General features: G+C 61.5%; 49 protein-coding genes, 1 tRNA gene and 1 pseudogene (1 of these 51 running past the window's edge). 27 read left to right on the top strand and 24 right to left on the bottom strand.

What is annotated here, in order from left to right; all coding sequences use genetic code 11:
* Positions 1-734 precede the first annotated feature (734 nt).
* Positions 735-1394, top strand: a complete 660-nt coding sequence (locus LG047_RS05315) for a MotA/TolQ/ExbB proton channel family protein (protein WP_227965824.1) — start codon at positions 735-737, stop codon at positions 1392-1394.
* Between the two features lie 216 nt (positions 1395-1610).
* Here the strand turns inward: LG047_RS05315 and LG047_RS19535 are convergent, their stop codons facing one another.
* Positions 1611-1736 (bottom strand): hypothetical protein, encoded by a 126-nt coding sequence (locus tag LG047_RS19535; RefSeq protein ID WP_255679538.1) that lies wholly within the window; start codon positions 1734-1736, stop codon positions 1611-1613.
* Between the two features lie 501 nt (positions 1737-2237).
* Between LG047_RS19535 and LG047_RS05310 the strand changes: the two genes are divergently transcribed.
* Complete coding sequence (locus LG047_RS05310; protein ID WP_227965823.1) at positions 2238-2474, top strand: hypothetical protein; 237 nt, start codon at positions 2238-2240, stop codon at positions 2472-2474.
* A gap of 182 nt (positions 2475-2656) precedes the next feature.
* On the opposite strand, the gene LG047_RS05305 is transcribed toward LG047_RS05310, so the two are convergent.
* On the bottom strand, positions 2657-3814 hold the full coding sequence (locus LG047_RS05305) for a hypothetical protein (RefSeq protein WP_227965822.1): 1158 nt from the start codon (positions 3812-3814) through the stop codon (positions 2657-2659).
* A 662-nt stretch (positions 3815-4476) separates the two neighbouring features.
* On the opposite strand from LG047_RS05305, the gene LG047_RS05300 reads away from it, so the two are divergent.
* The 3 genes from LG047_RS05300 (at position 4477) to LG047_RS05290 (ending at position 6892) form a co-directional block, all read left to right on the top strand.
* Positions 4477-4614, top strand: coding sequence for a hypothetical protein (locus tag LG047_RS05300; RefSeq protein ID WP_227965821.1), 138 nt, complete (start codon positions 4477-4479; stop codon positions 4612-4614).
* A 175-nt stretch (positions 4615-4789) separates the two neighbouring features.
* On the top strand, positions 4790-5878 hold the full coding sequence (locus LG047_RS05295) for a sulfotransferase family protein (protein ID WP_227965820.1): 1089 nt from the start codon (positions 4790-4792) through the stop codon (positions 5876-5878).
* Complete coding sequence (locus LG047_RS05290) at positions 5879-6892, top strand: methyltransferase domain-containing protein (protein WP_227965819.1); 1014 nt, start codon at positions 5879-5881, stop codon at positions 6890-6892. It begins immediately after the preceding gene.
* 108 nt (positions 6893-7000) lie between these two features.
* On the opposite strand, the gene yidD is transcribed toward LG047_RS05290, so the two are convergent.
* On the bottom strand, positions 7001-7285 hold the full coding sequence (gene yidD / locus LG047_RS05285) for a membrane protein insertion efficiency factor YidD (protein ID WP_227968435.1): 285 nt from the start codon (positions 7283-7285) through the stop codon (positions 7001-7003).
* A pseudogene (locus LG047_RS05280) lies at positions 7200-8597 on the bottom strand (DNA-directed RNA polymerase subunit beta'); the annotation flags it as partial. The pseudogene LG047_RS05280 and the gene yidD, both read right to left, overlap by 86 nt.
* Between LG047_RS05280 and LG047_RS05275 the strand changes: the two are divergent.
* The gene (locus LG047_RS05275) at positions 8485-10821 is read left to right on the top strand and encodes an HAD-IC family P-type ATPase (RefSeq protein ID WP_370635066.1); all 2337 of its coding nucleotides are present in this window, start codon (positions 8485-8487) and stop codon (positions 10819-10821) included. The pseudogene LG047_RS05280 and the gene LG047_RS05275 overlap by 113 nt on opposite strands.
* Before the next feature lie 128 nt (positions 10822-10949).
* Here the strand turns inward: LG047_RS05275 and LG047_RS05270 are convergent, their stop codons facing one another.
* The 4 genes from LG047_RS05270 to LG047_RS05255 form a co-directional block, all read right to left on the bottom strand.
* On the bottom strand, positions 10950-11387 hold the full coding sequence (locus tag LG047_RS05270) for a hypothetical protein (protein WP_227965818.1): 438 nt from the start codon (positions 11385-11387) through the stop codon (positions 10950-10952).
* A 96-nt stretch (positions 11388-11483) separates the two neighbouring features.
* Positions 11484-13772, bottom strand: a complete 2289-nt coding sequence (locus LG047_RS05265) for a trehalose-6-phosphate synthase (RefSeq protein WP_227965817.1) — start codon at positions 13770-13772, stop codon at positions 11484-11486.
* Between the two features lie 186 nt (positions 13773-13958).
* Positions 13959-14756, bottom strand: coding sequence for a trehalose-phosphatase (otsB, locus tag LG047_RS05260; RefSeq protein WP_227965816.1), 798 nt, complete (start codon positions 14754-14756; stop codon positions 13959-13961).
* A 76-nt stretch (positions 14757-14832) separates the two neighbouring features.
* The gene (locus tag LG047_RS05255) at positions 14833-15459 is read right to left on the bottom strand and encodes a copper chaperone PCu(A)C (protein WP_227965815.1); all 627 of its coding nucleotides are present in this window, start codon (positions 15457-15459) and stop codon (positions 14833-14835) included.
* 461 nt (positions 15460-15920) lie between these two features.
* Between LG047_RS05255 and LG047_RS05250 the strand changes: the two genes are divergently transcribed.
* The 7 genes from LG047_RS05250 to LG047_RS05220 all read left to right on the top strand — a co-directional run bounded on the left by LG047_RS05250 (position 15921) and on the right by LG047_RS05220 (position 22772).
* Positions 15921-16367, top strand: coding sequence for a helix-turn-helix domain-containing protein (locus LG047_RS05250; protein ID WP_227965814.1), 447 nt, complete (start codon positions 15921-15923; stop codon positions 16365-16367).
* A gap of 637 nt (positions 16368-17004) precedes the next feature.
* A complete protein-coding gene (acsA, locus tag LG047_RS05245) occupies positions 17005-18783 on the top strand; it encodes an acetate--CoA ligase (protein ID WP_227965813.1) in 1779 nt (592 codons plus the stop codon).
* A complete protein-coding gene (gene pdhA, locus LG047_RS05240) occupies positions 18780-19766 on the top strand; it encodes a pyruvate dehydrogenase (acetyl-transferring) E1 component subunit alpha (protein ID WP_227965812.1) in 987 nt (328 codons plus the stop codon). The genes acsA and pdhA overlap by 4 nt, the downstream gene beginning before the upstream one ends.
* Positions 19763-20758, top strand: a complete 996-nt coding sequence (locus LG047_RS05235; RefSeq protein WP_227965811.1) for an alpha-ketoacid dehydrogenase subunit beta — start codon at positions 19763-19765, stop codon at positions 20756-20758. The genes pdhA and LG047_RS05235 overlap by 4 nt, the downstream gene beginning before the upstream one ends.
* Entirely contained in the window at positions 20755-21921 is a 1167-nt protein-coding gene (locus LG047_RS05230; protein WP_227965810.1) for a dihydrolipoamide acetyltransferase family protein, read from the top strand. The genes LG047_RS05235 and LG047_RS05230 overlap by 4 nt, the downstream gene beginning before the upstream one ends.
* Positions 21918-22184 (top strand): phosphopantetheine-binding protein, encoded by a 267-nt coding sequence (locus LG047_RS05225; RefSeq protein ID WP_227965809.1) that lies wholly within the window; start codon positions 21918-21920, stop codon positions 22182-22184. Before LG047_RS05230 ends, LG047_RS05225 begins: the two co-directional genes overlap by 4 nt.
* Before the next feature lie 150 nt (positions 22185-22334).
* On the top strand, positions 22335-22772 hold the full coding sequence (locus LG047_RS05220; protein ID WP_227968433.1) for an RCC1 domain-containing protein: 438 nt from the start codon (positions 22335-22337) through the stop codon (positions 22770-22772).
* On the opposite strand, the gene LG047_RS05215 is transcribed toward LG047_RS05220, so the two are convergent.
* From LG047_RS05215 to LG047_RS05205, 3 genes are read right to left on the bottom strand one after another with little or no spacing between them, the layout of a single operon-like run.
* Positions 22711-23595 carry a transglutaminase family protein gene (locus tag LG047_RS05215; protein WP_227965808.1) on the bottom strand — a complete coding sequence of 295 codons (885 nt, stop codon included), beginning with the start codon at positions 23593-23595 and terminating at the stop codon, positions 22711-22713. The two genes, LG047_RS05220 and LG047_RS05215, sit on opposite strands and share 62 nt — an antisense overlap.
* The gene (locus LG047_RS05210) at positions 23592-26090 is read right to left on the bottom strand and encodes a circularly permuted type 2 ATP-grasp protein (RefSeq protein WP_227965807.1); all 2499 of its coding nucleotides are present in this window, start codon (positions 26088-26090) and stop codon (positions 23592-23594) included. Before LG047_RS05210 ends, LG047_RS05215 begins: the two co-directional genes overlap by 4 nt.
* A gap of 10 nt (positions 26091-26100) precedes the next feature.
* Complete coding sequence (locus LG047_RS05205) at positions 26101-29397, bottom strand: transglutaminase family protein (RefSeq protein WP_227965806.1); 3297 nt, start codon at positions 29395-29397, stop codon at positions 26101-26103.
* 241 nt (positions 29398-29638) lie between these two features.
* Here LG047_RS05205 and LG047_RS05200 point away from each other — a divergent pair, with 241 nt between their 5' ends.
* The 12 genes from LG047_RS05200 to LG047_RS05145 all read left to right on the top strand — a co-directional run bounded on the left by LG047_RS05200 (position 29639) and on the right by LG047_RS05145 (position 46259).
* Complete coding sequence (locus tag LG047_RS05200) at positions 29639-29803, top strand: hypothetical protein (protein ID WP_227965805.1); 165 nt, start codon at positions 29639-29641, stop codon at positions 29801-29803.
* A gap of 894 nt (positions 29804-30697) precedes the next feature.
* Entirely contained in the window at positions 30698-31174 is a 477-nt protein-coding gene (locus tag LG047_RS05195; RefSeq protein WP_227965804.1) for a hypothetical protein, read from the top strand.
* 143 nt (positions 31175-31317) lie between these two features.
* Complete coding sequence (locus tag LG047_RS05190) at positions 31318-34272, top strand: glycoside hydrolase family 99-like domain-containing protein (protein ID WP_227965803.1); 2955 nt, start codon at positions 31318-31320, stop codon at positions 34270-34272.
* Between the two features lie 94 nt (positions 34273-34366).
* On the top strand, positions 34367-35494 hold the full coding sequence (locus tag LG047_RS05185; RefSeq protein ID WP_227965802.1) for a glycosyltransferase family 4 protein: 1128 nt from the start codon (positions 34367-34369) through the stop codon (positions 35492-35494).
* Between the two features lie 1788 nt (positions 35495-37282).
* Positions 37283-38191, top strand: coding sequence for a nuclear transport factor 2 family protein (locus LG047_RS05180; protein ID WP_370635000.1), 909 nt, complete (start codon positions 37283-37285; stop codon positions 38189-38191).
* 423 nt (positions 38192-38614) lie between these two features.
* On the top strand, positions 38615-38890 hold the full coding sequence (locus LG047_RS05175) for a hypothetical protein (RefSeq protein ID WP_227965800.1): 276 nt from the start codon (positions 38615-38617) through the stop codon (positions 38888-38890).
* Between the two features lie 88 nt (positions 38891-38978).
* Positions 38979-40811: a cytochrome c gene (locus tag LG047_RS05170; protein ID WP_227965799.1), complete on the top strand. Its 1833-nt coding sequence runs from the start codon at positions 38979-38981 to the stop codon at positions 40809-40811.
* Between the two features lie 189 nt (positions 40812-41000).
* Positions 41001-42638 carry an alpha-keto acid decarboxylase family protein gene (locus tag LG047_RS05165; protein WP_227965798.1) on the top strand — a complete coding sequence of 546 codons (1638 nt, stop codon included), beginning with the start codon at positions 41001-41003 and terminating at the stop codon, positions 42636-42638.
* Positions 42639-42948: 310 nt separating this feature from the next.
* A complete protein-coding gene (locus LG047_RS05160; protein ID WP_227965797.1) occupies positions 42949-43974 on the top strand; it encodes an HAD family phosphatase in 1026 nt (341 codons plus the stop codon).
* 27 nt (positions 43975-44001) lie between these two features.
* Positions 44002-44697 carry a class I SAM-dependent methyltransferase gene (locus LG047_RS05155; RefSeq protein WP_227965796.1) on the top strand — a complete coding sequence of 232 codons (696 nt, stop codon included), beginning with the start codon at positions 44002-44004 and terminating at the stop codon, positions 44695-44697.
* 47 nt (positions 44698-44744) lie between these two features.
* Complete coding sequence (locus LG047_RS05150) at positions 44745-45998, top strand: MFS transporter (RefSeq protein ID WP_227965795.1); 1254 nt, start codon at positions 44745-44747, stop codon at positions 45996-45998.
* Between the two features lie 176 nt (positions 45999-46174).
* A tRNA-Tyr gene (locus LG047_RS05145) sits at positions 46175-46259 on the top strand.
* A 301-nt stretch (positions 46260-46560) separates the two neighbouring features.
* Here LG047_RS05145 and LG047_RS05140 read toward each other — a convergent pair.
* The 6 genes from LG047_RS05140 to LG047_RS05115 all read right to left on the bottom strand — a co-directional run bounded on the left by LG047_RS05140 (position 46561) and on the right by LG047_RS05115 (position 52372).
* A complete protein-coding gene (locus LG047_RS05140; RefSeq protein WP_227965794.1) occupies positions 46561-48327 on the bottom strand; it encodes a DUF882 domain-containing protein in 1767 nt (588 codons plus the stop codon).
* Between the two features lie 318 nt (positions 48328-48645).
* Positions 48646-49449: a hypothetical protein gene (locus LG047_RS05135; RefSeq protein WP_227965793.1), complete on the bottom strand. Its 804-nt coding sequence runs from the start codon at positions 49447-49449 to the stop codon at positions 48646-48648.
* A 79-nt stretch (positions 49450-49528) separates the two neighbouring features.
* Entirely contained in the window at positions 49529-50515 is a 987-nt protein-coding gene (locus LG047_RS05130; protein ID WP_227965792.1) for an NAD regulator, read from the bottom strand.
* An 11-nt stretch (positions 50516-50526) separates the two neighbouring features.
* Positions 50527-51045, bottom strand: a complete 519-nt coding sequence (locus LG047_RS05125) for a tyrosine phosphatase family protein (RefSeq protein ID WP_036282789.1) — start codon at positions 51043-51045, stop codon at positions 50527-50529.
* A 22-nt stretch (positions 51046-51067) separates the two neighbouring features.
* On the bottom strand, positions 51068-51697 hold the full coding sequence (locus tag LG047_RS05120; RefSeq protein WP_227965791.1) for an HD family hydrolase: 630 nt from the start codon (positions 51695-51697) through the stop codon (positions 51068-51070).
* Between the two features lie 3 nt (positions 51698-51700).
* Positions 51701-52372 carry a DNA-3-methyladenine glycosylase I gene (locus LG047_RS05115; protein ID WP_370634999.1) on the bottom strand — a complete coding sequence of 224 codons (672 nt, stop codon included), beginning with the start codon at positions 52370-52372 and terminating at the stop codon, positions 51701-51703.
* 175 nt (positions 52373-52547) lie between these two features.
* Here LG047_RS05115 and LG047_RS05110 point away from each other — a divergent pair, with 175 nt between their 5' ends.
* Both LG047_RS05110 and LG047_RS05105 read left to right on the top strand, forming a co-directional pair.
* Complete coding sequence (locus LG047_RS05110; RefSeq protein ID WP_227965789.1) at positions 52548-53093, top strand: hypothetical protein; 546 nt, start codon at positions 52548-52550, stop codon at positions 53091-53093.
* A 146-nt stretch (positions 53094-53239) separates the two neighbouring features.
* Positions 53240-53635, top strand: a complete 396-nt coding sequence (locus tag LG047_RS05105) for a DUF3126 family protein (protein ID WP_036287652.1) — start codon at positions 53240-53242, stop codon at positions 53633-53635.
* A gap of 7 nt (positions 53636-53642) precedes the next feature.
* Here LG047_RS05105 and LG047_RS05100 read toward each other — a convergent pair whose 3' ends face one another.
* The 7 genes from LG047_RS05100 to LG047_RS05070 form a co-directional block, all read right to left on the bottom strand.
* Positions 53643-54275 carry a hypothetical protein gene (locus LG047_RS05100; protein WP_227965788.1) on the bottom strand — a complete coding sequence of 211 codons (633 nt, stop codon included), beginning with the start codon at positions 54273-54275 and terminating at the stop codon, positions 53643-53645.
* A 31-nt stretch (positions 54276-54306) separates the two neighbouring features.
* A complete protein-coding gene (locus LG047_RS05095) occupies positions 54307-54696 on the bottom strand; it encodes a hypothetical protein (RefSeq protein WP_227965787.1) in 390 nt (129 codons plus the stop codon).
* Positions 54697-54762: 66 nt separating this feature from the next.
* A complete protein-coding gene (locus tag LG047_RS05090; protein ID WP_227965786.1) occupies positions 54763-56145 on the bottom strand; it encodes a sensor histidine kinase in 1383 nt (460 codons plus the stop codon).
* 6 nt (positions 56146-56151) lie between these two features.
* A complete protein-coding gene (locus LG047_RS05085) occupies positions 56152-56835 on the bottom strand; it encodes a response regulator transcription factor (protein WP_227965785.1) in 684 nt (227 codons plus the stop codon).
* Positions 56836-56868: 33 nt separating this feature from the next.
* Entirely contained in the window at positions 56869-57231 is a 363-nt protein-coding gene (locus tag LG047_RS05080; RefSeq protein ID WP_227965784.1) for a PepSY domain-containing protein, read from the bottom strand.
* A gap of 171 nt (positions 57232-57402) precedes the next feature.
* Complete coding sequence (locus LG047_RS05075) at positions 57403-57582, bottom strand: hypothetical protein (protein WP_036282781.1); 180 nt, start codon at positions 57580-57582, stop codon at positions 57403-57405.
* Between the two features lie 31 nt (positions 57583-57613).
* Positions 57614-57671: the final stretch of a hypothetical protein gene (locus LG047_RS05070; RefSeq protein WP_227965783.1), read on the bottom strand. Its footprint extends 164 nt past the window's final position; only the last 58 of its 222 coding nucleotides appear in the window; its start codon lies beyond the right edge, outside the window; the stop codon is at positions 57614-57616.

Genomic DNA, 57671 nt, shown 5'->3' with positions numbered 1-57671 from the left:
GGGAAATCCAGTTCTCAGACCGAACTGGCTTCACCCGCTCTCCGCGACTGCGGTCATCGCAGCACATATCGCCTTCTTTGTTTCATTCATGTTTTGGGCGAGGCCGCAGGTCGCAGCGATTGGCCCGATCGACGCGCAGCTTGTGCGCGAAGGCGATTTCTTCGACGCGGAGGCGGTATCGGAAGCCGACGTCCATGCCGATGATCCGTCATTATCGGAAATTGTAGAGGAACCGGAACTTGCCTTGCCGCCGCCTTTGATCATGACGCCGGAAGCGGAGCCGTTGCCCGCCAGGACAGAGTCATCCGAGCAAGCCAAGAAAAATGAAAAGGATGAAAAGAAGCGCGCAGAGCGGCGTGACGTCGAGTCCGCCAACGAACGTCGGGAGGCTCAGGCTCGGCGACGCGCGGGGGCGCCTGGAGGACGCGGGCAGGGTTCCGGGGGGTCAGCTGCGACATGCCTTGCCCATGTCGCCGCCTCGCTTCGTCGAAATATGCCCGCTTCGACGAGCCTGGGTCCGGGAACCGCCTATGTGACATTTCACGTCAATGCTGGAGGCGGCATATCCGGCGTTTCAGTTTCGGCGTCGACGTCTGCTCACGCAGCTCTCGCGCGCCGCATTGTGGCCGCCTCGCGCGGGCCGGCCAGTTGCGGCGCCACCTTTGTGAGTCAGCATATTACATTCCAGTAATCCCGATTTCTGTTGCTGCAACCATCGGGAAGGAGAGCAATCGATGGACATTTCCTCAATTTCGCCAGTCGGCATGTTCATGAATGCGGGAGTCGTGAGCAAGGTTGTCATGGCTCTTCTGCTTGTTGCGTCCGTATGGACATGGGTTCTTATTATCGACGGCGTATTTGTCGTATTTCGCATTTCCAGGGCGATTGACTCGGCTCGCAGCGGCGGTCCGGAGGGCGTGCTTTGGCCTATCACCAGCGCCGGAATGAAAGCCCTGGATGTCAGGGTTCCGGATGAAACTGCGTTGGAAAAACGAGAGCGGGTTTTTCAACATATGAATCGCGCGGCGCGCGAGTTCATGACGATAGCGAAGGGAGGGCTTCCGAATTTGGCTATCGTTTCGTCGGTGGGACCTTTCGTTGGCCTGTTTGGCACTGTCTGGGGTATTATTTCGAGTTTCTCCGGAATAGCCCAAACGCAGGATACGAGTCTCGCTGTCGTCGCTCCGGGAATCGCGGAGGCGCTTGCCGCCACCGCCTATGGACTCGCCGCGGCAATTCCTGCTGCAATTGGCTATAATCGCATCGGAGCGGCTTTTTCCCGGCTTAATGAGGAAATCGGGCAATATATAAAAGCCGAGGCGAACATTTTGGGCTCGGGATCCAACAATTTTGATGGAGGCGCGATTCAAGCTCCCGAGCGAGGGACGCTCTGATTTGTGATCCTTTCTCGCGGAGCAATAGTCGGATGTCCCGGATTGCGGGGTGCTTCCCACTGCACAGGGCGTCTGGCGCATCGACGATCGTTGTGGCGTTCGCGGGAACCAGCAAGATGTCTTCAAAGGTCGAGCGCACGATGTTCGTCAGCCGCCATGCCTCGGCCGCGCTGCGCCGCCATGGCTTTCAGCAACGGATGTATCCCGGCGCGCTTTTCAACGCTCCTTCAGGAACGCCAATTCCAGCGTCTGCTGGTCCACGAGACGCTTGAGCGCTTCGATCCGCGACCCGTGTGTGTTCGGATCGCTTGTGGCTGACGCCGTGGGGCTTCGTCCGACCATGAGGTCTCTCGCCGGCCAGATATTCCGGGGGTGGCCTCGAGCTTGAATTCGACGCTTTGGCCGCGGCGCCTCGTCATGGAGGATCTTCCCTCGAAAACCCGGTTTGTAAAAAAAATGGCGAGCTCGCCTCTGCATGGCGTCAGTTGCATAGTTCAAAAATGCACTCTGTAGTGTTTTTACGGCCCGCCACATGGGATCCTCGTGCAGGGTCGATGTCTGACCCGCAAAAGCAGGAACGTCGAACGCTCATCCCAAAGTGGTTCTTTTGGCGGATTTGAGGAACTTAATCGGCCAGGCGCGACCTGCAGAGACACAATACGTGTTGCTATTACACATGAAATGGTGCATAAATCACTGCGTGGCAGTCGCCGGGCTGGCGGCCGTCAGCTGAAATGTCTGCTTCGTTAGACTGGGCGAGAAAATCACGAACCCATCAGGGGAATGTGTCACGCGCGTCTGGAATGATTGGAGCAAATGAACTGCGGAAGTCGGCATATCGACATGGAAACGATGGACAGCAGGCATATAAGCGCGTTGATGGCTGGCAATACAGCCTTGTTGTCGCAGCTTTGCGAATTTCTGATCGAAAAAGGAATAATTGACAGAACCGAGCTTCGGGACAGATTGTATAATTTGCTTACCGAAGCAAATATTCATGGCGCGGCGGCCGGCGCGGCGACGAAACATTTGATTGCAATTATAGAATCCGGGGACGAGAACGTCCGATTGGAACAGTGAAGGCCCTGATCGGAGACCGCGTCCATTTTCGGATCGCACAGGCATATTTGCTCGCTATGTCCCATGACTGATCGATGACGCGACCTCGGAAACTGGGTTTCCTCCACACAGCTTCGGGCGGTCGCCTATCGTGGGCGGAAACTTTCTCTGATGATGCGAGAACAAACTGCCCGGCGCGCGCGTCATTCGCGCGGGGCGGGCGCATCCGAACGGACGCTCCAGCTGCCGCGGTATACCGCGCCGCCATAGACCGGGCAGAATGGGTGCGGATGGGCGAGACAATTCGAAGGCGTCATGTCCGTCCAGTAGAATTCCACGCTCTGCCCAGCGTTCGGGGCGTCCAGATTCCCCCATCGATCTGTCAACCAATAAGGCTGAGCATAGGACCTCGATGAGCCATTGTCGCTCAGGCCAAGCGCGAATTCGGACGTCAGACGGAGGTCGCTGACGCCGCCAGGACCCATGACATTCAGATTTTGGGTGTATTGAGCGCAGATGTCCTGACGTTTTCTTACGTAACAGCCATACATTGCCACCCATCTGTCAAGGTTCTTCGCCTTCGCCAGCCGAACCATCCGCAAGCCGATTGCCGGAATGACGATCTTTTGTGGCGACCAACCGTCCTTGCTCACATCCACGCTGGTGCGAAGATAGAGATTGATGCTTTCTCCTTCCGGTCCGTAATCGAAATAGAAGAAATGATAGAGGCCGTTCACGAAGGAGATCGAGCCTATCAGGCCCTGAGTGTGACCGAGGCGACGCGCCGAATTGCTGCGAATGACGGCGCCGGACGAGTCCCGCAGCGGCGCGGGGCGCACATCGGGGGAAAAGGGCGTCCATCCGCTATCTGTCTTGAGATCGAAGGAAACGAAATCCGTTGTCCGCGCCTCGAGTAGATAGTGCCGCCAGTGTCCGCTCGCGTGATCCCGAAGCTGTTCGTCATCGTTGACGCCCAAAAAGAATACATAGAAATAAGGGTCATTGCGCAGGCCTGAAATCGCGATCGGATTCGCTGCGCCGCCCACGCCGTTCGACGCTATCAGCGATCCCGGATCCTTGTCGGTTCCCCATAGGCGGAACTCGTGCGGCGGCATTATGAAAGCATATTTCCCCCGGTGAACGCCCGCCTTTACGGCGTCGCCCGTCCTGTATTTCGTCATGGGCTCGGAGTGATAGATCGTATAGTAATTATCTTCGTCGCGAATCGTTTGAACGCTGTAGGCGACTTCGTTTTCGGGCGTGTTATAGAAAACGGATTCATCATTATTATAACAGACATGGACTTCGTTGCTCTCGAAGCAGCGGGCCGCCGCTGATACCGCCGGGTTTACCAGGAGCATTATGACAAGGATCCACGGATCTTGGGGATTGCGTCTGCAAGACATGTTCAAGCGCGTCCGAACGAGGCTGGCCGTCAAAGTAAATTGCGTAACGCAATTCAATGGTTAATAAAACCTATATGGGTGGCGGAAGTTTGAGCGTTCGGCTTTTATGTCGAAGGCTTTGCTGTCCGGCGGCATGAGGCGGCTTACATCGGTATTTGGTCGCCGCACTGTGGGTTCTTCCCACAAGGCGCCTCATGATAATTTTAGCGGGCCTCGACCATAAAGTATCGTCAGAAACATGTCGCGACTGCGTAGATGCCGGAGCTTTGCAATTGTCCACATGAGGGTCATATGCCTATAGCATATTATATTACATCGTGAATATCATATTTCGATTGCACGACGAAGTCGCTCCTGACCTTGCAGTGATTGCCAAGGTTGACTTGCATAGAGATGTACACAAGAAAGTAAGCGCCAGTGAACGGAAGGGGTAATTCGCCACGAACTCCCAATATGGCTGTTTTGAACCACAAGCCTGGCGGCCGAACGCGCGAGCGTCGCACAGATGAACAAGGAGCCGGTAGCTTTGAAGCAAGGCGGTTTCCGGATAACCGAGAACTGCGATTTGCGGCGCCATCCCGCGACCCGACGGCGCGCCCGCTGCGCGCGGAGGTCACATGCCGCTCTTCGACGCGGATGATTATCTTGAGAAATGCCCAGACGCCCGGGACAAGCGTGTCGATCTTTATGCACAGCACCTTCGCTTTGGCTTGGGCGAAGGGCGGGATCCTCATCCGCTGTTTTTATCAAGTTGACACGAGGGGTGACGATCAAAATTGGAACTGCAAGTCCTCGGCTTTCTCCAACATTATCTGGAGTCGGCGAAACGCGAAAAATAGGCTTAGTGATCTTTATGGAATTCTTTAATGCATTCGACGGCCTACGGCTGTGCTTGCCGGATTTCGTTGACGCATGATGCGAGGAGAATTGATGTCGAGTGTCAATCAAACGGAAGGGGCCGTGGATTATGTCTCGGCGAAAGAGATTGTCGGCTGGATTATAAGTCCCGACAGGGACGACGCCCTTGAAACGGTCTTCGTCGAAACTGACCGGATGCAGAGACTGGAGTTCAAGGCGATCGTCTTTCGGCGCGATATTGCAGATTTGTTCGGAAGAACAGAAAAATTCGGCTTTGCCATCCCTTTAGCTACGCTGAGCTACGACGCCGAGATTCGCGTTACCGATCGCAGCGGCAAGACGCTGCAAGACGGCGTAATACGAATGGCCGCGCCGTCAGGACCGCAACCCCGGCGTGGGGGCGGTTGCCGGGTCTTTCTCCACATACAGAAGACGGCGGGAACCGCGCTCTCCGTCGCGATCCAGAAGCAACTGACCCTGAGTGAGACTTGTCTTTTCTATCAAGGCCATTTCGCGGGTCTCAACTGGGAGCAAGCGAATTCCCTCCCTGAATATCAATGTCTCGCGTTCAGACAACTCATTGGGCACAGCTTTTTTGGGCTCGACGGATTTCTCAGACAGCCGACGCGATACTTCACCTTCGTTCGGGAGCCCATCGCACGGGTAAGATCACATTACTGGCATTATCGAACCAACGGAGTCCATGCGCTCACAATCGACGGCAGGTCCGTTCCCCTGCATGAAATCGTCAATGAAGGCCTTTGCGACGAGTTTGAAAATTTGCAGACACGGATGATCGCGGGCGTGGGAACAAATATGGTCCCGCTCGGGTCCATGTCCGATTATGTGCTCGAGCTTGCCTTGAGCAATATCGACCGCTCCTTCGACTTTGTCGGCATGACCGAAAATATTGATGTGCATGCCAGGATCATGTTCGAGAAGATGGGGCTCGAGCCGGTTTCGATCGGACGCGAAAATGTAACCGACAGTCGACGTGTCGATTTGAGCGACCAGGACTATCGCCGCATCGACTGGGAGAAGGTGCGCGAGGTCAACAGATATGATCTTGAACTCTATCGTTGCGTCGCCGCACGTTATCAGGATACCGAAAGTGGCGCGCGTTCGGCCCCGGGACACACTGGTTTCGAAAAGGGGGAATAGATGCATCAGCATGGTTTCCTGGACGTCTGCCTGCAGTCTCACGTCGCAGGGTGGGCGACGGAAAACGGCGGGCCGGCCACGCTGGAAATCTTCGTCAACGACGAGATGATCGCCACGATCAAATGCGCATTGCGACGCCCTGAGCTGGTGCAATTCAACATTCCGGCAGACGCTGGATTCATTTTCCACTTTCCATCGCCGCTCCATTCGAACGATGAGGTTTCAGTTCGGTTCGGCAATGGAAAGCATCTCGAAAACTCTCCGACGCGTCAGCATCGGCGACATCTCGAGCAAATGTTATACGGTATCGCTGGCAGGGCCGGACTCGAGTTCGGCGCGCTCGATCGCCCCACCGTCTCGCGCGACCACCATGACGTCTCATTTGTCGATCATGCGGATCACGACCAACTCGTCGCGAAATATAGCCACGCGAATGATCCTGGTCTCGTTGACCCCTCGCATATCGTTCATGTCGATTATGTCTGGGCGTCCGGGGCTTTGGACAAGGTTGTCGGGGGGCGACGTTTCGCTTGGGCGCTCGCTTCGGGAGTGATCGAACATGTGGCTGACCCGATTGGCTGGCTGGCGGAGATCGCGAGCGTCATCGAGCCCGGCGGCCGCATAAATCTCGCGATTCCGGAACAATCCCTTACGTTCGATCATGGACGCCGTGCGACGACGCTCGCGGAACTGCTCGAGGATCATCGCCGGCGTTTGCAGAAGCCTAGCTTCCGACAGATCTTCGATCATATTGTCGGCGTATCCCCCGTCGGCGCTCCGATCGAAAGTCTGTCCTCGCGACCTGATGGGATAAAGCAAGCCTATGCGGTGGCGGAAACCGCCGAACGTGACGGGCTTTATGTCGATGTCCACGCTCATGTGTGGACCCATGATTCTTGGCGGGAGACATGGGGCGCAATTGAATCGCTTGAACTCGCTCCGCTGCGGCTGGATCGCATGTTTGAGCCGCTTCCCGAAACCGCGATGTTTGTCGTTTCGCTGGTTCGGCGGTGAGGACAGCTTCATCTTCAACCGCGTCACGATCAGTCTTCGCGTATTTTCCCGCAAATCAGTTTGACAGTTTCGGTGGTCATAGGCTTCGCCGCTTCACAATGACCCCGGTCAGCCCTTGTCGGTTTCAACTTCCTCGCAGCGGAAGGGTCCGCGCCAGCGGGCATAGCGCCAGGGCGTGAGTGCGCTCGCGTCCGCGCGCAACTCCTCTGGCACCGGATCGAAACCCTCGCCCGCGCCCGGCCGGCAGCGGCAGATGCGGGCGAAGCCCATCCAGCCGCCCGCCCAAAGGCCGTGTCTCGCGATGGCTTCATCCGCGTATTCCGAGCAGGTCGGCGCATAGCGGCAGGGCAGGAGCCGGCTCGGCGGCCTCGGCGCGCTGCTCGATGATGAGATCGTCGCGACCCGTGGCGATGCCGCGGAACTTGGCCATCGCCGCGCCCGTGCCAGCCGGGATGAGGCGGCCGACGATGACGTTCTCCTTGAGGCCGACCAGCGGATCGATCTTGCCGTTGACCGCAGCCTCGGTGAGGACGCGGGTCGTCTCCTGGAAGGAGGCGGCGGAGAAGAACGAACGCGTCTGCAGCGACGCCTTGGTGATGCCGAGCAGCACCGGCGTGCCGGAGGCGGGCTTGCCGCCGTTCTCGATCGCCTTGGCGTTCGCTTCGTCGAGTTCGACGTGATCCACCTGCTCGCCCTCGAGGAAGCCGGTGTCGCCCGGATCGACGATATCGACCTTCTGCAACATCTGACGCACGATCACTTCGATGTGCTTGTCGTTGATGTTGACGCCCTGCAGTCGGTAGACCTCCTGGATCTCGTTGACGAGGTAGGCCGCAAGCTCCTCCACGCCCTTGATCGCCAGAATGTCGTGCGGCGCCGGGTTGCCGTCGACGATATAGTCGCCCTTTTCGACGACGTCGCCGTCCTGAAGGTGAATGTGCTTGCCCTTCGGGATCAGATATTCGACGGGCTCGGCGCCTTCCTCGGCAGGAACGATGGTGATGCGCTGCTTGTTCTTGTAGTCGCGCCCGAACTGCACCGTGCCGGAGATCTCCGCGATGATCGCGTGATCCTTCGGACGGCGCGCCTCGAACAGTTCCGCGACGCGCGGCAGACCGCCGGTGATGTCGCGGGTCTTGGCGCTCTCCACCGAAATACGCGCGACGATGTCGCCCGCCTTCACGGTTCCGCCGGGCTCGACCGCGATGATCGAGTCGACGGGCAGCAGGTAACGCGCGTCGCCGCCGCGGGCGAGTTTCCCGACCTTGCCGTCCGGCCCCTTGATGACGATCGAGGGCTTGAGGCTCGCCGAGCGCAGGTTGAGGCGGTAGTCCATGACCATGCGCTTGGCGATGCCGGTCGACTCGTCAACCGTCTCCGACATCGACTGGCCTTCGACCAGATCCTCGAAGCCGATGACGCCGTCGATCTCGCTGATGATGGGACGCGTATAGGGGTCCCACTCGGCGATGCGCTGGCCGCGCTTGACCTTGTCGCCTTCATCGACCTTCAGGCGGGCGCCGTATTGGATACGGTTGACCGCGCGCTCGGCTCCGTCGGGGCCGAGGATCACGATGGCGACGTTGCGCGCCATGACGATCAGGTCGCCGTCCGAGTTGCGGGCCACATGGCGGTTGCGCACATGCACCGTGCCCTCGAAGTTCGACTCGATGAAGGACTGGTCCGCAAGCTGCGCGGCGCCGCCGAAAAACGGCGGTAAATTCCCGCTGCTTCAAACTCGCAAATTCATCCCGTTCGACCCCGCGACCAAGGTCGCCGAAGCCACCGTCACAGACGCAGCAGGAATAGAACGGCGGATCGTCAAAGGCGCGCCCCTCGCAGTCGCCCGGCTTTCATCGTTCGACGGCCGCGCGGAGCGCCAAATCGAGGCGTCGGCCCGCTCCGCCGGCCGCGTCATCGCCGTGGCCTTTGGTCCTTCAGGGGCCGAGAAACTCGTCGGGCTGATCGCGTTGAGCGACCCGCCGCGTCCCGAATCGAAGCCGCTGATCGCCGAGCTATGGGCGGAGGGGGTAAAAACCGTGATGGTTACCGGCGACGCAGTGACGACCGCTGCGTCGGTTGGCCGGGCCGTTGGCCTCGTGGGGCCCGTCTGTCCTGCCGCGAATTTTTCTCAAGAATTGAATCCCGAGGATTACGCCATTTACGCGGGCGTCTTCCCGGAAGACAAATTCAAGCTGGTGCAGGCGTTCCAGCGTCGGGCACGCATCGTCGGCATGTGCGGCGACGGGGTCAACGACGCGCCGGCCCTCCGCCAGGCGCAAATGGGCGTGGCTGTCTCCACCGCGACAGATGTGGCAAAATCGGCCGCAAGCGTCGTCCTCACCGAGCCAGGCCTCAAGGGAGTGGTCGACGCGATTGAAGAAGGACGCGCCGCCTTCCAGCGCATTTTGACCTACATGCTCAATGCGCTCGTCAAAAAGTTCCAGCTCGTCCCCTTTCTTGGCGTCGGCCTGCTGGCGACAGGCCACGCGATTGTGACGCCGATGCAAATGGCGTTGCTGCTGATCACCGGGGACTTTTTGACGATGGTGATCGCCACGGACAGGGCGACGCCTTCCTCGCAACCAGACGCCTGGCGCCTTGACGCCATCACCGGCGCCGCAGCCGCGCTTGGCGTTGCGGGATTACTGTTTGTTTCGACGATTGTTCTCGTAGGCGAACGATGGCTGAGCTTGAACATCGGCCAACTGCGGACCGTCGCCTTTGTCTCGCTCGTGTTTCTCGGTCAGGCGGCGGTCTATATTCTGCGTGATCGGCGACGCCTGTGGAGCTCGCCTCCCTCCGCATGGCTAGTGCTTTCCTCGCTATTAAACCTCGCGATAGCGGTCTTTTTCGCGCTCGGGGGATACCTGATGGATCCGCTGCCAGCTTGGGTCATCTTGGAACTGTTTCTCGCGACCCTAGCTTTCGCTCTCATCCTTGATCTTTTCAAGCTTCTTGTTTTTAGGCGCTTTGGCCTCGCAGCCGGGCCCGAGGCTCTTGTTGTAGGCGAGGCGACGCGCAGGCCTTCGCCATGGGTTCTTTCGGCCGGCGCCGCCGCATTGGCTGCAATCGCGGCGACGTTGATTGGCCTCTGGCCGTCTACCATCCGGTCGCCGAGAAACGCCCCGGAAAGCGCGTTGCAGGCTCCGGCCACGAAGTTCGTGATCTTCCAAGGGACCGTCATGGCGGCGCAGCAGCGGCTTGCCGTCGCTGCGATCGGCGGAACTGTAGGCGTCGTGAATTGCCAACCAGGAGAAACCGTTGAGGCCGGGCGCTTATGCGCGACGATCTATGGGGAACCCCATCAGCGAGCGCTCGGAAGGCTCGAAGCAGCAAAAGGCAGTCTCGCCCAATATGAGCGGCTCCTGTCCTCGCGGACGCCCAGGCGCGGCGGCCGGCATTCACGATTAGCTCAGCTCCGCCGCAGGACGCTGGCCAGAGCGCGAGTAGAGCGTAACGAAATAGAACGGCTGCGCGCCATGCTCGCGGAGGAGGAGAAGAACGAAAAGCAGATCGAGATACGTGCGCCTTTCGACTCGGTTGTCGTCGCACGCTATGCGTCGGTCGGGCAAAAAGTGGCCGCGTCCGCGCCGCTTTTTCTCTTCACGAGGGAATCTCGCAACCTGGCGGCGGAGTTCAGCGCGCCGCAAGAGGCGTTGAAGCCTCTGCGCATCGGCGCCTTGGCGGAAATCCAGTCCGACTCTGATCCTGAGCGCGTTCTGAGCAGCAAAATCACGGAGATTTCTGGCCTCCCAACAGGCGGCGGCTCGGTCATTGGCCGCCTGGTTATCGAAGCGACAAAAAGCGACGGCGGCTTTGCAGCTGGGTCGAATGTCACGGCCAGAATCGAGATAAGGTCTGAGGGGCGTCCGGCGGAGGCGGGGGGCCATCCTGGTCCCGCTCCGAATTCCGAGGGGTCAGAATGACCAAGGAAAACAACGCCTACGCCAGTGGCATGATTCAAAGCTTCGTTGAGACTTTACGCCGCGGCTCGTCCAAGCGCTGGGGAACAATTACTCGTTCGCCGATCTGAAGGCGGATGCGTCCGCCGGACTCACCGTTGCGGTGGTGAGCCTCCCCTCGCGATGACCCTCGCTATCGCTTCGGGCGTTTCGTCCGCTCGAGGATTGGTGTGGGAACAATGCGCCTTGCAGCCTGAACCGCGCGAGGTACGGGCGCGTTCTTGCGCCACTTCTGGCCTGCCGCCGCGAGGCCGCGACTTCCATCGCCACAACAAACCAAAGCCAGCGCGATGCGAATGAATAACCGTCTCGGGCGTTACGATCGCCAAGGCGTCGATAATCCGCGACGCAATCTGATAGGGCCCAGCAAGAATCAGACGATCTATAGTGCTGAACGCCAGTCGCCTCGCCGATTTCCTGCGCAAGAGGTTTAGTTGCTGATGCTGCGCGACGATCTCCACCTCCAGTGACGCTCTGGATCGCAACAGGTCGATGATCGTCCACCAGGCCAGCTTGACCACGTCGGCCATGAGACGAAGCATGCCCCAAATTTCAGAAGCATTCCTGTCAGATTGAATTTGCGGTAGGGACGACAGGGAGCAGGGAAGTCACGTCACGCGCCGCCCTCACTGCCCGATCAATCTATGCAGGCGCTCGCTCTTGCGAAGGCGCGCGGCGTGCAGAAGCATTTGCGCCGCCCAGCTATAGACATTGTCCCGACGAATGAGTTCGCGCATCAGACGCATTCTTTCGCGCTGTTCGCCGGCAGGCATTTTCAACGCTTCCTGAATCGCTTCAGCCATTCCATGCGCGTCATAGGGATTGACGATCAGCGCCTCGGACAGCTCGCGCGACGCGCCGGCGAAGCTGGACAGGATCAGAACGCCCTGTTCATCCTCGCGCGCAGCGACAAATTCCTTCGCGACGAGATTCATGCCGTCGTGAAGGCTCGACACGATGCAGACGTCCGCGGCCCGAAACAGCGCGTAAACCTCGCCCTGTTCGTGGTGGCGAATTTCCAGCAGGATCGGCTTCCAGCCGTTCCGGCCGTGCCGCCCGTTGATCTCGTCGACCAGCCGCCGCGCCTCGGCCTGCAGGCTGCTGTAGACGGGCAGCTTGCTGCGGGTCGGCGCCGCGGCCTGGATGAAGACGAATTTTTCGAGCCATTCGGGATGAAGCGAAAGAAATGCGTCGACGGCCCTGATGCGGTCGAGAACGCCCTTGGTGTAATCGAAGCGTTCGATGCCGATCGCGATGCGCATGTCGTCGCCGAGATGAAGTCGCCGGCGAAGCTCCTTGCGGCATTCCTCAACCGGCAATTGGTTGGCGAGCGCGCTCGGCGGCCATTCGATCGATATCGGATAGGGGCGCACCATGGTTTCATGGCCGCGCAACGTGATGGAGCCGGTCTCCCGGTCGATCCGGCTTTCCATGAATCGGTCCACGGCGTCGATGAAATTGTTGCAGTGGAACTGCGTATGGAAGCCGAGAATCGTGCTGCCGAGAAGGCCGTCGATGATCTGTTCGCGCCAGGGACAGATGCCGAAGGTCTCGGAATTTGGCCAGGGTATATGCCAGAAGGCGATGATCGTGGCGTTCGGCAGCCGGTCGCGGATCATGCGCGGCAGCAGCGCGAAGTGATAATCCTGCACGAGCACGATCGGGTCGTCGCATTCGGCTTCCTCGATCACCACTTCGGCGAACTTGCGGTTCACCGCGACGTAATGCGACCAGTCCTGCTCCCGGAAGTTCGGGCGCACGAAGGCGATGTGACACAAGGGCCAGAGGCCCTCATTGGCGAGGCCGTAGTAATAGCCGTCTTGCTCCTCGTCGCTCAGCCAGACGCGCCGCAGCGAGTAGGCGGGATCATTCGGGGGAACGGCGATGCGGTCGTATTCGTCCACCGTCTCCCGATCCGCCGCGCCGCTGCCATGCGCGACCCACACGCCGCCGCAGGCGCGCATCACCGGCTCCAGCGCGGCGACGAGACCGCTCGCCGGTATTTGCAGCGTCGGCTTTCCGTCCGCGTAATTGTGAATATAGGGCTCGCGGTTCGACACGATCACGACGCGCGCCTGCGGCAATTCCTCGGCGAGCAATTGTCCGAGCGTCGCCGGCGACCACTCGACGTAAATCCCTTCGGTGAATTTGCGCTCGACCCGCAGCGCCTGCAGCAGCGCGCGGAAATCGCGGCCGCCCGGCAATTCCGCCTGCAACGGCTTAAGAGCCTCCTCCGCGCGCGGGGCCAGAATGGCGCTTCGCACGGAGCGGGCCCAGCCGCGCGTCGCCATCAGCACGACGCTCGTCGCGAGCAGGCCGAGCGCCATGGTTGCGCCGGTCAGGGCCAGGATCGTGTAATAACTCGCCTTGCGTGACCGCTCGTCGATGAAGGACAGGTCATGAACGACGACCAGCCGGCCGGCCGTCGGGCCGGCTCCGACAGAGACCGCGTTCACATGCGCGCGCGGGTCCGGGCGTGAATCGACGTCGAATGCGTTGGTTTTTCCCGCGCCGAAATCCCGGCAGGAAATCGATTTGGGCATCGACGCGGTCGCATGGAGCATGACGCCCGCGTCGGAGCAATAGCCGAGCGCAAGGAGACGCTCGTCCTCGACCATCTGTTCGAGATAGCGGCCGAGGTCGCGGGAGGATTCCGGCCCGCTCGCGAGCAGATGGTTGCGCACGGAGCGCGCGATGAGACGGGAGCGGATTTCGATATCCTGACGCAGCCAGCCCTCGATGACGAAGGAAGCGAGAGGAGCAAGAGAAACGATGAGAACGAACGCGGCCGCGGTGACGAAAGCCGCCACTTTCGCCGCGGGGTTAGCCGCGAGACGGCGGGCAAGCGCAGCCCTGCGCCGCGCGCCGGGAAAGACGAAGCGGGTTTCGCTGACGCTGAAAGATTTGTCGCTCATCGGATGTTCTTCCCTTCGCTCGTTTCACGGCGACCCGGTCGCGCAGCAGCGATGCGCGTTCTCTGCGGAGCGCCGGACGGCGGCCGCGGCAACCACGCCTCGGCGTCCGTGAACGCAATCAGTCGGGAGATCACGAGGCGTGCGGCCGATCCCTGCGGGTCACCGGCGTGGAGCGCCGATCCCGGATCATGCGCCCAGATTCGCCGCCAGAAGGTCAAGCCAGGACCTGAGCTGGGCGGGGTCGTCGAAATCCGCGTCCTCCGGCGGAAAATGCTCGCCCGCCACCTTCAACGCCACGCCGCCGAGCCTGACGGCCGCGGCGAACGCCGATTCGTCGGTGACGTCGTCGCCGATGACGAGCGGCCGGCAGCCGCGAAACGCCGGGAGCTCCGCCAGCGTTTCGATCGCGGCGCCCTTGGAGACGCGGCGGGGCAGGATCTCGTGAACCATGCGGCCCGAGCAGATCACCAGATCCCCCGGACTTTCGTTCACGATTTGCTGCAATCCGGTCTTCAGCGGCGGACCAGCCTCCGGATTGGCGCGATAATGGACCGCGACGGTCCCCGGCTTGAATTCGAGCGATACGCCATGGAAGCGTCTGCACAGGGCGCGAACGCCGGCGACTAGTTTTCTCTGCTTGGGTCCCGCCGCGACCTCGACGCGACGGCCGCCCGGCGCGCGTATCTCGGCGCCGTGCACGCCGGCGACCGTTGGCCGGAACGGCGCGAGAAAGCGGTCGATGTCCGAAACGGGCCGTCCGGTCACGATCGCGAATGCGCCGTCCAGCGCCGCGTTCAGCCGCGCGAGCAAAAGAGGCAGATGCGTCGGAACCACGATCGCGCTCGGCGATTCCCCGATTTCAACGAGCGTGCCGTCAAAATCCAGAAACAGCGCCCAGCGCGATCTCTCGCGGGCGACGGCCTGCGCCTTTGCGGCCAGGCGCCCGGACTCGATCCCTGCGCCCGAATCGATCGTCGATGTCATCCGCGTCGCGCTCCCATGAACGGGCGCCCGGACGCGCCGACGGTTTTCGCGACGCTGCGCCAGATCATGGCGGCGCCTATTTCCCGTCGGCGGCCGGCGCCGCCGCTGGCGTTGCGCTGGCGGGCTCGGTCTTGCCCGCGTCCGTCGCCTCCTGACGCCCCTCCTGCGCCGGGGTCGCGGAGGCGCCGCCGCCATGGGCCTTCTCCCACCGCGCAGTCGCCTCCGCGTCATGCGCATGTCTGGCGTCGGGCGCCTCGACGGACGCGTCGACGGCGACTTCTCCCGCTTTCTCGAAAACCAGCCTGACTGCGAAGCCCCCGCCGACCGGGTTCATCTTTTCCACGCCTTCGAGAGAAACATAGGGCCGGTCCGGCTCGAGCAGCACGGTCGCATGCGGCGGGATCACGATGCCGTGCGGAACGACGATGCGCTTGACGTCGGCGTGCAGCACGGCGGCGCCGATCTTGTCCGATTTGACGCCGACAAGCTTGTCCTGTGCGTCGCCCGTATTGTGAACGACCATATAGAGCGTCGCGACGTTCTCGCCCTCCCCAGGCGCGCGCAGCCAGGGATGTTCGACCTTGAGCGCGCCAACCTCATATTCCTGGGCGTGGCTCCCCGTCAGCATGACCGTCAGGAGGTAGGCGCCTCCCGCGACCAGCCCCGCATGGGCCAGCATGCTTGCGCGTCGAGTCAGTGACATGGCTGCGTTCCTTTTGATTTCGAGAAATGTCCGCGTTTCGCCCGCGCGGGATTTTCCTTCGCCGAAGGATTGACGCGGACTCTTCACGGCTTTGGCGTCGGGGTCGTCCGGCGGCGTCTGCCGCCCGATTTTCATGACGCAATGGTCCTCATCCAGACTGACGCCGCCCGAGTCGCCATGACAAAAAGCACGGGATCATCTCGCTCCTCCCCGTTTCTCTTTCCCGGCGGCGCCGCTGACGGCCTGTCGTTCCGCCAGGTTCCTTCATGCGGCGGCCGGACATGCGACGACCGCGGAAACATGGCAGCTAGATCGTGACACGATATAAACTATATCGCCTCACGATGTAATGCAAGCGGAACGCAGGCGGCTCCTGAGAGACGGGGAATTGACCGGGGCGAACAGCAACCGCATGATGCCGACGACGAGAACGGCCGCCGGGCGAAAAATTTGGAGGTTGGGTGACCATTTCGGCAATTGGGCGCGAACCGGATGCGGACGACGCCTCATCGGCCCCGAGCAGGGAGGAGCTGGAGGCGCTGGCCAATTTTCGTCGCGCCCTGAGAAGGTTTCTGGCGTTCAGCGAGGCCGCCGCCGCCGATCTCGGCCTGACGATGCAGTGGTATCAGGCGCTGCTGGTGATCAAGACATACGACGGCGGGAATCACATCAGCGTCGGCGAACTCGCGGACCAGTTGATGATACGCGATCACAGCGCCGCCGAACTCGTCTCGCGGCTGGTTCAGGCGAAGCTCGTGCGGCGAAAGACGGACACTCTCGACCGGCGGCGCTCGTTGATCGTGATGACGGCGGCGGGAAACCGCCGCCTCGATCATCTGGCGGCGGTTCACCTGCGAAAACTGCGGGAAAACAAGGAAGCCTTCCTCAAGCTGTTCGAAGGCGAATGATCGCGCCGGTGCGTTGATCCCGGACGGGAGGTTCGGCGAACTTCCCGAAGATGGCCTTCGCCGGCTTGTCCAGACGCGGAGAGCCGCCGGTTCCCGAACCTCAGGTAAAAGTCTATTCGTCGTGCTCCACTTCGTTTCCATGACGGCCAAACTCGGTAGAGCCAAACCCAAAGCAGCCGGTCAGCGGAGACGAGCCGAGGCTGACCAGGCCGTTGCCGGCGCAGGACGGTCACCTGATACCACAACGCGATGAGCTCAAGCTCCAATGAGGTGCGGCTGCGAACACGTAACAAGAGCAGGGAAAGGAGGGCGGAAAGAATTGTGATCATGCCCGCGGCGCTACGGCGGCGGCACGAAAATCCTCCGTCGCGCCTTACGACCTGTAGCGGACTTGCGGTTGTAACGCTTCGGCTGCCCGGCATTTTTGCGAAAGTGAGGTGTAACCAGGACGACGCGTCGGATAACGCGACTTTCGGGCAAAGGCTTCCGCCTGGAAAAGGTCAAGTTCATGGCCGCCCGAATTCGCTTGATCGTCAAGCCGGCAGATCACACAATACTGATAAGAGGAAGCGTTTTTGACATGTCTGCGAGTGGAAAGTGCGCCGACGCGTGACCGCCCCGAGAACGAGAGGGACGAATGGGGCTGAATGACTCCGTGCGCTACGCGATGATCCATAAAGATCCTGCGTCGTTCGCGGTCCGACCCAATCTCGCCGATTACGACGCAGCGCGCGCGCAATTTGGCTGGGAGACGGCGCGCGCAAATTTGACGGGCCTTCCCAATGCGGGCGGGTTGAACATCGCCTTCGAAGCCGTCGATCGCCATGCAGGCGGCGACAGGAAAGACAAAATTGCAATAAGATGGATTGGCAAGACAGGCGAACGTCGAAACTATTCATACGCCGATCTTGCGCAATCGACGAACAGCTTCGCCAACACCCTGCGGTCGCTGGGCGCCAGACCGGGAGACGCGGTCTTCGTTCTGCTCGGGCGCATTCCTGAACTCTACATCTCCATTCTCGGCGCGCTTAAGGCCAAATGCGTCGTTTCGCCGTTGTTCTCGGCCTTCGGGCCGGAGCCGATCGCTACGCGCATGGAGATCGGCGACGCGCGCGTCCTCGTCACCACGCAAGCGCTCTACCGGCGCAAGATCGAAGCCTTGCGCCCGCGCCTGCCGAAGCTTGAACACGTCATTCTCGTCGACGCCGAGACGGGTGGCGAGGGCGCGCTCTCCTGGCGCGACCTGATGCGCGAGGCGTCGACCTCTTTCGATATACCCCCCACCGATCCCGAAGACGTTGCGCTCCTGCATTTCACCAGCGGAACGACCGGGCGGCCGAAAGGCGTCCTGCATGTTCATGACGCCGTGGTGACGCATTACGCGACCGGGTTTTTCGCGCTCGATCTGCACGAGGACGATCGCTTTTGGTGCACGGCGGACCCGGGATGGGTGACGGGCATGAGTTATGGCGTCATTGCGCCGCTCGTGCATGGCGTAACGAATATCGTTGTCGAGGCCGAGTTCGACGCGCAAGGATGGTATGGCGTCCTTGCCGAAGAAAAGGTCACCATCTGGTATACGGCTCCGACCGCCATCCGCATGATGATGAAGGCGGGCGAAGAAGCGCTTCGAGGCTTCGATCTCTCGGCTTTGCGCTTCGCGGCCAGCGTCGGCGAGCCGCTCAATCCGGAAGCCGTGGTCTGGGGCGTGCAGGCCTTGGGCCTGCCCTTTCATGACAATTGGTGGCAGACGGAAACGGGCGGCATCATGATCGGAAATTTCGCAGCCATGGACATCAAGCCCGGCTCCATGGGGCGTCCGCTGCCGGGCGTCGAGGCGCGCATCGCCTTGCGCAAGCCGGACGGAAGCGTCGACATCGTCGATACGCCGGAGAATGAAGGCGAGCTAGCGCTCAGGCGCGGCTGGCCCTCGATGATGCGCGGCTATCTGCACGAGGACGAACGCTACCGCAAATGTTTCGTGGGCGAATGGTATCTGACTGGCGATCTCGCCCGCATCGACGCGGACGGCTATTTCTGGTTCGTCGGCCGCGCCGACGACGTGATCAAATCGTCGGGTCATTTGATCGGGCCCTTCGAAGTCGAAAGCGTCCTGATGGAGCATGCAGCCGTGGCCGAAGCCGCCGTCATCGGCAAGCCGGACGCGGTCGCGGGCGAGATCGTCAAGGCTTTCGTCGCCTTGAAGCAGGGCTTCATGGCGGACGAAGCCTTGCGCAAGGAATTGCTGGGACACGCGCGCAAGCGCCTGGGCGCGGCGGTAGCGCCGAAGGAGATCGAGTTTCGCGTCAATCTGCCGAAGACGCGCAGCGGCAAGATCATGCGACGCCTTCTGAAAGCGCGCGAACTGGGCCTGCCGGAGGGCGACCTGTCGACCCTGGAAAGCGACGAGCGATGACGCAGAAGGTTCATCTCGACCATGCGCATCTCTTGCGTCTCCTGACGGGGATGATCCGCATCCGCCGTTTCGAGGCGAAATGCGTGGAGCTCTATCAGGCGCAGAAGATCCTGGGGTTCCTGCATCTCTACGACGGCGAGGAGGCGGTGTCTGTCGGCGTCATGGAGGCTCTGACCGCGGACGATTCCGTTATCGCGACCTATCGCGAACATGGTCAGGCGCTCGCCCGCGGCGTCGACGCCGGCTGCCTGATGGCCGAGATGATGGGCAAGCTCAACGGATGTTGCCGCGGACGCGGCGGCTCGATGCATTTTTTCGACCGGGCGCATCGCTTCTACGGCGGCAACGCCATCGTTGGCGGCGGATTGCCGCTGGCGCTGGGCGTCGCGCTCTCCGATAAATTGTCGAAGCGGACGGCGGTCACGGCCTGCTTCTTCGGTGAAGGCGCCGTGGACGAGGGAGAATTCCACGAGACGCTCAATCTGGCGAAGCTGTGGCGGCTGCCCATCCTGTTCATTTGCGAGAATAATCTTTATTCGATGGGTACTGCGGTCGAGCGCGCGGAGGCGGACACGGATTTCGTGCACAAGGCCAGCGGCTACAGGATCGAGGGCGAACGGGTCGACGGCATGGACGTCGTCGCCGTCGAAAGCGCGGCGCGGCGGGCCGTGGAAAGAGTCCGCGCCGGGAGCGATCCCTATTTTCTGGAATGCAGAACTTACCGCTTTCGGGCGCATTCGATGTTCGACGCGCAACTCTATCGCTCGAAGGAAGAAGTGGAGGCCTGGCGAAAGAAAGGCCCGATCGTTCGCTTTCAGGAGTGGCTCGAAAGCAATCATTTGATCAGGCCGGAAGAAGTCCATGCGATCGAGACGAAAGTCGAGGCCGAGATCGCTGCCGCGGTCGCCTTCGCCGAAGCGGGCGCGCTCGAGTCCGTCGCGGAAGTGGAGCGTTTCGTGACAATGACGGAGATTCCTTCTTGACCGATTCTCCTCCACTCGCGATCACTTATCGCGGAGCCTGCAAACAAGCGCTGCGTCAGGCGCTTCTGGAAGACCCCCGCGTCTTTCTCATGGGCGAGGACATCGGCCGTTATGGCGGCTGCTATGCGGTGACGAAAGGGCTTCTCGAAGAATTCGGCGACGAGCGGATCAGGGATGCGCCGCTTTCGGAAAGCGCCTTCGTCGGCGCCGGGATCGGCGCGGCGATGACGGGGATGCGGCCGATCGTCGAGATCATGACGGTCAATTTCAGCCTTCTGGCGCTGGATCAGATTGTCAACAACGCCGTCACGATCCCCTATATGTCCGGCGGGCAATTCGCCATTCCGCTCGTGATCCGCATGGCGACGGGCGGCGGGCGGCGGGTCGCCGCGCAGCATTCGCACAGTTTGGAGGGATGGTATGCGCATATTCCCGGATTGCGCGTGCTGACCCCGGCGACGATTGATGATGCGCGCTACATGCTCCTCGCCGCGCTCGCAGAGCCCAATCCGACGCTCATTTTCGAGCACGTCATGCTTTACAATATGGAAGGCGTTCTGACGCCCGGCGTGACGTCCGTCGACATCGACCATGCCGCAATCCGTCGCCCGGGCCGGGACGTCAGTCTCATCACTTACGGCGGCGGCCTGTTCAAGACGCTCGACGCCGCCGAGACGCTGGCGAAGGAGGGCATCGAAGCCGAAGTGCTCGATCTGCGTACGCTGCGCCCGCTCGATACAGACACGATTTTGGCGTCGGTCGGCAAGACGAGGCGCTGCGTCATTATCGACGAAGCCTGGCGCAGCGGCTCCATTTCTGCGGAAATCGGCATGCGCATCGTCGAAGGGGCCTTCTTCGAACTGGATGCGCCGCTCAGGCGTGTGTGCGGGCGCGAAGTTCCCATGCCCTACGCCGCGCATCTCGAAGACGCCTGCCTGCCGCAGAGAGACGCCATCGCCGCCGCTGCGCGCGACCTCGTGCGGCCGACATGAGCGACTTCAAAATGCCCGCCCTCGGCGCCGACATGGAGGCCGGCACGCTCGTCGAATGGCATGTGAAGGAGGGCGATCGCGTGAAGTCGGGCGACGTGATCGCCGTCGTCGAGACGCAAAAGGGCGCGATCGAAGTCGAAGTCTTCGTGGAGGGCGTTGTTTCGAACATACTGGTTCCCGTCGGCGCGCGTGTTCCGGTCGGGACCATCCTCGCCCGGATCGACGGACCGGCGGGTGAGGCCGCGCAGCCCGCCGCCGCAGCCGCGCGACCGCCGGCATTGCAAGTCGCGGCGGCGCCGATTCCTGTCGCGAAACCAGTGATCGCGCCGGACGCGCGTCTGAAGATCACGCCTGTCGCCCGCCGTCGCGCGGCCGCGCTGAACATCGACGTGGCGGCGCTTCGCGGCACGGGGGTCGATGGCTCGATCCGGCTTGCGGATGTGGAGGCGGCGGCGCGCGCCGCTCCAGCCGGAGCGCCGTCGATCAGGCGCGGCGTCGATCTGTCGGAAATGCGCAAGGCCATCGCCGCCGCGATGAGCCGCTCGAAGCGCGAAATCCCGCACTATTATCTTAGCGAAACGGTCGGTCTTCACGCCGCTTTGTCCTGGCTCGAGGATTTCAATCGCGACCGGGAGCCGCTCGCGCGCATCTTGCCGGCCGTGCTTTTTTTGAAGGCCGCCGCCCTCGCGCTGCACGCGCAGCCGAAACTGAACGGGTTTTTTGAGAACGGCGCCTTCGTCCCCGCCAGCGAGATTCACATCGGCTGGGCAGTGGCGCTCCGCGGCGGCGGACTGGTGGCGCCGGCGATGAGGGACACGGACAAAAAATCGCTCGCCGAACTCATGTCGTCGATGCGCGATCTGGTCGAACGCGTAAGGCGCGGTGGACTGCGGGCGTCGGAGCTTGCGTCTCCCACAATGACCGTGACGAGCGTCGGCGATCGCGGCGCGGAGACGGTGACAGGCATTATCTACCCGCCCCAGGTGGCGATCGTAGGCTTTGGGCGCGTCGTCACGCGCCCCTTCGTCGTCGATGGGAGGATCGCGCCTCGTCCCCTCGTGACGGTGAGCCTCGCCGCCGATCATCGCGTGACAGACGGTCATCTTGGGGGACTCTATCTCGCCGAGATCGCACGTCTTTTGCAGGAGCCCGAAAAATTGTGACCAATGACGAAATAAGATCGCTCCTTCTCCAGCTGATCTGCGACATCGCGCCGGAAGCGGATCCGTCATCGGTCGCCAACGACGCGGACATTCGCGAGGCCTTCGACCTCGACTCCATGGATTTCGCCAATCTGGTGGCTGCGATACACAAGCACACCGGCGTCAATATTCCGGAGATCGACTACAGGAAGCTTTTCACGCTCAGCGGCGCCGTCGCCTATCTCGAGCAGGCGCTCGGCCGGTCCGCTGGAGAAGACAGGTAAGTCCGGTCCGCGGAGGGCAGGGCCATATCCGTGACGATCGAGATTGACGGAACCACGACGCGCATCGGTCGCGCCGACGCGTTCGCCTCGGTCGATGTTTTTCACACGTCGCATGCGTATCGGGAGGGGCTCGGCGCGCTGGTCGACGCAATGAGAAGGTGTGCGGACGGAAGGCCGCGCGGCGTCGCAGAGGGAGCGGGACAGGAGACGCTGTCGGCTACCCAACATAATACCTGCGCGCTAACGACCGCCGGCGGCGTCAAATGCTGGGGCCTCAACAATTCCGGCCAGCTCGGCGACGGCACGACGACGACCCGGCTCACCCCCGTGAATGTGTCGGGACTGATCAGCGTCGTCGTCGCCGTGTCGTCGGGCGGGAGTCACACTTGTGCCCTGACGAGCGCCGGTGGCGTCAAATTTTGGGGCGGTAACCGGCAAGGCCTTGAGTCAGAAAAAGACCCCCGACGCCCCCAAGAGTCGGCCATAAAGGCCTTTGGTATTGGATTTCGTGACAGGGAGGTGGTTTTTACGGGTCGCCCAGCGTCCTTATGTCGACGCTCACCTCGAGGTTCTGCCCGCCGGCGCTGATGATGACGCCGTCGATCGGCGAGACGTCAGCGTAATCACGGCCGATGGCGACGACGATGTGATCGTCGCCGACAACCATCGCGTTCGTTGGGTCGAGATGTATCCAGCCGAACGCCTCGCCGCACCAGATGGCGACCCAGGCATGCGACGCGTCTGCGCCTTGGAGGCGCGGCTGTCCCGGAGCGGGGATGGTGCGGATATAGCCACTGACATAGGCCGCCGGCAGGCCGATTCCGCGCAGCCCTGCAATCATGATATGCGCGAAATCCTGGCAAACGCCGCCGCGATTTTCGAACGCTCGCGCAAGCGGCGTCGCGACATGGGTCGCGTCGGGATCATAGGCGAAATCCTGTTTTATGCGACGCATCAGTTCTTGCGCGCCTTCGAGAACAGGACGATCCGCCGGGAAGCTTTCGCGCGCATAATCCGTGACCGGCGCATGGAGCGGCGCGAGGCGGCTCGGATACAGCCAGTGCACGGGAGACGCGGGATCCAATGATTGATTGGAGTATGCGGCGCGCCGCGTCGCCTCCCATGACGGAGTCAGCGCTGGCGCGGGGCTCTCGGGGCGCATCACCTCGACACGAGCGGTGAGCGCGACGCGCAATCTTGCATGCGGTTGCTGGATCGACGCTTCGACGGTGGGATTGCCGAAGAAATCGACGCGCTCGCGCCTGTCCTGGGGTTTCGGAGAGAGGCTGATGTCGCATTGTATCAGCTTTTGGCCGATGCTGGCGCGCGGCGTCAACCTGATCGCGCAACGCGTCGAGGCGACGCTCGTTTCGTAAGTGTAAGTGGTGATGTGGATGATGTCGTAGATCACGCGAGCTTTGATCTTTTGTCTGCGGGCGCGTTGTCGCCCCCGCGCGAGAAATAGCGATCTGCAATGACATCGGCGAGCGCCATTACGCGCTGTTCGATGACCAGAATGCGCGCGGCGTCGAGCCGCCTTGCATCCTCGGCTTCGAGTTCCGCGCGCAGCGCGATGGCGAGCCGGCGCTGCGGCTCCATCATGCCGTCGTCTAGCAAGGCGGGCAGGGCCGCGAGATGCTCATCGATGCGACGCGCCTGAAAACCGACGGAGTGTGGGTTGAACGGATCGAGCATCGCCATGTCGAGCGTGGGAGCGAGCGCGGCGCCGGCGAGGTAGCGCGAGCGATACGAGATTTGCGAGTCGATCAGTTCGAGCAGCGCGTCGAGCGTGTCCATGGTCGGATCGGCGTCGGCGAAATGGCGGGCAAAGCGGCTGGTGTTGATCGCGCGTTCGATCCGCTTTCCGAGATCGAGAAAGGCCCAGCCGGCGACGCGATTGAAATTCTCGACCATCAAGCCGGAGAGGGCCGCGAGCGTATGCAAGGAGCGTTCGGCGCTTTCCAGAATTTCCGCCTCCAACGGGGTCTTGGACGCAAGACGTTGCAGGCGCAATTCCAGCCGGCCGATCAATTGCCAGACGTCCTGCGACAGTCGCTCCCGAATTATCGAGGCGGCGCGCTTCGCCTGCAGGACGACGGCGAGCGCGGAGCCATGGGAGCCAGCGTCGCTCGAAGCGGCGAACGCAATCGCTGCGCCGGGATGTCGCAAGCCGGTCGGAGCGGCTACGCCGCAAGCGATGAGCAGGCGTTCGCAGCGTTCGATCGGTTGGCGTCCCTCCATCGCGGTCGACTGTGGATCAGTGAGGCGGTTGCACAGACAGCGCACGACGCGCAGCGTCGCCTCGGCGCGCTCGAGATAGCGTCCCATCCAGAAGAGATTGTCCGCGGCTCGACTCGGCAGATTTCCCGGGATGCGCACGACGCGCGTTTCACCTCGCGCGGGCAGCAGAGTAGCGCTCTCCGCCGGCTTCTCGCCGATCACCCACACATCGGCCGATTGCGCGCCAGCGCCCATGGAGACGGCGCGGGCGTCCCGCCGATCCGAGACGCGGCAGAACCCGCCGGGCATGACCGTCCAGCCGTCCGGAGTCGCGGCGGCGAAGACGCGCAACGCGAAGGGGCGCGGCGTTAGGCCGCCGGCGCAGTATGCAGGCGTCGTCGAAAGTTGGACGATCTCCTGCCCGACATAATCCATGCCTCGTTCATTGATCGCGCGGATCAGGGCGGCGCGTCGGGCGGGTTCGAGTTCCGCGCCCAATGCGACGCGCGCGCCTCCAAGGCTGTCCATTGTATCGCTGAACGCGGCCGCGATGGCGCGATCGTCGATGGCGCGCAGGATTTCCGCGCGCTCTGCTTCCTGACCGCACCACCAGGTTGCGATGTTGGATAGCCGCAGGTCTTCTCCAAGCAGCCGCCTCGAAAGCCCGGGCAGGAAGCTCATCAGCGCCCGCGACTCGACGAGGCCGGCACCCGGCATGTTGGCCATCGCGACAGCGCCCTGCCGTAACGTGTCGAACAGGCCGGGCACGCCCAATCGGGAAGCGGCGTTGGCTTCCAGCGGATCGCACCAATCGGCGTCGACGCGTCGCCAAACCGCATCGGCCCGCTTCAGGCCGGCGACGGTGCGCACATGCAGCTTGCCCTCGGTCGTGACGAGATCCTCACCCTCGACGAGCAGGAATCCGAGATAGCGCGCGAGATAGACTTGCTCCGAGTAGGTCTCGCTCCATGAACCCGGCGTCATGAGGCAGATGCGTGGATCGGGCCGCGCGGCGGCGGCGACGAGTCCGGCGCGGAAGTCGCGGAAAAAGCCGGCGAGGCGCCGCACATTCATCTCGCGATAGAGGCTCGGGAAGGCGCGTGCGAGGACCAGACGGTTTTCCAGCGCATAGCCTGCGCCCGACGGCGCCTGGGCGCGATCGCCGAGCACCCACCACTTGCCATCCGGCCCGCGGCCGATTTCGGCGGCGTAAAAGCGCAGCCAGCGGCCGCCGAGCGGTTCGACCCCGCGCATGGGGCGGACGAACTCCAGAGAGCCCGCCACGGCGGCGGCGGGCAGGGCGCCTTCGGTCACGAGGCGTCCGGGGCCGTAGATGTCGCGCAGGATCAAGTCGAGCAATTCAGCGCGCTGCGCGATCCCCGCTTCAATCTCGCGCCATTCGGCCTCGGTCAGCAGCAGCGGCATACGGCCTAAAGGCCAGAGCCGCTCGCGCGCCTCGCCATGGACGCGATAGGTGACGCCCATGTCGTTGATGCGCCGCGCGGCGGCGGCAAAGCGTTGGTCAACGCCATCGTCGCCAAGCTGCGCCAGCGTGTCGAGCAGGGTCGACCAATGCGGACGCGGTCGACCATCCGGCCCGATCATCTCGTCGGGGACGCCGGGAATCGGCTGATAATCATCGATCCACGCGCCGAGCCGCCGCGCTTCGTCGCATGCCTTTGTCATGGCCTCCGGTTCAGCGGGCAAGACTCCTCCGCAAATCCAGCGTCAGCGGGAATTCGCCCGCCGGCTCCTCGCGCGGCGGCTCCACGCGGCCGGGAGTATGGCCGTGATCCTGGAAGCGCGCCAGTCGCCGGGACTCGGCTTCGTGAAAATTGACCGGGAACGTATCGTAACTGCGTCCGCCCGGATGGGCGCTGTGATAGACGCAGCCGCCGAGCGAGCGATTGCTCCAACTGTCCACGACGTCGAAGATCAGAGGCGTATGCACCGGGATGGTCGGGTGCATCCCGGAGGCGGGCTGCCAAGCCTTGAAGCGAACACCCGCCACCGCCTCGCCGCTGACGCCCGTACTTGTCAACGGGACGCGACGCCCTTTGCAGGCGACGACATGGCGGTTGGCGACATAGCCCTTCGCCTTCACCTCCAGCCGCTCGACAGAAGAATCGACATAGCGCACGGTCCCGCCGGCGGATCCCTCTTCTCCCAGCACATGCCAGGGCTCCAGCGCGTGCCGGATTTCGAGCCGCACGCCGCCATGTTCGACGGCGCCGGCGAGCGGAAAGCGGAACTCCCACTGCGCCTGAAACCATTCGGCCTCGAACGGGTATCCCGCGCGTTTGAGATCGTCGAGCACGCCGAGGAAATCCGCCCAGACGAAATGCGGCAGCATGAACTTGTCGTGCAGCGCGGTGCCCCAGCGCACGCAGGCGCCTTCTTGTGGCTCGCGCCAGAACCACGCGACGAGCGCGCGCAATAATAGCTGCTGCGCGAGACTCATGCGCGCGTCCGGCGGCATTTCGAAGGCGCGCAACTCGACGAGGCCGAGGCGTCCCGTCGGACCGTCCGGCGAATAGAGCTTGTCGATGCAGATTTCCGAGCGATGCGTATTGCCCGAAACGTCGACCAGCAGATTGCGGTAGAGGCGATCGACGAGCCAAAGCGGAAAATCCGTCGCGTCGGGCGCGGGCGTGTTGGCGAGCGCGATTTCGAGTTCATAGAGCGCGTCGTGACGCGCTTCGTCGATGCGAGGCGACTGGCTTGTCGGCCCGATGAACAGGCCCGAGAAGAGATAGGAAAGGGACGGGCGCCGCTGCCAGTACAGGATGAGGCTCTTGAGCAGATCGGGGCGACGCAGGAATGGCGAGTCGGCTGGCGTCACCCCCCCGAGCACGACGTGATTGCCGCCGCCGGAGCCGACGCAACGGCCGTCCGTCATGAATTTGCTCGTGGTGAGACGCGCCAGTCGCGCTTCCTCGTAAAGCGTTGTCGTCGTCTCCACCGCTTCGCGCCAGGAGGCGGCGGGATGGATGTTGACCTCGATCACACCGGGATCAGGCGTCACCTTGATGACGTCGATGCGTGGATCGGGCGGCGGGGGATAACCCTCGATGTTGAGCTTCAGCCCCAGATCTTTTGCGGTAGCCTCCACAGCGGCGAGAAGCTCCAGATAATCCTCAAGCTTCTCCACTGGCGGCATGAATACGCAGATGGCGCCCTCGCGGGGTTCGATCGCGAGCGCTGTCCGCACGGCGCCCGCCACCGCAACCTGCTCGCTGACGTCCTGCCCGCCCGAGGCGATCTCGGAGCTGTAGACATGCTGGAGATGCGATGGGTCGGGCAGCGTCTCGCGCGGCGCGAATGTGTCTTGCGGGAAGAAGAAGGGAAGATCCTTCGCTGGCGCCCAAGGCAGGGATTTCAACGGCAGGCGCAGGCCGATAGGGGAATCTCCGGGCGCCAGAAACAGCTTTCCGCGCCGCAACGGCCAGCGCTCGGACCTCCAGCGGCGGCCCATCGCGGCGGCGTTCCAGCGCTGAACCGGCAACACGAAGCCCGAGGGCGTCGAGAGCCCGCGCTCGAAGGCGCGGATCATGCGCGTGCGCTCTTCAGGATCGTCGATCTTGGGATCGGCCGGATCGACATTGATGGGAAGCGCGGCTTCCGCGCCTATCCAATGGACCGGATCTTCAAAGGCCGGGATCACATAGGAGGAGTCCACACCCAACCGGCCCGCGAGCGACGCGGCGAAGTTTTCCGCCGCATGCGGCGTCGCTTCGCCCGCCGCCTTCATGCCGGCGATGAGCGCATTGTCGCCCCATATCGGCTTGCCGTCCTTGCGCCAATAAAGCGCGAAGGCCCAGCGCGGCAGGCTCTCGCCCGGATACCATTTACCCTGTCCGTAATGCAGGAAGCCGCCGGGTCCGAAACGTTCGCGCAGCCGGCGAATGAGATCGTCGGCGCGTGCGCGCTTTGTCGGTCCCACGGCGGCCGTGTTCCATTCGGCGGACTCGAAGTCGTCGATGGAGACGAAGGTCGGCTCGCCGCCCATGGTGAGGCGCACGTCCTGCGCGGCAAGATCTTTGTCCACCGCCTCGCCGAGGTGATCGAGCCGCGCCCACGCCTCGTCCGCGAACGGCGCCGTGAAGCGTGGCGCCTCGCGGATGCGCTCGACGCGCATCTCGAAATTGAAATCGCATTCCGCCGGTTCTACCTGGCCTGAGACCGGCGCGCAGGAGCGATAATGCGGCGCGCCGCACAAAGGCAAATGGCCTTCGCCGCAGAAGAGGCCTGACGTCGCGTCGAGACCGACCCAGCCGGCGCCGGGAATATAGACCTCGGTCCATGCGTGAAGATCGGTGAAGTCGTGATCCGTCCCCTTCGGTCCTTCGATCGGATCCACGTCGGCCTTGAGCTGGATGAGATAGCCGGAGACGAAGCGCGCGGCGAGGCCCAGCCGACGCAGGATTTGCACGAGCAGCCACGCAGAGTCGCGGCAGGAGCCGGAACGCAGCGTCAGCGTTTCGTCTGGCGCCTGCACGCCCGCCTCCATGCGAATGACATAACGAATCTCCTGCTGCAGACGCGCATTGAGATCGACGAGGAAATCAATCGTTCGTCGCCTTTCGAGCGAAATTGTGCGCAGGTAATCTTCAAGGGGCGCGCCCGCGGATTCGATTTCGAGATAGGCCGAAAGTTCGAGGGCGAGATCCGGCTTGTAAGCGAAGGGGAATTCCTCCGCATAGGGCTCGACGAAGAAATCGAAAGGATTGTAGACGGCCATCTCCGCGAGAAGATCGACCTCGACGCGAAATTCGCGCGCCTTTTCCGGGAACACCAGCCGCGCCAGCCAATTGCCGTGAGGATCCTGTTGCCAGTTGATGAAATGCTCGGCGGGCGCGATCGTCAGTGAGTAGCTCGGAATGCGGGTTCGACAATGCGGCGCAGGCCGCAGTCTGATGATCTGGGGGCCAAGTGAAACCGGCCGGTCATATTTGTAATGCGTGACATGATGAAGCGCGACTTGAATTGACACCGTAGGAACCGCCTTCTTTGCTCGCCGACGCATTGCGCCACGATACGGAATTTAGCGGCGTCCTAAGCCATCGAGTCAATCGTATTGGCAGTAACGCCGTGGTTTTGCTGGTAATTGCTTCAATCTGATCGCGGTGCGGGCAGGATTTGCACAAGATTGTCGCAGACCTCCGTGACCGCTGCGCTCGATTACGATAGCTCGATGATCCGGGCGTTCCGACGTCACCCGTATCGGCGGGCGCATGTCCTTCCCTGCGGCGACGCTCGCCAATGACGCGGATTCGCTCGCGCGATCGATCAGGGACCACCAGCCGATCAAGCTCGACGATTTCATGCCGCCCCATCGCATTTTTGACGATGAGGAACTTGATCTCCTGCCCGGCCCAACGGAACCGCTCGCCGCCTGAACCCAAGCGTGTTTTGTCCCCCAGTCAATCCTTTCCGGTTAAAACACTGCAGTAGCTTATCGCGCACAATAGGTTTTGAGAGACGTCTCTCGCCGGCAAGCTTATTCCGAGCGCGGCCTTGAAGAATCATGACGAAAATTGATCGGCCATAACGTGCCCGCAGCCTTTAATGCGATCGGGTTTCGTGGCGAAAATTCTGAATTGAAGTTGAGCCGACGCGGTGGAGGCCTATGCCAATTATGATTTTTGGAACTTTATCGCGCAGCGGCTCGTCCAAACGCAGATTCCATTTTCGTCGTCTCGCGCGGAAAGTCGCTACACCCGCAATCGTACCCGGCTACAAGCGAGATCGATAATCGATATTGTATCGGCGCGCCATCAACGTTCGCGGTCTTTAATGCAAATCATTATGAAGCCGCCCGGCGTATCACAGTTGGACAGGGAACCGATCCCGTTGGGCTAACGCAACAGCAAAATGTGCGACCCCAATGTGAGCATGAAGAGATGCTCAATTGTTTACAATTGGAAGTTAGACCCTAGCTCCATTATCATCAGAGATTTCCAAAAATGCAAAACATATACAGTGGTTCCTGAACTCCCGCGTCCCCTGATAGATTTTGCATAACGGTAGAACAAAACAGAAAAAACGACCCGTTGGGGATGGCCACCTGACCCGTTCGCTACGCCAATCAACAACACGATATGTGTGTCAGTTGCCTTGGGGCCATCAGCCGCAAGGCTCGCGCAGATTTCTTTTGCAATCCAGCGCAGACATAGTTACTTCTAAAATGAAGTGATAACTAAGTCAAAAGCTCTAGCCGATTGTACATACGATCTCTCGAAAAATCGCGGAATCTGCGCGCGTTCCGACGTGCTCAAGACCAGGACAAGCTGATGAAACAATATTTCCCTCCGATGTCGTTGCTTTGCGAAGCAATGGGAACAACCCCGGCGAAGGTGATGGAAGATGGCGTTGTTGGCGTTCCGACTGTTCTGCTGCGCTATTTGATCAAATGCGCGCTCTCCGATCTTGAATTCGATGTGGAAGTTTATCGTTCTCAGAACAATGACATGAGCAGTGAAAGACGCGATCACGTCCTGGAATTGCATTTCAAGGAAACTGGCTATTTCGAGGGGCGGCTTTTGCCAGCGAGGTTTGATGCGGATTATTATCCAAGGCGTTACAAGGACGTTTTCGAGGCGATCAAGACAAAGGAGATTCGAAGCGCGTTGAAGCATTATTATGATCAGGGCATAAAGGAGTGCCGCGCGCCCAGTAGGGATCTTGAAAAGCCAATAGCCGAGTGGATCGAGGTTTCGACTGCTGCGCAAAAGACGCTGTCGCGTCATGGGAGCCATCGCCAAAACTAGATCATCGGCGTTTGAGCGTGTTTGCAATTACCGGCATTGCGTCCTCGAAAGAGAATCTGTTAGTGCAGTAGGCGACGCGATGCTCGTAACGTTAGGCTCCGGCCGACGACTGAGGGAGACGGGCAATTCCTTTTCTTTCAAAATTGAGAGATGGCCGGTTTTGGCTTAGCAAGACCGAACGTCACCGCTTCGATTCTCTGTTTGACTCGGAGTACTATATCCTCACGTATCCTGACGTGCGGGAAGCAAATATTTCAGCTGTCGAACATTATCAAAACTTTGGCTGGCTTGAAGGTAGAAATCCAAGTGACGCTTTCAATACGATCTGGTATCTGAGCGCCTATGAGGACGCGGCGCGCAGCGGGTTGAATCCGCTCATACATTACGCGCGCTTTGGGTATCGTGACAGCCGACCAATCGCGCCTGGCGAGACTGTCCCGGGATCGTGGCTCGCTGACGCCGCGAATAATGAGTTGCTGCCCAATGAGATGCGCGCTTTTGCCCGCTCTTATGTAGCCATTCAAAATTCGTCGCTATTCGATCCGGATTTTTATCGTGAGCAATATGATGTTAAGGGCGGAGACCTGATTGAAAACTACATCCGACAAGGGTGTCGAGAGCGGCGCGATCCGGGGCCTTCTTTCGACGCCTCCTGGTATCTCGAAAATTACGATGACGTTCGCGATAATGGCGTCGATCCGTTCCTTCATTTCTTACAATACGGCGCCGCCGAGGGTCGGATCACGGGGCCTAAGGCTGTCCCCGTCCATTCAACTATTCCGGAGCAATCGCACGCCGCTCTCGCTCCGAATGAACTCGAGCGCCTGTCGGAGGGATTCGACGCGGGATTCTACCGGCGAAAGAACAAGGATGTCGATTTCTCGAAAATCAGTCCGCTGGAGCATTTCGCGACAATCGGTTGGCGAGAAGGACGCGACCCGTCGGCCGACTTCTCGGTTAAGGGCTATCTACATTACAATCCGGACGTTGCGCTTGCCGGCATAAATCCATTTCTTCACTTCCTCATCAGAGGGATTGAGGAAAAGCGCATCTGGCGGCCTCTCGATCGTAAGCCTCAGCCGGCGGACGGGGTCTCCGAATGGCGCGGCTACGGCGAGGTTTGGGCGAGGAGCGGTGAAGATCTCGAAGGGCGGGAGCCTGACGTCCACGCGCTCAATTTCGTTTCCGTGCTGCGGGGATTAGCGCTCGACAAGATCGTCGCTGGCCTGGATTTCGGCGCGCCTAAGCCGGATGACATTCGGGTGTCGATTATCATTCCGTGCCTCAATGAGGAACTCGTAACGGTTGAATGTCTGCAATCCATCGAGCGGGCGCTGCCGGAAAGCTTTTCAATAGAGGTTATCGTCGCCGACAATGGCTCGATCGATAACGCCTTCGTAGCGATCGCGGAGAATCCATCGATACGTTCGATGCGCTTCGGGCGAAACCTCGGCTTTGGTCCCGCGTGCAACGCTGCGGCCGCGGAAGCTAAGGGGAGGTATCTTTTCTTCCTCAACAATGACGCACAGATTTCGCCCGGATGTCTTGAGGCGCTCGTCTCTACTGCGGAGTCGTCAGCTGATATCGGCGTCGTGGGGCCGAAGCTACTATCGTTTGACGGATCCTTGCAGGAGGCCGGTTGCCTTCTCAACAGTGACGGCTCGGGTAGACTGATCGGATACGGGCGCGACCCGCGCACTCCACGCTATAATTATGCACGGCGCGTCGAGCATGTTTCCGGCGCGGCCATGCTGATCGCACGCGACCTGTTCCTGGGGCTGGGCGGATTCGATGACATATACGCGCCAGCTTATTGTGAGGACGCGGATCTTAGCCTGAAGGTTCGGCAGAAGGGGCTTTCGATCGTATATGAGCCAAAGGCTGTAGTTGCACATCATCTCAGTAAGACGTCTGACGCGGCGTCCCCGGCTGGCCAGTCGAAACGCCAACGTATCTCCCGTAATCGCCAAGCGCTCGTCTCCAGATGGGCCGACCAACTTGCGGTCAAAGAGTTGCGCACGATCGCTTTCTATCTACCTCAGTATCACCCGATCCCGGAAAACAATTTGTGGTGGGGGAAGGGCTTCACGGAATGGACCAACATCACGAAGGCTGAACCCAATTATGTCGGTCACAACCAGCCACGTTTTCCGGCAGATCTGGGTTATTATGATCTGCGCGTGCCGGAGGTGATGGAGCAACAGGCGGAATTGGCGCGGCGCTATGGCCTGACGGGCTTCTGCTATTATTACTATTGGTTTGACGGTAAGAGGCTGCTCGAACACCCGCTTGAGCGAATGCTTGCCACAGGCAGGCCAGACTTTCCCTTCTGTCTCTGTTGGGCCAATGAGAACTGGACGCGCCGCTGGGACGGCAGGGAACAAGATATCCTCTTGGGGCAGTCCTATTCGGACGAATCCACACTCGAAATAATTAAGGAGTTTGAACGTTATTTCCGAAGCGATGCGTATATTCGGGTAAATGGCAAGCCGCTGATCCTGATTTATCGAATCAAGGAATTGCCGAACCCCGCAAGAGCCATGAGGATCTGGCGTAATCACTGTCGCGAAAATGGGATCGGGGAAATCTGCATCGCGATGGTCGAGTCGTTCGACCTATCGGCTCGGCCGGAAGATCCGGTGTCATATGGCTGCGATATCACAGTAGAGTTTCCTGCTCACGGAATGGTGCATGACGAGAAGAAGGAAGTCGAAAAGATGAACTTCGATTGGAGCGGCGAGGCGCATGACTATCGCGAGCTCGCTCTCGCGTTCATGCGTCGAGTTGAACCAGGCTTCCCGCGTATCCGCTCCGTCCTCGTCGGTTGGGACAACACACCACGTCATCCAAATAATAGCTTGATCCTCGAACAGTCGACGCCTGGCGCTTTCCAGGCCTGGCTGGAGTGGACCTACCGGCGCACGATAGAACAAAACTACGGTGATGAGCGTATAGTCTTCATAAACGCTTGGAATGAATGGTGCGAAGGCAGCTATCTCGAGCCGGATCGCCATTTCGGTCATGCCTATCTTCAAGCCCTGCGCAACGCGCAGGAATCGATCGCTTCCGGGAGTGACTCGTTTGTCGAAAAGCCTTGATTATTCCCGGCAACGTGACGTCCGCGTACGCGTCGTCGGACATCCTCACGCGCCGATCGGGATGGGGGAGCATCTCAGGTCTGTCTGGCGCTCAATGGACGAAGTCGGCCTGGGCGCCAGAATTGTCGACATCTATGGTCCGCACGGCGCCCCCGACCCCGAAATCGTCGCTCAGTTCGATGCCGCAATAACGCCGCTGCTTGGCGATGGCGTGAATGTTTACTGCATCAACGGCGATGAGATTGAACAGGTGCTGAGGGTGCTGCCCAATCCCATGACGGAGGGCAGCAAGAATGTGATTTACCCAGCATGGGAACTCGAACGTTACCCTGAAGAATGGGCGAAAGAGCTCGGCCGGTTCGACGAAGTCTGGGCGATGTCCGCATTCATTCAGGAGTCGATCGCGAAGTCAGTCAAAATTCCAGTAATTCATATGCCGCTTGCCTGTGAGCGCAAACGGCAGGCGCTACGGTCTCGCCGACATTTCGGCATCCGCGACAGCGCCTATACGTTCTTCTTCTCGTTCGACTTTCTTTCGTTCGTCGAGCGCAAAAATCCCTTTGCGGTCATCGAGGCTTTTACCGCGCTCAGCAAGGAGCGGCCGTATGATGACATTTCCCTGATCATCAAGACCAACAACTCCGATCAACGTCCGGAGATGAAGGCGCGCTTCGATGCAGCGATAGCTCCGTTGCGGGATCGAATTGTCGTAATCAACCAAACATTATCCGCCCTCGAGATGCAGAGCCTCGTTTGGGTTACTGATTGCTTTGTATCTCTACATCGCTCAGAGGGCTTCGGATTTGGAATCGCGGAAGCTATGGCGCATGGCAAACCTGTCATTGCGACGGCTTACTCCGGGAATATGGATTTTTGTTCCGAAGACACCACGTTTCTGATACCTTATCGACTTATTCCACTTCGCAATGGCGATTATCCGCACTGGCAGGGGCAGAGGTGGGCGGACCCTGACGTTGAAGCTGCGACCCGCGCCATGCGCGAACTTGTCGATAACCCGCAGAAAGGGCGCCACATGGGCGCGAGGGCCCGTCTGAGGATGACGATCAATTCGAGCTTTCTAGCAGCAGGCCTGCGCTATCAAAGCAGAATCGGTGAACTGATGCAGATGCCCATAGAGGCTAAGGCTTCGCCGGTCCATACTGTTCCTCATGTGCGTCGAAGCAAGAAATTTGAAAGTCGCCGCAGCGCAGCGAGCCTTTGATCGCACGGTTGTCCGATACGGCGCGGGTTGAAGGGATGCTGCTTGGAAGAGACGGCGTTTATTCGCGATTCTCGCTCGCGTGGCGTATACGTCGTAACCGGAAACTTCAGCAGATCGACATTGTGTCGGAGTCTCCCAGCAAGGCGCAGAGCGTGATATCCGTATGGGGTGGTATCGTCTGCGCATTCGCCGGATGGATGTAGTTTTCGACCCAGGGCTTAAATACACGGATCCGGCAAGCGGTAGTTCGCTAGGCTATTTCGTGTGGCTTTACCTTGAATTTGGATTGCGCTTTTTCGCCCTCGGTCAAATGGGGCGACTGGATCGCAGATGGCGTAGCTCTGCGCCGGCGGCCCGATCAACTCTTCCCGCCACAATCTCTTGCTGGCGCGTAGATTGACCATAACGACGATGTCGCCTTTCGAGCGGAAGGGGCAAGGCGGGTTTTCACCGATTTCGAAAGAAAGGACTCGTTCCACGGGCGATCGAGGAGACTGCGCGGTAAGCCTGGGAAGCTATAAATGTGCGATTATTGTGAGCCTGCTGCGGCGCAGCGGCGCATATGCGTCGCTTACTTCGTCAGCTTCAGGCAATTAGAGCCAGATTGCTCGAAGTCCGCTCGCGTCTCTTTCCGACCCGCATTTCGTGCCTTCTGTTTGGCTCCGGAATATGTTCATGGAACAAATGTAATCTGAAATATTCATATTGGCTCAGGTTCTCTTGCGGGCCGCAAGCTCCATTCGATCCAAGAATAAAGAAAAATGTGTGATAGCAGGAATTAAGCGAGATATCTAAGAGGATTGAAATCATCGATTCGATGCTGTTGGGTTGAAATATGACGCGCCTTGTCGATTCAGATATCTGGGCGGAGTCGCCGGCGCGGCATGGATGACGCTTTTCGAGTCATTGTCGCGACGACGTCCTGAACCATAGGCGCTGATGAGCGCCGCCGCGCGGCGATTTGTGACTCTCAGCTCCATTTGTCGGATGCCGAACAGTGGGTTTACGTGCGGAATGGTCTCTGCGGCCAATTCTAGGCGCGACGCCCCATGAGGCGGGTCGCGCCGATTTAAGGAGACGCGGCGATCAGGGATGGCGCGGTGGCAATAGCTTCGTCTTGCATTGCGGTCGGTCCAGACATCGGCGGAAGGCCGGACCGTGCGGGGCGCCTTGTCGCGGCGACCGATCCGGCGCTTGCGCGAATCGGAGTTCCATCACTGATGGTAGTCGAGGCTTCCGAGTCTACGGTAATCGGGGTGCGGCCATGCGCGAGGAACTGCATAATGTTACGCAATTGTGACAACTAAAGGCGACTATGGGTTATTTGGGATAAGCTGATTAACGTAGCATAAAGATAATATGCCGTCTCGTAACGATCGATAGCGATCGGCTTTCTATGTCGTTGTTATCCATCCGCCAGATTTACTTTTTAATTTATGAGCTAAATACGATCAGCATCCGCCGATTTGTCATCAAAATGCGGCAAGACGCCTGTCCGAACACAGCTTTTTCAGTGCGCCAGCGTGCAACCGGAGCGCGCATTTGTGGGCGGCGCAGATGCGCTGGCGTGCATCCGGTCAAGGACCGCGACCGTAAAGGCAGGAGTGGCCTGAGCGTAAGATTACGGACTTCATGTTGCCGAATTATCCGAAATGAGCGAAAATTCGGAACATAAAACAGGTATCTGTGGCGCGGTTGGCGGCCGTCAACCCCTTGGGGCGAAGCGGCGCATAGTCGACCTCCGGCCGGCGGAATCTGGTAAGGGCGAAGGGAGCGCTTTTCACCACGATGGGGGATGAACGCCGCAGTTCAAGGTGCGTGGGGACAGCTATGGCAGAGGCCGAGATCAGGCGGCGCGTCAGCGAGATGCTTCATTGCCGTATGTCCGGTCGAATTGATCAGATGCTTCGCCATTTCGCGCCACGCGCGATCGTGCACTACACGAAATCGCGGGAGGGGATGTTTCGCCCCGCGATCTGGGAAGGCGTGGAGGCGCTGGGCTCGATCACCCGATTCACCGACGAAAATTATACGCCGCTCGATCATGAGATCCTCGACCTGCTGGTCGACGGACCGAAAGCTGTCGTGCGGTGGCGGGGCTCCTGGCGCCGCGTCGCGACGGGGAAAATCTACATGGTCGACGCAGCCCATTTCCTTCGTTGGGAAGACGATCTGGTCGTGGAGATGCATGAATTCTTCGAGCGAATGTCGCACCCTTCGCCGAGTTGCCAGCGCCTGTCGAGCTTCGAGGAACTGGTGAGTTGCAAGACTGCCGGCCTTGATCGTGAGGAACTGGAGAGACGTGCGCGTAAGATCGTGACGTTTCCCGCAAGGGGGCCGGACATCGAGGTTATTCGCGAATTTTGCTCGCCCGAAATCGTGTGCGAATTTGTTGGGGACCGCGCGCGGCTTCCCTACGCGGGTCGTCACGTCGGCATAGACGCGCTGATAAACATCATACGCATGATCGCCGTGGACTTCGAACAATCGAATTGCGAAATTTCCGAAATCCTGATCGAGGACGGCCGTCTCGCCGGACGTCGCAGGGTTGAATGGCGGCACCGGGGCACAGGACGCAGCGGCGTGGTAGATCTGGCAGATTTCGTGCGCTTTCAGGACGGGCTTATCGTCGAACTCATCGAGTTTCGCGATAGTCTCACGCTTCTGGAAATGCAAGGCGAGAGAGATGCTGTTTGACAGTGATTGCTTAAGCAGAAGCGCTGATCCAGAACGTACCAGTCGAGGCAAGTGGGCGGTCGTTGCGCATGGGAAATGATTGATTTGGCGTCCCGAGCTGCGTCGTCGTCCAGCTGAGATCGCGGGCGATCTCAGCTGGACGATCATGAGCGAAAGCCGGTTTTACATCTGAACTTGAGCGCGAGATTCAGGGAATGTGGCGGAAAGCGCGCCTCCCGGCGCGCGCCGTCGATCCCGCAATACTCGCATTTTGTTTGTCCATTGGTGGAACCCGCCGCGCATTATGGCGTTATGCGTCAATTGGCTATGACTGGAGGAAACGCAGTCCGGCCGGCGGGATGCGCAAACCACCATTGAATTATTGAGGCAATGTCTTTTCGATGAGCTCGGGCGGGATATCGCTCGCAGGGCGGGAGAGGGTCGATGATTTTTCGGATCGAAATATTGTCGGGCTTAGTCGCCGGCGTGGTTCATAATTCATCGACCTTGCGACGTTGCGCTGAAATGGGTGCTCAACCAGCGTTCAAGCAGGCGACCATGCGAACTTTGCCGTTTCGATTGCCGCGCCGCTCCACATGGTCTTGGCGCACCGGATTATCCGCGAGGCTTTTTGGCGATGCGCTGTGGATTGCCAAATGCGAGGACATGGCCTTCATGCCACGGCACAGGCTGACCGATCATTATCCAACAGTTGAATAAATCCTTTGCGCGCCGGCGTTTCCGCTGCGCTTTTTCGGAACGACTTGCAACCAAAAGAACCGACGGGATTTGCCGCATGCAAATTTCAATGAAAGACAAACGCCGATCCGCGCTCGGGCTCATCTCGAGCGTCGCTCTGCTCGGGATCGCCTCGGGCGCTCAGGCGCAAGCTGTTTATCCGAACGAGAAGACGTATAACGATCGGGCGACGTCGACGCCACAATGGAAGGCGGATCAACGCAGGCGGGCCGAAGCGATTGAAAAACATCTTTCCGACAAGCAGATTGCCTATCGCTGGTTTGCCGATTTTCCCTTTGGTGAAAGGAGCGGCGCGCCTTTCCTGATCCTTAAATTGCTTCCGAAACTCGCGCCGGAAGAATGGGGAAGCGAAGAAAATTTCCTCGATGTTGTCGGCCTATTTATCGACGAACGCGAGCCGGGGCTTCCGATTGCCCGTGGTTTCGGCTGGACGGGTCTTGCGCGCAAGGATACTTTTGGCGCCGTCGACTTTGCGTCCATCACCTGCGGCGCATGCCATATTGGTCGAGTCAGACTGGATGATGGCAAATATAAATATCTCGACGGCGGCGTGAATACACAATTCAATCTCGTGCAATATCGTCGCAGAGTCGTCAACACAATAAGGAAAATCACTGCTGGCGCAACAACGCCCGAAGAGAAGATCTCACGCGCTGCGGCTGCAATTCTTGCGGCGATGGACAAGGCGCATGCTGCGGACAAAAACTTCTTCTATCGAAATTATGCCCTCGGCGCGCGAAACTTCGATGCCGAATATGAGGAAAAACAGATTGCGCTTTTCAGGAAGGACGCCGCCAGAATCGTGGGCGATTTCTTGCAGCGTGCGGAACTGGAGTTCAGTTCGCTCGTGGATCTCATCGGCAAGAACTACAAGGGTTTCGAAGAGCCGATGGCGCAGGGGTTCGGCGGCATGGCGGACGCGACCGGCGTGAGCGCCTCGATCGTTTTCGCGTTCCAGAAAGCCGCAGGCAAGCCGGTGGATGCCGAAACCATGCTGCCGCCGACTGCCGGAATCACCGACTTCATGGCTGTGTGGGAGCAGGGCAAGCGGCGCGCGCATTGGTCGACCGATGGCGCCAGTCTGATTGATGGCGGCGGGCAGTGGAACGGCAACATCCCCATTCCCATTTTCCGCAACCTCGCCGCTGAACTAACAGTTGGTCTCTTCGAAGACACCGATCTGCGCGTTGGCGTCTTTGGCGTCGATCTGCTCGCCGATCTGCCGGCGCCTGCCTATCCCTTCGATGTCGACGTCGCGCTCGCGAGGAAAGGCGAGGCGTTATTCAACGAAAATTGCGCGGCGTGTCATAAGCCCCAAAATGGCAATGTCTACGATATGGGAACAGACCTCGGTCGTGCGCGCGTGGTAAGTCAGACCATCGCCACAAGTGCGCGCGCAAGCTTTACCAAGATCTGCCCGCCCTCCAGGGCCGTGGAAATGCCGCCGGATGGCGACATGGTCAGGCCTTGCGCAGAGTTCGATCATGTTTCTCTGGAGAATCGGCCGGAGCTGTCGATGGCCGATCCCAAGGACCATCTCGGATATAATGCTCTGCCGCTCGGCGGCGTGTGGGCGCAGGCGCCCTATTTACACAATGGATCCGTGCCCACGCTTTATCACCTGCTGGTTCCCGTCGAACGGCCCCGCGTTTTCATGAAAGGCCGTCTCGACTATGACAGGAGCCTGGGTGGATTTTCCTGGAATGTCGGAGCCGCGCCGCGACGCGAGGAAGGGTATTCTTTCGATACGGGCGCATTTCCCGCGCTCTCCAACCATGGGCACGACAAAGATGTGGAAGTGGACGGAAGGAAGATGAAACTCGATTGGTCGGACGACAAGGCGGGCGCGACGGCCATCGTCGAATATCTGAAAACCCGCTGAAGAAACGGGGCGTCGATATTGTGGCCGCCATAGGTTCTGCGATTCGTGCCGATCGACTCGATCGTTGCGGACATATCTTCTGTCACTTCAACCGCCGCCAAGGGCGCTGGACACGTAAACTACAGCGCAGTAAGGCGTGATAGGCAATGATTGATTGCCGGGTCCGTCGCTCGATGGAACGGAGTGGACATGGCGGAAAGCATCGGCGCCTATCTCGTCAGGCGTCTGGAGGAAGAAGGCGTCGACCATGTCTTCGGCGTCCCCGGCGACTATTGCCTGACGTTCTTCTCGCTGCTCGAGAAAAGTCCGATCACGGTTGTCAACACATGCGACGAGCAAGGCGCCGGCTTTGCCGCGGACGCTTACGCCCGCATGAAAGGACTCGGAGCATGCGCCATCACTTATTGCGTCGGCGGACTCAAGGTCGCGAACGCGATCGCGCAAGCATATGCCGAGCGTTCGCCGGTGATTGTCATCAGCGGAGCGCCGGGTCTGCACGAACAGCAACGCAATTCGCTTCTGCACCATCGGGTCCGCGATTTCGACACGCAGCTGCGCGTTTTTCGTGAACTCACGGTTGGCGCGACGTTGCTCGACGATCCTCTGACGGCTGCAAGCGAAATCGAGCGCATGTTTGCATTGGCCAGGCGCTACAGCCGTCCGGTCTATATCGAGTTGCCGCGCGACATGGCGATCGCGGAAATCGGCCCTTTGACCACGCGGCCGCTGCCGCCGGAGACGAGCGACGCGGAGGCGCTCGCAGTCGCCGTCGCAGAGGCCGTGGAGCAGATCTCCATATCCAGACGCCCCGTCATTCTGGCGGGCGAGGAACTGCATCGTTTCCATTTGCAGGAGGCGCTCACCCAGCTCGTGGAGCGCACGGGAATCCCCGTTGCGGCAACGATCATGGGCAAGTCGGTCTTTCCTGAATCGCACCCCGCCTATATCGGCGTCTATGAAGGCGCAATGGGGCAGGAAGCGGTGCGCGACTATGTTGAGAAAAGTGATTGCCTTGTTTTGCTCGGTGCGATGATGACCGACATCAACCTCGGTCTCTATACCGCCAACATCAAGCGTCGCTACGCCATTTATGCGGCCAAGGACCGCGTGGCCGTCGGCGTGCACGCATATGACGACGTGCGCGTCGAGGACTTTGTTCATGGGCTCGCCGCACATCCGTGGGAGAAGCGCGTGGTCGAACCCTATCGGCATCCCGAGCGCCCGGGTCCCTTCACTGCGACGGACAACAAGGTGACGATCGAGGCAGTGATGCGCCAGATCAGCGCTTTCATCGAGGACGACATGATCGTGATCGCCGACCCGGGCGACGCGCTGTTCGGCGCCTCCGACCTTTATATCAGCGACGGCGCGCATTTTCTTTCGCCGGCATATTATTGTTCGCTGGGTTTCGCCGTGCCGGCGTCCATCGGCGTGAAGGCGGCCGCGCCGAAGCTGAGGCCGCTCGTGCTCGTCGGCGACGGCGCGTTTCAGATGACAGGCATGGAGCTCTCGACTGCCGCCCGTTTTGGCATGAACCCGATCGTCATCGTTCTGGACAACGACGGCTATGGCACCGAGCGGCCTATGCTCGACCGCCGCTTCAATGATGTGCTTCGCTGGCGATATTCGGAAATCGTCCGCGTCATCGGCGGAGGATCCGGCTTCAGGGTCACCAGCGAAAAAGAGATGGAGGCGGCGCTTGCTCAGGCGCGAGCCAATGACTCCGGCTGGTCGCTGATCCACGTCGTTCTCGATCGTGACGATCATTCATCGGCGCTGAAGCGTCTCACCGCCAAACTCGGCGAGCGCGTTCGCGGAAAGCGCTGAGCGTCGCCTGATTGAAAAAATGGTTAGGTCGGCGTCGCCCTCGTTGGACCTTTATCCCGGCTGGCCTCTTTCGTCGGCGCCAGTGTCGACAAGCGCTATTCATCTCGCCCGCCGCGCATGTGTCGCGGCGAGCGGCGAACGATCGCGCAACTGCAATGATTGAGAGCATTCGCCAAAAATGTGTACGATTTTCTGTCCGAAAGAGCGAAAATAATTGAAGCGAGACAAACTCTCCGATGGTAGTCCTTTCGAACGAAGCGAGGGCGAAGCGCATCCGATATGCGCTTCGGGCAATTGAAGGGGCGAGAGGATGAAGCGTCCGTTTGCACTTGTCCTGTTGTTCTTCATTCTGTTCACGCGCTCGGCTCTGGCGCAGGACAACTTGCCTTCCTGGAATGATGGTCCCGTCAAGCGATCGATCATCGCTTTTGTCGACAAGGTGACGAATCCCGGCGGCCCCGATTTTGTGAAGAGCGAAGATCGTGTCGCGGTCTTCGATAGTGACGGGACGCTGTGGACGGAATGGCCGCTTTACTCGCCTGTGCTCTTTGCTGTCGATCGCGCGCGGGCGCTCGCGCCGAAACATCCCGAATGGCGCAGGAGCCGACTTTTCGACGCCGCCTTGAAGCGTGATCTGCCAGCGCTGGCGAAGGGCGGGGAGCCGGGCATGTTGACGCTTGTCGGCGAGAGCTATTCGGGAGACACGCCGGAGGCTTTCAAGGCGCTGGCCGGCGAATGGGTTGCGCATGCGCAGCATCCCTATTTCAAGCAGACCTATGACCGCCTCGTCTATCAGCCGATGCTGGAGCTTTTGAATTATCTGCGCGCAAACGGCTTCAGGACCTATATCGTGTCGGGCGTAGAGACAGAATTCATGCGCGCCTTTTCCGAGCGGGTTTACGGAATACCGCCGGAGCAGGTCATTGGGTCGCATATCAGGACGAGCTTCCTGATGTCGAACGGAAAGCCGATACTGCTGCGAAGGGCGAAGCTCGATTATCACGACGTGAAGTCGAAAAAGCCCGAGACCATCAGTCAGTTTATCGGCCGGCGGCCAATCCTGGCTTTCGGCAATTCGGACGGCGATGTGGAAATGCTGCAATGGACCACCGCGGGGGAGGGGCCGCGCCTGGGTCTTCTCGTTCATCACGACGACGCGGAGCGCGAGGCCTCCTATGATCGTAAATCACTGATCGGGAAGCTTGATCGCGGTCTCGACGAGGCCCCGAAGCAGGGGTGGTCGATCCTCAGCATGAAGAACGACTGGCGCCGGATTTTCAAGACGGATAAGTCACAGTCCGCGACGACCGATATGCAGGGCGCCGGCAACCGCTGAGCCTTCAACGCCATGGAGCCTGTCTCGATGAATGAACCCGCCGCCATCCGCTTTTTCCACGTGTGGGACACCTATGCGAAGGTTGTCGCCTCCAATTACATGTTCCACCAGGAACTCGGCGCGGCGGTAAAGGCGGCGCTGCGCGAGCGCTTTGGCGATCGCCCCTTCTCAGTTCTCGATCTCGGCTGCGGGGACGCCGCGACCTTCGCGCCGCTGCTCGAAGGCTTCACGCTCGAGAGCTACACGGGCGCGGACCTTTGCCAGGAGGCGCTGGACCTGGCGGCGCGCAATCTCGGTTACCTGTCCTGCCCCGTCGAACTGAAGCAGGCGGATATGCTCGGCGAGCTGGCGGCTTCCGGGCCTCAGGACATCATCTACACCAGCTTCGCGCTGCATCACCTCCCGACGCCGCTCAAAGCGGAATTTTTCAAAGCCGCCGCGCAAAAGCTCAATCCAGGCGGTCTGCTGCTGCTTGTGGACGTGGTGCGGGAGGAGGACGAAAGTCTCGCGGAATATCATTCCGCATATTGCGACTGGCTGCGCGGTCATATGGTCGAGCTTGATTCCGGCGAGCAGGACGCGATTTGCGAACATCTCGTCAACAACGATCTGCCGGAGCCCTGTTCCTTGCTGCGGGCGCAGGCGCAAGCCGCCGGACTTCAGCGGATTTCGCTCGCCATCCCGCACAGGCGCCATTCTCTTTCGGTCTTCACGCCGGCATGAATTTCGCGCCGGGAAAACAGTTCCCGCTAGTCGACGCCGACGCCACAATGCGGAAAGTGGCGTGGCGGTTGATACCGTTTCTCGTCGCCTGTTACTGCGCTTCTTACCTCGACAGGGTGAATCTCAGTTTCGCGGCCACGGAGATGAACCGGGATCTCGGTTTCTCTCCGACCGTCTACGGCTGGGGCGCCGGCATTTTCTTCATCGGATATGCGCTCTTCGAGACGCCGAGCAATTACATCCTGCATCGCGTCGGCGCGCGACTCTGGATCGCGCGCATCATGGTGAGCTGGGGCGTCGCTTCGGCGCTCATGGCGGTGGTCTGGAACGAGCACAGCTTTTTCGCGCTGCGCTTCCTGCTCGGCGCGACGGAAGCGGGCTTTATGCCGGGCGTCGTTCTCTATCTCACTTACTGGATCCCGCGCGAAAGACGCGCGCAAATCCTCGCTGCCTTTCTCTTCTCTATACCACTATCGACAGTGGTCGGCGCCCCGGTGTCGGGCGTCCTGCTTTCTCTCACGGACGGTCTTGCGGGGTTGAGGGGGTGGCAGTGGCTCTTTCTCCTCGAGGCCATTCCGCCGCTCATCCTGGGCGTCGCGACCTATTTCTTTCTCACGGACAAGCCGAAAGACGCGGATTGGCTTGCGCCGGCTGAGCGTGATTGGCTGACCGGGGCCATCGCAGCGGAGGAAAGCGCGGCTCCCGGCGCGGAAGAGCACGAGGTTTGGCCGGCGCTGCGCGACCAGCGGACGCTCCTGCTCGGCGTCGCCTATTTCGGCGTCGTGCTGGCGTTGTACGGGCTGAGCATGTGGCTGCCGCAGATCGCCGCCGCCTTCGGTTTCGGTCCGGCTGGCGCGGGGCTGGTGACCGCCATTCCATTCCTCTGCGGTTCGATCGCCATGTTCGTATGGAGCCGGCGCTCGGACCGTCTCCGCGAGCGCGCTCGCCATACGGTCGGGGCCGCGATCGTCGCCGCGCTGGGCCTCGCGGCGGCGGCGTGGACCAAGTCCCCGGCGACCTCGATTGCGATTCTATCGATTGCCGCCAGCGGCACGCTGGCGTCGCTCCCGACCTTCTGGGCCTTTTCCACAGCCTCGTTTTCGGGAACGCGAGCGGCGATCGCCATTGCGCTCGTCAATTCGATCGGCAATCTCGCGGGCTTCGCCGGCCCTTATCTCGTCGGCTGGATCAAGGAGGCGAGCGGAGGGTTTTCGCTTGCGCTCCTTGCGCTCAGCGCCGGGCCGCTGGTCTGCGCCGCGCTGGTCGCGTTGCTGGAGCGCAAGGCCGCGCGACGCGCCTGACGCCCGACCGAATCCAACGGGGCGAACAGGCTGCGCAAAATCCGCGGGATATCCGCCACCTCGGCCGTTTTTGAGGTTGACAGCGGAGGCGCGAGGAACGCATATGCCGCTACCAACGGCCGCCGACGGCGCGCCAGGTCTTCGCAGCGGTCCTCGGGCCGGCAGGCGAGACCAATGGGGGAATGTCCCGAGCGGCAAAGGGGGCGGACTGTAAATCCGCTGGCTAAGCCTTCGTAGGTTCGAGTCCTACTTCCCCCACCATCCCTTCAGCGCAAGGCTCTGAAACCGACTATCACGCAAGGCTTGACGTCGCGCGTCGCCGGACCGTAGCGCTCGCGGATTTTCGAGAGCGTCGATCGGCGTCGGGTTGACGGATTGATGCTCGAACCCGGCGACAGCGAAACTCCATACGCCCGCAAACATGAGCAGCGTGTCATTGCCGCGGCATATCCGGCGAATTTGCCGCCCATGCTTCCGTGCGACATTCTCGCCGTCGACGACCGCATAGGGACGCATGACGGCGGGGCCGGGCGGCGGAAGAAATCAGCAGGATTTGGGATCGCTACCGGCCGCGCTGCGCGCCGGGCGCGAATTTGTCGGTCGGCGGCGTGGCGTCCGGCGAAGCGAAGCCGACGATGTGCGACGGCCTTTGCGGCGGGGCGAGCACGCTCGGCTCTGCTGCGCGCGCAGCGGCGCGGACGGCCCCGATCGGCGCGCCTGTCACCGAGCGTGCGGACGCCCGGCTCGTGGGCGTCGCGCCAGTCAAAGTGTTGAAGTTGGAGCGATCCAGCCGCGCAGGAACGAAATCGGAGCGGCGCGCCACTGTGCGTTGTTCGGTCTTTGCGGCGGCCGGCTTTTGCGTTTTTGCCGCTTCCGCGTCCTGATTCTTCTCCAACGGGGGGGCGACATAGGCGAGCGGCTCATCGTCCGTCCGTTTTGCGGATGAGCCTGCGCCCTTTCCCTCGTCGACCAGATTCGCAATCGCGTGAGCGGCGTTTGCGTCGGCGCCGCGGCCTGAGGCGGACTTCTGCAAAGCGGACGGCCTCGCCGGCGGAAGCGGCGCCGCGGTCACGGCGGCGACCAGCATCGATGGGCGATGCGGCGGCAGCGGGACTTTTGCATATACGCGGGTCGATCCAGCCTCGACGCTTTCGGCTTCCTGCTGTTCCAACGAGTTGCGCAGATCGGGCTGGGCGCCCGTCTCGAGCGCCGCGACGGCGGTGCCCCTGTCTTCCGGCTCGAGCGGCGTCGGCTTGCTGGCGAGGGAGGCCGGACGTCCCGACGGCGGCAGCGGAACCCGAACAGTCGGCGCCGGCCTTTCTTTTTCTTGCGGCTCCTGCGCCCGCTCCGGCGCGGGTTCCGCGGCCGGCGTCGCCATCGCCGTCACGCCGGGAGAGGACATCGCGGTCTCGCCTCGCGGAAGATTTTCCTCCGCCCGCGCGAGTTGCTGGCCGCGTCCGCGGCGGTCGGTCGCCGCCTCGGCGGCGGGGGCGCCGCCTCCCTCTTCATCCGTCTCCGCCATTTTCGCGCCGCGACCGTTGCGCGGAGCGAGAGAGGCCCATTGCTTGCGCGTGCTGGGCGGCGGGGCCGCAACTTCGCTGTCGTCCTCCTCGCCGCCTCCGACGCCGAAAAGCATCGCGAAGAAGCCGCCGACCGTGCGCCGCGGCGCGGTCACATAGGCGCCGTTGCCGCGGGCCTCGATCTCGGCGCGGGCCTCCTCATAGCGCGCAAGCGGCTGGCCATTGGTCGGCAAATGCACGGTCTTGCCGTCGGGGAAGAGGCGGACGAGCTGATCATAGGTCATGCGCGGCCAAGAGCGCACATTGCCGACGTCGAGATGAACAAAAGGCGTTCCGGCGGTCGGATAATAGCCGACGCCCCCGCGCTGCATGCGCATGCCGATCTCCCGGATATGGGACATGGGCATGCCGGGCATGGTGGTGTCCATCGCCTTGCCGAGCATGTGCTGGGAATATTTCGCCACCGCGCGGGAGCGGGAGCGGAGCATGGCGTTGGTTTCCGGGGAGCGATAGGCGGAGACGACGTTGATGACCTGATTACCCGCGCCGGCGGTGCGATAGGCCTCCCAGACGACGTCGAAAAGGCGGGGGTCCATGTTCGTCGGTTCGTCGCGGCGCCAGTCGCGCAGGAACCAGTTCAGCTGCCGCAGGACATTGCTGTCATACTGACCATTGACCAGATAGGTCGCCGCAATGTCTTCGCCGGTATGGGCGTGGTGGAGGTAGATTGTGCGGGTGTCGCCGTTGGCGATGGCGGTTTCCGTAAGACTCGGCGTGAATGCCGCAATGCAGGCGGCGATTGCGCCCAATGCCAGGGATCGTCTGCGATGATGCTTGCGGCGAGGCGTCGTCAAAAGGATTGCTTCCCCATCTCGCTCGAGCCGCGTCCGAAGACCCTCGGCTCAAGCCTTTGATCCGTCCCTTGCCCCGCGATCCGTCGCCACGCCGGAAGTCGCTGGCGGCCTATCGCTTCGGGCGTAAGCCGTTTTTCTGTGTGTGGGGATGAGCATGCGCTCGCGATGCGTTTTGCCGTCGCTGACGCCTTTGCGGCCGAAAGCCGCCTGAGTCCCCACTCGCGAGGAGGGTTAAGGTAACATCGTGGCGAAATATTGCCCGAGCCCGACCGCTCAACGGGTCGCCACCGTGCGAACGAATCGGCTCGTGGCGAGGATCGGCTGGGCGCCCTTGATGAGCTGGAGCCGGGGCGGGAGTTGCGCGTCCATCGTCGTGAAAGCGGTTGATGGCGGCCGCCTCGGCGGCAATGGCACGTCGACGCCGTCGGAGATTTCTCGGGCGACGCTCGGCGAGCCCTCGAAGCGGGCGGTGGCGTCCGTCGAGAGACGCGATGTCTCCGAAAGGCGCTGGCGGTCGGCGACCGCGACCCGAACCGAGCCGCGCGGCGTCTCTCCGGCGCCGGAGGACAGGGCGCTTGCGACGGCGGTCTGCACCTTGTGAGCGATGTCGCCCCAGGGATTCGGATTGGCGTTCGGGCGCGCATTCGCGATCGCCATCGCGGGCTCAGCCTTCGGCTTGCGGTTTGCGATGAGCACCGGATTGTCGCCGTTGCAGTTGCGCATCCCGAGCGCGATCAGTTCGGTCCCCGAAAGGATGCGATATTCTCGGGTCAGATAGCCCAGTCGCGCCTGCACCGCCGACGGATAGGAGGCGAAGAGCTTCGACGAGACGCCGAGGTCGACCTCCTTGGTGATCGCGTTGTAGGCTTGATGAAACTTGATCTTGGCGTCGGGATAGACGCAGACGTTCGGCAGGCTCAGCGCCAGCGTGCAGGCCGAGCGACATTCATGCAGCCGGACTTCGCGGTTCTCACGACGATACTGTTCCGTTTGGGCTTCGTAATCGGTAACGAGCCCCCCGACGTCCTTGTAGACGACCACGGGCGCCGGCGACGGCGGCGGCGACAGATAGCCCAAGACTCACCTCTACGCTTACGGACCAAAGCTTCAGGCGATGTTCACCATCTCAGGGTGAACAATATCTTAAAGAGCAAAATCAGCCCCTTATCCCGACGCGTAGTCCCGGTGAAGGACGTTCTTGCAGAACATTGCGGCGAAAATGGAATAGGGCGGCTGGCCGGCCGCCGGTTTTCAGCAGCATCTCTCCGGTGGGCTCGACGATCGCCGAGGTTTCCACCAGTCTACGGAAGTTTTGCTTGTGAAGATGGCGGCCGGCGATCGCCTCAACTGTTCGTTGCAGTTCGGTCAATGTGAATGCGGGCGGCATCAGTTCGAAGATCACTGGCCGATACTTCATTTTGGCGCGCAAACGGCCCATGGCGGTCGCGAGTATGCGTCGGTGGTCGTGGCGCATCGGGACCCCGAGAGGAGCGAGCTTTCCGCGCCTCGCGGCCGCCTCGCGGCCGTCGCGCAAGGCCTCTTCCAGAAGGCCGGCTTCATAGAGAAGCTCGTACCGCTCCAGCACGTTCTCCTCGTTGAAACCGCGTCCCTGCGCGCCAAAAAGGAGGTCGACCCGCTGCCGGCGCGATAGTCCTGCGGAGGAGACCGCATTCGGCGCCTCCTCGACCCAGCCGCGCAAGCCCGGCGCGATCGTCGTCTCGATGATCTCTGGTCGGCCCTTTCGCCAGTCCTCCCATGGGAAGAAATCGTGCCAGCTGCGCCAGGCGCCCTCTGCGGGCCGCTGCGTCTCGTCGCCGATGCGGGTGAGGGCGAGATAGCCGACCGACACGACATGCGGGTCGCGGTCGCCAGCGCGGGCGTGCCGTCCCCGGTCGCCGAAGGTGTAGAGCTGCTCGACATAGCCCAGCGGCGCGCCGGTCTGCTCCGCCACCCATTCGCGCAGTCCGATCTCGAAGGTGCGATGACGAATCGGATCGAACGGGCCCGAGGGAAGGGAGGCCACGGCGTCGGCGCCTTCGGTTCGGGTGGTCAGGATGAGGGGCTCGTCGTCACGCACCGCGACGATCGCGGCCGTCAGCCCGATTTCGACCGGCGGCGACAGAATGCGCGCCGCCGGCGTCACGATCGCCTCGCTCAGGCGAGTTCGAGCGCGAAGGGCGCTCCCTCATAGCAGTCTGCGCCGCGGCCGATCGCGGAAATGGCCGCGACCATTCGTCCTTCCCGCCCCATCCGCCGGTCGGCGAGCGCCACGAGCCGCCGGTTCGGCGTCGCGGTCGGCGAGGCGTCACGAAGTTCGCGCGCAAGGTCGAATTCGCATCGATGCGGGGCAAGGGCGCAGGCCGCGATATAGGCCGCCGCCGGCGAGCGACTGACGCCCGCATAACAATGAATGACCAGCGGCGCGGCGCGGTCCCATTCCTCCATGAAGGCGAGCAGCCGGTCGATGTGCTCCTCGCCCGCGAGAACATGCCCGTCGCGCGGCGTGTCGATATCGGAGACCGCGATGCGCAGATGGCGCTCACGCGCGATCTCGCAGGGCCGCACCAGCGACGCTCCGGCGGTGAGGATCGTGACGAGCGAGCGGGCGCCGCTCGCGCGCACGGTGTCCACCACTTTGGTCATGGAACAGACGTAGAGGCGCCCGTTCGTCATCGAAACCCTCACGGCCTTCTTCTCACCCCTGGTCGATCGCGTGAAAGCGAGCAAGAAAACGCGCTTGCGTCGCCTCGATGGCGGCGGGCGCGATGTCGTCCGTAAAAGCCTGCGGCGAGATCGCCGGGCGACCGAAGATGCGCTCGGCTTCGCCGCGTGTAAAGCCGGCAAGATTGACGGCCTCGAAAAAAGCGGCGGCGCGGTCGGCCTGCTTGGAGAGTTTCAGCACCGTCGGCGATGGCGTCGCGGGTAGGGAAAAGCGCAGCAGAATCGCGCCGAGAATGCGATTCTCGACCGATTTGTAAGCGTCGCCGATCACCGCCTTGAAGGGGGAAATCATATCGCCGATGACATATTCGGGCGCGTCATGCAGCAACATGAAGAGCCGCTCGGCCCGGCCGATCGCAGGGTCCAGCTCGCCGGCGATTTTTTCCACGAGCAGGCTGTGCTGGGCCACGGAGAAAATATGCGGGCCGAGGGTCTGGCCGTTCCAGCGCGCGACGCGGGAAAGCCCATGCGCGATGTCCTCGATCTCTACATCGAGGGGGGATGGATCGAGAAGGTCCAGCCGACGGCCCGAGAGCATTCTCTGCCAGGCGCGCGGCGCGGCGTCCTTGCCGGCGGGCCGCTTTCTGGATGCGGGATCGCGCATGGCTCAGGCGCGCCTCTTTCGGGCGCGGGGGCTTTCGGCGCGAACATGGCAATCGACGAGATGGTCATTCACCATGCCAACCGCCTGCATGAATGCGTAGACAATCGTCGGTCCGCAGAATTTGAAGCCTCGCGCCTTCAGGTCTTTCGAGAGGCGCTGCGAGAGCGGGGTTTGTGTCGGCACATCGCTGATTCGTTTAGGATAATTGACGATCGGCGATCCGTCTACGAAGTCCCAGATATATGAGGAAAAGCCCTGAGCGGCTTCGATCGCGAGCCAGGCCCGCGCCGAGAGCACGGCGCCTTCAATCTTGGCGCGGTTGCGCACAATCCCGTCATTCAGCATCAGATCATGCACGCGTCTGTCATCGAAACGGGCGACTGCGGCGGGATCGAACCCCTCGAAAGCGGCGCGGAACGCCTCGCGCTTGCGCAGGATAGTGATCCACGAGAGCCCGGCCTGAAATCCATCCAGCACCAGCTTTTCAAAGAGCGCCCGGCTGTCGCGCTCCGGACGCCCCCATTCTTCATCGTGATAGGCGACATAAAGCGGGTCGACGCCCGCCCATGGGCAGCGCGCGAGTCCATCCGCATGCGACAATACGGCGTCCCCCCAGCTTGCAGGCTGCGCGCGCGCGTTCGGCAAAGGCGGGTTTCTCCCTGAATCATGCGGCATGACGCCACGTTTTCCCACCTTTATTGCGCGTTCAGATTGCGTTCACAACTATGTTGGGACTATCGTCAAGCCGCCGCCGACACATCGCCGCAGACAGCTGGCGCGCCGTGTGCTTCAGTGCGCCGTCTCAAGTCGCTCGCGAATCTCCAAGCGGCTTTATCAGGGGAGAATTTATATGGTGATCCGTCACGCTGTTTCTCGCGCTGCGGTCGGCATTGTCGCCGCGGGCCTTGGCGTCGCCGTTTCCGGTGAGGCTTTTGCGCAGGCCAATGTGCTCAAGGAATGCGGATCTCAATATCAGGCGGCGAAGGCGGCGAACGAACTCGCCGGCAGAAGCTGGCAGGACTTCCTGAAGGAATGCCGCACGAAACTGTCCGAGCAGGCCAAGGAAGCCGCTCCCGCCGCCGAAGCGAAGCCGGTCGAGGCGAAGCCCGCCGAAGCCGCCGCCCCCGCGCCGGCCCCGGCCGCCGAGGCTCCTGCTCCGCTGACGCCGCCGCCGGCCGCCGAGGCCGCTCCGGCCGAAGCCAAACCCGAGGCCGCCCCGGCTGCTGAAGCGAAGCCTGCCGCGAAAGACACGAAGGCCGCCACTCAGAGCCGTCAGAAGAAATGCGCCGCCGAATGGAAGGCGCAAAAGAAGGAACTGCTGAAGGCCGACAAAAAGCTGACATGGCCGAAATTCTGGAGCAGCTGCAACAAGCGCCTTAAAGAAGCCGGCGAATAATCGCTCGCTAGAGGCCACGAATATCGCCCGGCGAATCTTCGCCGGGCGATTTTGTTTGGGTAGATCGCGGACAGGCCGGCAACGCACTTGCCCGACGCGTCCGTTCGTGTCACAGGTCTGTAATAACTGAAGGTTTGGAGGCGGGGTTGGACAAGAGCGAATTGCGAAAACTGCAAGCGTTCCTGCGCCGATCCTTCGGCAACGATGATGTTCGCGTCACTGCGGACCCGAAGAATCCGGACAATGCTGCGGTGCATCTGGGCGAGCGCAAGATCGCGTCGATTTCCGTCGACGACGAGGACGGTGATCGCTCCTTCGCTTTCGAGATGAAAATCCCCGTGGGCCGCGAAGTGCTGCAGTCCTATCTGCGCAAGCTCTTTGAAAACGACCGCCTGTCCATCGTCGCCCGCGGCCGCAAAACAGATTCGGTCGAACTGAATACGGACGGTGAATTTCTCGGCGTCATCTCGGCCGATGACGCGAAGTTGTCGAGCTTCACGCTGCAGATCGCCATTCTCGATTTCGATCTCGAGGAAGAGTGAGACGCCGTTAGCGCTTCTTGCGCGCGGCCGCTTTCGTCATGCGCGTCAGGAGCCCGCGCGCGCCGTCGTAAAGCGCGTCCCAATTTTCGAGGAAGACGGGCGGAAAGCGCAATTCGACATCGAAGGCGCCGTCGCGAAAGACGGACAGGCAGGCTTCCGACGCAGCGCCTGAATGCGCCTTGGGACAGCGCGCGAAAAAGATTCGTCCGTCCGGCGGCGCAATATACAGCTCCTCGAAATCGTAGGGCGAGCCCTGCTCGAAATGGCGCTTCACCAGGCCGCCCGGACCCGCTAGCGCATCGGCGGTGAGAAAGCGGGCGTAAAGCTTTCCGGGCCGCTCCGCGGGATCGAGACTGTCGTCCTTCGGCGTCACGGTGAGCATCACGGCCGGCGCGCCGGCGGCGCGCTGTTTCGCCGTCAGCGGCGTAAACGCCGGGAAAGATGCGACAAAGGCGAGGCGATCCGCCAATCCGCCGGCGCCGGTCGTTTCATCGCGCGCATAGGCTCGCGCATAGACGAATCTGGCCCCCGCCATTTCCGCTTCGACGATCCTGCGGGATTCTTCCTCCGGCGAAAACAGAATGAAGAAAGCCGCGATCACGATCAGCGTCGTGACAAGGATAGCGAGAAGGAGTTTCATCAGGCGAGGCCCGCCTTCCAAAAGGGTCAGCTCAGCTCGTTACGCGCCATTCTCCACTCTGGCGGCATGCTTGACCCTTTGCTTCCTGAGGGCGGCCGTTGATGAAGATCTTGTGGGTATAGTCGCGGCAGGAACCGCTTTCCGGCCCCGGCAAAATGAAGCCATAGGCGCCATGTTCGCCGCGCCAGCTCTTGCGCGCGCCGGAGGCCACCGCCTCCTGCCGCGCGGCGATGGCTGCGGCGCGGTCTTTCTCGTCGAGCGACTGGCCGATCGATACGCCAACCACGCCCGGCGCCGGCGGCGGCGGAGCCGAGACGACGGGGACCGCCGCCGCTGCAGAAGGCTCGGTTGTGGAACTGCAGGCGCCAACGCCAAGCGTCGCGCACAGGAGGCCAATCGCCGTGGCGGCTTTCGCGCGCATCGTCGGTATCTCCGCTTGTTGATTCCGGCCGCAATTCTCCCCTCATGCAGGATCGAAGCGTGGCTGTCAAAACCCCGGCAGGCGCAACTGCGCGCGCAGTCCCCCGCCGGGACTGTCCTCGAGCGCCAGCGATCCGCCGTAGGCCGCCGCGAGATCGACGACGATGGAGAGGCCAAGCCCAGACCCCGGCTTGGTTTCATCGAGTCGGCGACCGCGCTCCGTCGCCTGCGCGCGAAGCTCCGGCGCGAGGCCGGGGCCATCATCGTCGATCGTGACGCGAAGAATCGTCCGTCCGGCCGGGTCCTGTTCGCTATCGACTGCGATATTGACCTCGGATTTCGCCCATTTTCCGGCATTGTCGAGGAGATTGCCGATCATCTCCTCCAGATCCTGCCGCTCGCCGAGAAAGCGCAGATCCTTTCCCGACCCGCCGGAGAATCTCACACCTTTGTCGCTGTAGATTTTCGTGAAGGTGCGCAGGAGCGCCTCGACGCATGGCTCGACCTGCGTCGCCGCGCCGAGCGCCCCGCCGCGCGCCGCCGCCCTTGCGCGGTCGAGATAGAATGAAATCTGGTCGCGCATGATCCGAGCCTGCTCGCTTACCTTGTCCGAGAGAGGGGAGGGGACGGCGTCCGCTTCATTGACCATGACGCTGAGCGGCGTTTTCAGCGCATGGGCGAGGTTGCCGACCTGCGTGCGGGCGCGCTCCAGAATGTCACGATTGGCGCTGATGAGCAGGTTCAGCTCACCCGCGAGAGGAGCCACTTCGCTTGGATAGTCGCCCGAGATGCGTTCACGTTCGCCGCGACGGATGGCGACGAGTTCGTGTCTCAACATTCGCAATGGCCGAAGGCCGAAACGCACCTGAAACGCGGCGACGATCGCCAGCGCTATCGCGAGCGCGGCAAAGGCGACCATCAGCTCGAACCGAAAACGCGTAATCTGCTCTTCCATTTCATCGGCGCTGCCCGCAACCTGCACGAGATAGATGCCTGTGTCGCCGACGTCGATCACGCGCTCGACAATGCGCAACCGATGTCCGTCCGGGCCCTGAGCGAAGCCGCGACGAAAGCCGCCGACTTCCGCCGGGACGCCGAGTTCGGAGAGCTTCGGCAAGCGTCCGGCGAAAAGGGAGCGCGACGCCTTGATGTCGCGCGTCTCATCGTCCATGCGCGTGATCTGCCAATACCAGCCCGATCCGGGAAGTTCGAATTGAGGGTCGCCAAGCTGTCCCGGCCCGGTGCGGCCCTCCTCGCCCGATTGCGAGACGTCGGCGACGATGGCGCGCAGATAGACGTCGAGCCGTCGCTCGAAGACCTCCTCCGCCTCCTTACGGTAATAGGCCGTGAAGAAAATGCTCGCGAGGAGCAGCACGGCGGAACTCAGCGCAGCCGCCGTCAGAAACAGGCGGGTGGCGATCGAATTTGCCGAGAGTCCCGGGAGGCGCATGCGCTCTTACCGTTTCCCGCCGGCGACCTCCGTCGGCGGCGCGGCCATATAGCCGAGGCCGCGCACGGTCTGGATGAGATCGACCCCGAGCTTCTTGCGCAGACGGCCGACGAAGACCTCCACCGTGTTCGAATCGCGGTCGAAATCCTGGTCGTAAAGATGCTCGATGATCTCGCCGCGCGACACGACGCGGCCGCTGTGGTGCATCAGATAGGCGAGCAGCCGATATTCATGGGAGGTGAGCTTCACCGGCGCGCCGTCGACGACGACGCGGCCGGATTTGGTGTCGAGCCGCACCGCGCCGCAAACGAGTTCATTCGTCGCATGGCCGGTTCTGCGGCGCAGCAGGGCGCGTATTCGCGCCAGAACTTCCTCCATGTGGAAGGGCTTGGCGACATAGTCGTCCGCGCCGGCGTCGAAACCCTGCACCTTCTCGCTCCAGCGGTCGCGCGCGGTCAAAATGAGGACAGGCATGTCGCGGCCGGCTGCGCGCCATTCTTCCAGCACAGTGATGCCATCCTTCTTGGGTAGGCCGATGTCCAGCACCACTGCGTCATAGGGCTCGTTGTCGCCCAGATACTGCCCTTCCTCGCCGTCGAAGGCGCGGTCGACGGCGTAGCCGGATTGTTCCAGCGCCTGCGCGATCTGGCGATTCAAATCCTTGTCGTCCTCCACGACGAGCAGTCGCAACTTTTCCCCTCCCGATGGAGCAGCCCTACGGAGTCAGTTTTCCTTGCGGCCAGAATGCGGCCGGCCGGTCGTCGCGTCGACATGAATTTTCACGACGCGGCCGTCCGGCTGCAGAACGCTGATCTCGTAGATGAAGATTTCCGCGAGACGACACAACCTCGCGCCGATCGGCTCGCCGTTCAGCTTTGCAGCTTCGGCGCGCATGCAGGTGAACGGGTCGGTCAGCTTGTGCTTCTCGATCTTCTCGCGGGTCTGGGTGGTGGAGAAGCACTGCGGCCGATCGGGCGCGCGCTCCGCGGCCTCTTCTGCGCGCGCGCAGGCAAGCGCAGCCGCGCTCACGGTTGCAAAGCAGGCGTAACGGAACCTTGTCAAGGCGGCCGGCGTTTCCTTCATCATTGACCCGATACTTCACCGCGCGCAATGAACGCGCGGTGAATGAGAGTGTTGGCCTGCGCCCGCCCCGACGCCCTCGGGCGCGTGAATAGGCTGCATTCATCGCAGAGCATCATGGCGACCTTCGGCGTAGCGCGCAATTCCCGCAACCTTAGCTGCTCATCAGCAGAAGCGTCACAGTCTCCAGCCGGGCGGGGTTGTGGTGAAACTGCGCATTACGGCCATCAGAACCGCGGAGCCGAGGGCGACGGCGCCGGCCTTGGGGTCATCCATGAAGGAAATCCAGTCGGTCGAGGCGAGCGCCCCGAAAATGGCGACCAGCGCGGCGGCGATATAGGTGCGATAACCGATCATTGCATTCTCCGTTTCGTGTGAGGGTCGCGGGTCAGGCGTGAGGCTGCGTATGATCGACAGTCGCCAGCGCGATGCGCAGCTGGTCGGCG

It is taken from the genome of Methylocystis sp. WRRC1 (assembly GCF_020733155.1).
In the GTDB taxonomy this organism is placed as follows: Bacteria; Pseudomonadota; Alphaproteobacteria; order Rhizobiales; family Beijerinckiaceae; genus Methylocystis.
This window is presented reverse-complemented; position numbering and strand designations above follow the sequence as displayed.

What these genes read in the sequence shown, in the direction of transcription:
- LG047_RS05315 (WP_227965824.1), top strand. Translation starts at nt 735, where the DNA reads ATGGACATTTCCTCAATTTCGCCAGTCGGCATGTTCATGAATGCGGGA.
- LG047_RS19535 (WP_255679538.1), bottom strand. Translation starts at nt 1,736, where the DNA reads ATGGTCGGACGAAGCCCCACGGCGTCAGCCACAAGCGATCCGAACACA.
- LG047_RS05310 (WP_227965823.1), top strand. Translation starts at nt 2,238, where the DNA reads ATGGAAACGATGGACAGCAGGCATATAAGCGCGTTGATGGCTGGCAAT.
- LG047_RS05305 (WP_227965822.1), bottom strand. Translation starts at nt 3,814, where the DNA reads ATGCTCCTGGTAAACCCGGCGGTATCAGCGGCGGCCCGCTGCTTCGAG.
- LG047_RS05300 (WP_227965821.1), top strand. Translation starts at nt 4,477, where the DNA reads ATGCCGCTCTTCGACGCGGATGATTATCTTGAGAAATGCCCAGACGCC.
- LG047_RS05295 (WP_227965820.1), top strand. Translation starts at nt 4,790, where the DNA reads ATGTCGAGTGTCAATCAAACGGAAGGGGCCGTGGATTATGTCTCGGCG.
- LG047_RS05290 (WP_227965819.1), top strand. Translation starts at nt 5,879, where the DNA reads ATGCATCAGCATGGTTTCCTGGACGTCTGCCTGCAGTCTCACGTCGCA.
- LG047_RS05275 (WP_370635066.1), top strand. Translation starts at nt 8,485, where the DNA reads ATGACGATCAGGTCGCCGTCCGAGTTGCGGGCCACATGGCGGTTGCGC.
- LG047_RS05270 (WP_227965818.1), bottom strand. Translation starts at nt 11,387, where the DNA reads ATGGCCGACGTGGTCAAGCTGGCCTGGTGGACGATCATCGACCTGTTG.
- LG047_RS05265 (WP_227965817.1), bottom strand. Translation starts at nt 13,772, where the DNA reads ATGAGCGACAAATCTTTCAGCGTCAGCGAAACCCGCTTCGTCTTTCCC.
- otsB (WP_227965816.1), bottom strand. Translation starts at nt 14,756, where the DNA reads ATGACATCGACGATCGATTCGGGCGCAGGGATCGAGTCCGGGCGCCTG.
- LG047_RS05255 (WP_227965815.1), bottom strand. Translation starts at nt 15,459, where the DNA reads ATGTCACTGACTCGACGCGCAAGCATGCTGGCCCATGCGGGGCTGGTC.
- acsA (WP_227965813.1), top strand. Translation starts at nt 17,005, where the DNA reads ATGGGGCTGAATGACTCCGTGCGCTACGCGATGATCCATAAAGATCCT.
- pdhA (WP_227965812.1), top strand. Translation starts at nt 18,780, where the DNA reads ATGACGCAGAAGGTTCATCTCGACCATGCGCATCTCTTGCGTCTCCTG.
- LG047_RS05230 (WP_227965810.1), top strand. Translation starts at nt 20,755, where the DNA reads ATGAGCGACTTCAAAATGCCCGCCCTCGGCGCCGACATGGAGGCCGGC.
- LG047_RS05220 (WP_227968433.1), top strand. Translation starts at nt 22,335, where the DNA reads ATGAGAAGGTGTGCGGACGGAAGGCCGCGCGGCGTCGCAGAGGGAGCG.
- LG047_RS05210 (WP_227965807.1), bottom strand. Translation starts at nt 26,090, where the DNA reads ATGACAAAGGCATGCGACGAAGCGCGGCGGCTCGGCGCGTGGATCGAT.
- LG047_RS05200 (WP_227965805.1), top strand. Translation starts at nt 29,639, where the DNA reads ATGTCCTTCCCTGCGGCGACGCTCGCCAATGACGCGGATTCGCTCGCG.
- LG047_RS05195 (WP_227965804.1), top strand. Translation starts at nt 30,698, where the DNA reads ATGAAACAATATTTCCCTCCGATGTCGTTGCTTTGCGAAGCAATGGGA.
- LG047_RS05185 (WP_227965802.1), top strand. Translation starts at nt 34,367, where the DNA reads ATGGACGAAGTCGGCCTGGGCGCCAGAATTGTCGACATCTATGGTCCG.
- LG047_RS05180 (WP_370635000.1), top strand. Translation starts at nt 37,283, where the DNA reads ATGGGGGATGAACGCCGCAGTTCAAGGTGCGTGGGGACAGCTATGGCA.
- LG047_RS05175 (WP_227965800.1), top strand. Translation starts at nt 38,615, where the DNA reads ATGATTTTTCGGATCGAAATATTGTCGGGCTTAGTCGCCGGCGTGGTT.
- LG047_RS05170 (WP_227965799.1), top strand. Translation starts at nt 38,979, where the DNA reads ATGAAAGACAAACGCCGATCCGCGCTCGGGCTCATCTCGAGCGTCGCT.
- LG047_RS05165 (WP_227965798.1), top strand. Translation starts at nt 41,001, where the DNA reads ATGGCGGAAAGCATCGGCGCCTATCTCGTCAGGCGTCTGGAGGAAGAA.
- LG047_RS05160 (WP_227965797.1), top strand. Translation starts at nt 42,949, where the DNA reads ATGAAGCGTCCGTTTGCACTTGTCCTGTTGTTCTTCATTCTGTTCACG.
- LG047_RS05155 (WP_227965796.1), top strand. Translation starts at nt 44,002, where the DNA reads ATGAATGAACCCGCCGCCATCCGCTTTTTCCACGTGTGGGACACCTAT.
- LG047_RS05150 (WP_227965795.1), top strand. Translation starts at nt 44,745, where the DNA reads ATGCGGAAAGTGGCGTGGCGGTTGATACCGTTTCTCGTCGCCTGTTAC.
- LG047_RS05125 (WP_036282789.1), bottom strand. Translation starts at nt 51,045, where the DNA reads ATGACGAACGGGCGCCTCTACGTCTGTTCCATGACCAAAGTGGTGGAC.
- LG047_RS05120 (WP_227965791.1), bottom strand. Translation starts at nt 51,697, where the DNA reads ATGCGCGATCCCGCATCCAGAAAGCGGCCCGCCGGCAAGGACGCCGCG.
- LG047_RS05115 (WP_370634999.1), bottom strand. Translation starts at nt 52,372, where the DNA reads ATGCCGCATGATTCAGGGAGAAACCCGCCTTTGCCGAACGCGCGCGCG.
- LG047_RS05110 (WP_227965789.1), top strand. Translation starts at nt 52,548, where the DNA reads ATGGTGATCCGTCACGCTGTTTCTCGCGCTGCGGTCGGCATTGTCGCC.
- LG047_RS05100 (WP_227965788.1), bottom strand. Translation starts at nt 54,275, where the DNA reads ATGAAACTCCTTCTCGCTATCCTTGTCACGACGCTGATCGTGATCGCG.
- LG047_RS05095 (WP_227965787.1), bottom strand. Translation starts at nt 54,696, where the DNA reads ATGCGCGCGAAAGCCGCCACGGCGATTGGCCTCCTGTGCGCGACGCTT.
- LG047_RS05090 (WP_227965786.1), bottom strand. Translation starts at nt 56,145, where the DNA reads ATGCGCCTCCCGGGACTCTCGGCAAATTCGATCGCCACCCGCCTGTTT.
- LG047_RS05080 (WP_227965784.1), bottom strand. Translation starts at nt 57,231, where the DNA reads ATGATGAAGGAAACGCCGGCCGCCTTGACAAGGTTCCGTTACGCCTGC.
- LG047_RS05075 (WP_036282781.1), bottom strand. Translation starts at nt 57,582, where the DNA reads ATGATCGGTTATCGCACCTATATCGCCGCCGCGCTGGTCGCCATTTTC.